Origin of the sequence: Acinetobacter sp. AR2-3 (assembly GCF_001878775.1) — a bacterium.
Taxonomy (GTDB): domain Bacteria; phylum Pseudomonadota; class Gammaproteobacteria; order Pseudomonadales; family Moraxellaceae; genus Acinetobacter; species Acinetobacter lwoffii_D.
Map to the genome: position 1 here is coordinate 1 of NZ_MJIQ01000047.1, position 41,686 is coordinate 41,686.

Sequence of the window (41,686 nt, forward strand, 5' to 3'; positions counted from 1 at the left end):
ATTAACTTTCGCAAGAGATCTATTGAATATTTTCATAAAATATAAATGTATTAAGTAAAGCGGAGATAAAACCGAAAGCAGTCGAGGTTTTATCTCCGCTTTGGGACAAAATTGAAATTCGCTTTACTCCTGCTTTGCTAGGCGGCAGGAATAAAACCATAATTTAAACGCGAGGCGCCTTGTAAAAAGGTGCAGATGAAGGCGCAAGAGCAGGTTTGCCACGAATATGGTCTGCCAGTTTTTCAGCGATCATAATCGTAGTTGCATTGAGGTTACCGGTAATGATCAAAGGCATAATCGAGGCGTCAATCACACGCAACCCCTGCATTTCATGTACGCGTCCATAACCATCGACAACCGCCATGTCATCCTCACCCATTTTACAGCTACATGATGGATGATACGCGGTTTCTGCATGATTACGAACAAATTCATCAATTTCAGCATCTGTTTGTAGATGTTTTCCCGGACTGATTTCTTCACCACGATAGGGATCTAATGCCGGCTGATGCATGATTTCCCGGGTAATGCGGATGGCATCGCGGAATTCACGCCAGTCCTGCTCGGTACTCATATAGTTGAACAGAATACTTGGATGCTCAAACGGGTCTTTGGATTTCAGACGAACACGGCCACGTGACGGCGAACGCATAGAGCCCACATGAGCCTGAAAACCATGTTCATGAATGGCATTGGTGCCATTATAATTAATCGCCACAGGCAGGAAATGATACTGGATATTGGGCCATTCAAATTCGTCGGAAGAGCGGATAAAACCACCGGCTTCAAACTGGTTGCTGGCTCCAATACCTTTACCTAAAAATAACCATTCAGCGCCAATCATCGGCTGGTTATACCACTTGAGTGCCGGATATAAGCTAACCGGTTTTTTGCATTTATATTGCAGGTACATTTCCAGATGGTCTTGCAGGTTTTCACCCACGCCTGGCAAATCCTGAACCACAGGAATATCCAAACTTTTTAACAGTTCAGCCGGACCCACACCGGAGCGTTGCAGGATTTGCGGCGAGGCAATTGCACCTGCACATAGCAATACTTCACGATCTGCAAAGACCTGAATCGGCTGTAAAGTATTTTGTCCTTCAAAATATTCCACACCAATTGCCTGATTACGATTAAACAGAATCCGGTTGGTCATGGCGTGGGTAATAATCGTAAGATTATCCCGGCCTTTGGCCATATCCAGATAACCACGTGCTGTACTGGAACGACGGCCTTGCGGCGTTACGGTACGGTCCATCGGCCCAAAGCCTTCCTGCTGATAGCCATTCAGGTCATCAGTACGTGGATAACCGGCCTGTACACCTGCCTCGACCATGGCATGGAACAGTTCATTATTGCCATTTTTAGGTGTTGCGACCGAAACCGGTCCAGAATCACCATGATAATCATTGCCGCCAATATCGCGGGTTTCAGCTTTTTTATAATACGGTAGACATTCGGCATAGCTCCAGTGTTCTAGCCCCTTCAGGCTGGCCCACTGTTCCAGATCCATGGCATTACCGCGAATGTAACACATGCCATTAATCAGTGAAGATCCGCCCAGACCTTTACCACGGCCGCATTCCATACGGCGATTGTTCATGTGGGGTTCGGGGTCGGTCAGATAGGCCCAGTTATAGCGTCGTCCCTGTAATGGATAAGCCAATGCAGCCGGCATTTGTGTTCTGAAATCTAGACGATAATCTGGTCCACCCGCTTCCAGCAACAGGACCTTTACATCCGGATCTTCAGTTAAACGCGCTGCTAGCACATTTCCTGCCGAACCTGCGCCGATAATAATATAATCGTAATTCATCCAATCCTCCCTTATGCGCTAAATACAGACTGGAAAGGACTAAGTTCAACTTGCACTGACTTGGTCTGGGTATATTGCTGTAGCGTGACAATACCATTCTCGCGACCGACACCCGAATGTTTATAACCACCCACTGGCATTTCTGCCGGTGATTCGCCCCAGGTATTAATCCAGCAAATGCCGGCTTCGATTTGATGAATAATACGGTGCGCACGTGCCAGATTTGGTGTCACGACACCAGCTGCCAAACCATACTCGGTGTCATTGGCACGACGAATCGCCTCTTCTTCTGAGTCATAACTCAGAATACTCATGACTGGACCAAAGATTTCGTCACGGACAATGGTCATGTCGTCACGGCAATCAGTAAATACCGTTGGTAGCACATAAGCGCCTTGAGCAAACTGCTCATCTTCAGCACGGCCGCCACCACACAATAAGCGTGCACCTTCGATCTTGCCCTTTTCAATATAGCCCAACACTTTTTCCATATGAGAGAAGCTGGACACTGGACCAAAATTGGTTTCAGGATCAAGTGGATCCCCCATCCGGATATAAGGAATACGCTGCAGAATCTTTTCTTCAAATTCGGCTTTCAAGGCTAAAGGTACAAATACGCGGGTACCATTGGTACAGACCTGACCGGAACTGTAGAAGTTGGCCATCATGGCTATATCTGCTGCCAGATCCAGATCGGCATCTTCACAGATAATTAGCGGGGATTTTCCACCCAGCTCCATAGTCACTTCTTTCAGGCTGGAATTCGCAGCTTGGGCCATGACTTTTTTGCCGGTCGCGACACCACCGGTAAATGAAACTTTGGCTATGTCCGGATGTGAAGTCAGATAGCCACCAATTTCACCACTACCGGTTACCACATTAAATACACCATGCGGCACACCGGCTTCAGTATAAATTTCTGCCAGTTTTAGCGCAGTTAAAGGCGTTATTTCACTGGCTTTAAAGATCATGGCATTGCCCGCTGCCAGTGCAGGTGCAGATTTCCATAAGGCAATTTGAATCGGATAATTCCACGCACCAATCCCAGCAACCACACCCAAAGGTTCACGGCGGGTATAGACAAACGAACTGCTTCTGAGCGGGATTTGCTGGCCTTCTAATGCTGGCAAAATACCTGCATAGTATTCGAGTACATCTGCGCCTGTCGCAATATCGACGGTGGATGTTTCACTGAAAGCTTTACCACTGTCGAGACTTTCTAAACGTGCCAGCTCGTCATTACGTTCACGAAGAATAGCGACAGCCTTGTTCAAAATACGGGAACGTTGAATCGCCGTCATTTCTGCCCAGACTTTTTGTCCTTGCTGTGCCGATTCAACAGCGCGATCGATATCATCTCGCGTACATACCTGCACGTCTGCCAGAATTTCTCCAGTTGCAGGATTAATCGTTTGAAACGTGCTATTGGATGTTGCATCGACATATTGTCCATGAATATAAGGACGTTGCAGTTTGAATGTTGTCAATGGAATTTCCTCGCAGGTGGGTTATTTGAGTTGTTGCCGGATATATTCACTACACAGTTCAATCGGCAGTTCTGGGTCAATTTCGCCATTTACCAAAGCACCTCTTAACCAGAATCCGTCAATCAATGCTGCCAAACCTTGAGCAGCTTTCTCTGCCTGGTCTTTACTCAACTTTTTCATGAATTCATATTTAAGGTTGGAATGTAAACGGTAATGATTAATCTGCTGTAAACGATGTAATTCAGGTTGGTGCAAACTGCTAGCCCAGAACGCCAGCCATACTTTCATCGCAGCTTTATCTGTTTGTGGTGCAGCAAAGTTGCCACGCACAATTGCCAGTAAACGTTGTTCAGGTTCGCCATCGACTTTGGACTGCATTTCTGCAACAGATTTACCCAACTGCTGCAATAAGTAACGCATTGTGGCTTCAATCAAGCCATTTTTACCTCGAAAATAATGACTTATGATGCCGGTTGAGACACCTGCCCTCTGAGCAATCTGACTAATTGAAGCTTCTGCAAAACCTAGCTCATTCACTGCAGCTAAGGTGGCATCGATCAGTTGCTGACGACGGATCGGTTGCATACCAACTTTGGGCATAGGACTAACCTGAATAACGGATGTAGCAATAAAAAATCACTCTGCTAGAGCAAATAGCTGAATGATGTAACAATTCATAAACGCTTTTTTAATTGAACGTTCAATTAATAAAAATTATAGTGCCAGCTCACCCTTGATGTACAGCGCAGTTTGTTTTGGATTTGCAAAAGTTTGTAATTAACGAAAACAAGGAAGCTTTACCGCAGGCTTTTGCTTTTAAATCACACTGCACTGTAGATCATCCGGCAACAAAACGATGGTCATGAATTTATGCAAAAGAAAAAAGAAGATATGCAAGATGGTCTGAATAAAGTAGTTTTTTATTTTTCGGCGACACTTATTCTGCTGTTTTCTATCATCACCATTTTATTTAATGAACAAGCTAATCAAGTCATTATTAATATTTTAAACTGGGTCAGTCGTACCTTTAGCTGGTATTACCTGCTGGCGGCAACGCTGTATCTGGTTTTTATCATTTTTATCGCCTGTTCCCGTTATGGCGAGATTAAATTAGGCCCCAAACATTCCAAGCCAGAATTTAGCCTGCTGAGTTGGTCGGCGATGCTATTTTCTGCCGGAATCGGGATTGACCTGATGTTTTTCTCGGTGGCGGAACCACTTTCCCATTATATGAATCCGCCTGTAGGCGAAGGCGAAACCTTTGAAGCTGCGCGCCAGTCCATGGTGTGGACCCTATTTCACTACGGTTTAACCGGCTGGAGTATGTACGCGCTGATTGGGGTCGCCCTGGGTTATTTCAGTTATCGCTACAATTTACCGCTCACCATCCGATCGGCACTTTATCCGATCTTTGGAAAAAGAATTAATGGTCCGATCGGCCATACTGTGGATACGGCTGCAGTACTCGGCACGATTTTTGGTATTGCCACCACCTGCGGGATTGGCGTTGTGCAATTAAATTATGGCCTGCATGTGCTGTTTGATTTACCGGAAAATATCTGGATTCAAGCTGCACTCATCGCTGTTGCTGTGATTATTACTATTATTTCAGTCACTGCCGGTGTCAATAAAGGCATCCGGATCCTGTCTGAAATTAATATCTATGTATCAATTGGGCTGCTGCTATTCATTCTGTTTGTAGGCAATACCGAGTTTTTATTAGCTGCCTTGATTCAGAATTTTGGTGACTATATCAGCCAGTTCCCGAAACTTTCTTTAACCAGTTTCCCTTTTGAACAACCGAAAGAATGGATGAATAGCTGGACCCTGTTCTTCTGGGCATGGTGGATCGCCTGGTCACCTTTTGTCGGTCTGTTTCTGGCCCGTATTTCCCGTGGTCGTACCATTCGTGAATTTGTCACCGGGACTTTGGTTATTCCTCTGTTATTTACCCTGACCTGGTTGTCTATTTTCGGTAACAGTGCTTTATATAGCGTGATTTTTGATGGTAATACTCAACTTGCTACGACAGTTTTAGAAAATCCGGCACATGGTTTTTATGATCTGCTGGCGCAGTATCCAGGCTTTATGTTTACTGCAGGTGTCGCCACCATTACCGGCTTGCTGTTCTATGTGACCTCAGCGGATTCAGGGGCATTGGTATTGGGAAATTTCACCACCAAATTCACTAATATTGAGCATGATTCACCGCGCTGGCTGAGTGTGTTCTGGGCCATTGCCATCGGTTTGCTAACTTTGGCAATGCTCATGGCCAATGGCGTAACAGCATTACAGAACACCACGATTATTATGGGCCTGCCTTTTAGTTTCGTCATTTTCTTTGTGATGGCGGGACTATATAAGTCCTTACGTCTGGAGGATTTTCGACAGGCCAGTACCAGTCTGAATGCGGCACCTGTGGTCGGCAATGTGGATATATTGAACTGGAAGAAGCGTCTAAGCCGGGTCATGCTGCATCCAAGCCTGTCCCAGACCCGGACCATGCTGGACAATGTCTGCAAGCCGGCCATCGAGGCGGTTGCAACCGAGTTAATTGATAAAGGCATTCAAGTCAATATTCAGGAAAAATCACTTGAGGAAGAACCTGAACTGTATCACCTAGATCTGACCATTCAGCTCGATGAAGAAGAAAACTTTGTCTATGAAATATGGCCGGTACGCTATGACACGCCAAATTTCAGTTCACGTGGTAAACGAACCAAACGTTATTACTATCGTCTGGAAAGTTATCTGTTTGAAGGCTCTCAGGGCAACGATCTGGTCGGTTATAGTAAGGAACAGGTGATCAATGACATCCTGGATAAATATGAACGCCATATGATGTATCTGCATATTAACCGGATCAGCCCAGGTAAACGTCCGCTGTTCCCGGATCGTGAAATCTAGGATCTCTCAACTACGGAAGGAATCAATAATGTCAGAAAGTTTGAATGCATTTGCCCTGTTTTTCTCCCTGCTCAATCCTTTTCTGATGAGTATTTATATGCTCGGAATTATCCGTAATTCCGACGCAAGAATATTCAACATGGCATTGATTCAGGGCAGTCTGATCAGCTTTATTGTGTTCATCATTTTTGCAAAAACCGGTGAAGCCTTCTTTAATGAATTCTTGCATGTACGGTTTGAGTCCTTCCAGATTTTTGGCGGTATTATCTTTTTGGTGATTGGCTATCGTTATGTCTTTGAAGGTGCTGATACGATTGGCGTGATGCGTGGAGCGCCCAGTCATCTGGCGGGCACGATTGCCATGCCGTTTATGATCGGTCCGGGTACCATTTCGGCATCTGTGATCACCGGCATACAGCTCAGTTTAATGCAAACCATTCTGGTGATTTTTTCTACGCTGTTTCTGACTTGTAGCCTGCTGATCCTGATGAAATATCTGCATGATCATTTACAACATAAATATTCCAACTACATTGACCTGTATGTCGATATTGTCGGTCGTGTTGCTGCGCTTCTGATTGGTACGATTGCCATCGATATGATTGTGACAGGCGTTACCGGAATTTTAGAAACCTGATAAACCTTTTCTATCAATAAATAAAAAGAGCGGTTTTCACCGCTCTTTTTTTGATTTTAAAAATTAAAATTTAAATGACACACCGGCATAAGTAGAAAAACCTTCACCTGGTGAAGATCGCGCTACATCAGCACCTTTATCATTCAGACCAGGAATCACGACCGCAGCATATTTCTCATCCGTGATATTTTTAAAGTTGATCCAGGTTTTCCACGATTGATGTTCTGGTGCATAACCCACGTCAATGCCCCAGATCTGATAGTCATCACTGAATCGGCTATTGGCATAATCATGTGCCATCTTCGATGCATATTCGGTATTCAAACCAATATAGAGGCCATTATTCAAGGCATAACTTAGTTGAGCCTGATACAGATGTTTAGGGATTCCTGGCAACTGGTTCTTGCCAAACAATGGATCATTTTTGTACTGGAAATCGCTAAGGGTATAAGCCTGTTGCAGACGCAGTTCGCCATATTGGGATTCATGCAATGGCGTATCTAGACTTAGCTCCACCCCTTGATGAATCGTTGGCGTGGCATTCGATTCAACAGCAATTGGCTCTGAAGGTCGATTCGATCCATCTTCATAGGTTTTAATCATTTCAGAGGTTAACAGTTCATTTTTCACTTTGGAATAATAATAACTCAGTGCCCAATCTCCAAAGCCTGATTGTCCACGTCCACCCAGTTCAAAGCTATTGGCGGTTTGCGTGTCCAAATAGATTGGCGCGCGCACCCGGCCAGAAGCGACACCACTGTCAAAATAATACGGTGAAGACCAAGCCATCGCCCAAGGATGTGCTGGCTCAATGCTGCGGCTTAAATTGGCAAACCATTGCACAGACTCATTCGGCTGATAGGTCAAACCAAGTCGTGGTGCAAAATTCCATTCATAACGGCTGACTTCAGGACTCGCCACAGGATAAGTTACTTCACTTTCCCGATGGTTATACACCGCTGCCAGTCCCAAATCTAATTTGAACTGATCATTTAATGTGGTTTCCTGATCAAATTGCAGGACGTTGTCTGAACCGCGATAGGTATAACGGCGGGTAACGGTATCTGCCGGATACAAAGTTCCATCAATAGTCGTATCACGTCGGATGGTTTCCGTTACACCACTGTCCGGACGATGAGTCGTGCTGCGCAAGGCAATACGCCCCTGATGCTCCAGACCTAGAAACTGGTAAGGTTTTTCATACTGGAAGCGCGCTGTAATATCTTCATAATCGACATTGGTACGATAACTGCTTTCACGTAAATCCAGCGGATAATGATGATAAGCCAGACTGCCAGTCAGTTTTGCATCATCCTGTAAATTCCAGGTCGTGGTATTGGCCAGCCAAGTACTGCCCGGCTGAATCCGTTTGGCATCTACCGCTAAATTAAAGCTATTCGCTGCTTCAGGATCATTTTTGAGCTGTTCTTGTGTAATCCGTCCTGGAGTTAAATGCTTGCTCTCACGGTAACGAGCATAAAAACGGGTTTCGATATCCGGACTGATCTGATAGCCCAAATTAAAAGCCAGACCCTTACCATCGCCTTCAGCATGATCCTGAATTCCATCAAACTGGGTACTCGTCAGCGCCAGATAATAATCCATCTGATCCAGCTTTCGGCCGGTACTAAACTGATATTTTTGATAACCATGGCTGCCCATTTCATATTTGAGTTCAGAGCCATCCTGATCTGCGCCGGTCTTGGTTCTATAGTTGATTGTTCCACCTAAGGCCAGTCCGCCTTGCTTAAAGCCATTGGCTCCGCGATAAACCCCGACATGATCAATCCACCAGGGTTCTAGCAGTTCATACGCTGTACCGCCCGGCCCGGTAAATGGAATATCGTCAATCAGGACGTGCGTACCGGATGCGTGTGCACCTGAAGTCCGGTTGATTCCTGAGCCACGGATCGATATTTTTGCACCTTCATTCCCTGCAGACTGGGCATAAATTCCTGGCTGTAAACGGAACACATCGGCTGTGGTTGCAAGTCGCTGCTGTTCTAATTGCTGCTCACCAATGAAATTCGTTCCTCCTGAAACCTGAGCCAGCTCTTTCTGATATTGCTGCTGCGGATTGGCATTTTGCTCAGCGCTGATCACAATAGTATTCAGCTGTTGAACATTGTCCGGTTCTACGGCAGTTTCAGCATAAAGATGACCTGAGACAATCGACAGAATCATGAGGCTCAGCGGGCTTTTCTTGAGAGGAATTTTTGTCATGTGCATGGCGAGTTTATACAGTCCTGTATAAGTGATTCCGTTTTATGAGAGGAAATCAGTTTAAAAATTATGCTGTAGCATAGATCAACATTGTTATTTTCAGGAGTTATTTTCTGCCAAAAAATTGAGTGATCAGCGTATGTTTTTTCATTTTATTTAATCTTTTTATTAAAAATCAACTTGCAAGATCAAAACCACATCCTCACAAGTTCCAAGAAATTAATTTTTAAATAACTGATATTTAATAATATGTAATTTAATTCTGCACAGATGTATTTCCACTTGGCAAAATGTGATAAGTAGAAAAATTTATAATCGACCAAACCAGTTCTTTAATTTCGAAAGTTGGCCGAAGTTGTATATTTTCTGATTTAAAGTAGACAAGATTAACCTCATCACCTTATAGAAAAATTGAAATCCTTGAGAGAAAAATAACGGACTAAATATATTTAACTATTCGCAAATTAGCTGTAATAGACCTGTCTTTTCTTGGAAAACCGATCCAGCTGTTTCAAGAAGCCTTCAAAATAATCTTTCTGTTTTTCTTCTGTGCGATAGCCGGCGTATAAAGTTCGACGTAAGCCTTCAGGCGCCACACAGTCGAGGCGGCGTGAAGTGACCCAGCCTTTCTGCTCATATTCATTTACCACCCAATCAGGTAATGCACTAATCCCGCGACCACTTGCCACCAGCTGAATCAGCATTTGGGTCAAGTCGGTGGTACGAATGGCTTTTGGTAGAATATTAGCGGGAATAAACAAACGCGACATGATGTCCAAACGGTGTTTATCCACCGGATAAGTCACCAGCGTTTCTTCAGCAAGTTCCTGAACAGTAATCTCTTTCGCACGTACTAATGGATGGGTATTGGATAAAACCAAGCGTGATTCGTATTCAAATATTGGAAAATATTCAATGCCTTTAAGCGCAATCGGATCAGCCGTAATCAGCAGATCAAACTCTCCAGTTTGCAATAATTCATGCGGATTCGACTCAAAACCTGAGGCAAAGTCCAGGTCTACATCCGGATATTGCATCCGGTATTGATTGAGTAGCGGCATCAACCAGTCAAAACAGCTATGACATTCAGAGGAAAAAACAATTCGTCCGGTCTGACCATGCACAATTCGGCTGATATCACTCTGTGCAATTTGAACTTGCGGTAATATTTCATCTGCCAGTTTTAGCAACCGCTCCCCAACATTTGAAAAGCTCACAGGGCGACTACGCCGATTGACCACTTCGACGCCAAACCATTGGTCGAGTTCACGTAGCTGATGTGACAAGGCTGATGGGGTTAAACATAAATCACTTGCTGCTGCAACCAGAGAACCATGCTCCCGCAGAGCAGTTAAAGTTCTTAAATGGCGAAGTTCTATCATGAAAAATACCGGAAATTTAAAAGACGGATGACACTTAATCTGTCTTAAGCATAACCCATTTTTCTTATTTTATTTAGTTTTTCTCATTTCAAAACCAGAATAATGAGATATATTCAACTATTAGGTTTATAGGTTTAAATTACTATTCCCTTAATTTCATTAATTTAATTTTCTTGGTTAACTTAACCATCATTAAAATAACCCATAAAATATTGATTAAACTTACAGCAGCAACAAGATAGAAAACTAACTCAGGCATAAAAGTCACAGAATAATTTTGCTGCACTCATACAATAAAAATTAGAAAGTATTTTAGAGGATGAAAGACTATGTCGAATCCAATCGATCGAAATGATGAAGAACTCACTGAAGAACAACTTGATCCTCAAGAAAAACAGGATCGTGAGATCCAGCGAGGTCAATTAGGCCTTCATGATCCACAGAGACAACGTGATCAGCTGCGTCAGGAAAGACAGGATGAGGAACAAATTCAGTAATTTTCCCTGAGATGCAAAATAAAAAACTCCCCATTCTTAAAATAGATGGGGAGTTTTTTTTCAGTATTAAAAAGTTAGGGACTAGTTTTTCGCATCACCACATCTTATACATCTGATCTAATCTGAACAGCTCACCTTCTTGGATGAGTGCTATTTTACTATTTCGTTTCTGTAGAGGCTTTTGCTTGTAGGGACTGCGCTTGTATTTCTGCCGTTTTTTTCTTGGCCTGAATTTGTGCCGCTATTTCCTGATTTTTCTCAGCAAAACGCAAGCCACCATCTCCGGCGAGACTGGTTTGGCTCATCACCATGCTGCTGCTCAAGATTAAAATCAGCTTAAAAAATTGAATTTTCATGTCTCATCTGCCTTTTTATTCTAATGGTATTAAAAATAAGCAATTATTATTCCAATGTTTTTATGCTTACTTAGATATTAACTGCACTTTCTATTTTATAGGGATAATCTTCGAAAACACAGAGTCAATCATCGTAAAAATAGAAAAATCTGCAATAAGAATAAATAGATATTTTGACTACATCTCAGCTCAAATCACATCTGATTTTTTACTTCAGTCAAAAAAAAATCGTTCAACAGCTTATTTGGATTATTTTCATTGGCTAAAATATAGTGCAAACACCCAGAGCAATAACAAAAAAAGAATCGCTGTGCAGGATTTCCAGAAAGTGACTGGATGCTTTTCAAGCATAGGGCGTGAAACTGATTTTTTAAATTTGATATCTGGGTGTTTCAGATCATATATAAAGGCTGAAAGTGCTTCATAGCGCTGCTCCGGGCGAATGGAAAGCGCTTTTTTAAAGATTGCGTCCAAGCCATGTGGCAGATCCGGTCGATACTCATAGAGAGGATGATATCGAACCTGCTTTAAGGCCTTTTCGGTCTTGCAGCGCGCGAGGTCCGTCCCATAAGGCAACTGTCGGGTTAATAAATAATAACTCATCACCGCCAGCGAGAACTGATCTGATTTTACTGAGGGTGAGCGTCCAATAAAATACTCAGGTGCCATAAAGGCCAAGGTTCCCAAAGGAACATCTGCGTGTTTGGGATTCAGTTCAACCAGACCTCTGACCGCAGTCGATCCATAATCAATCAGTTTCACTTTCAAGGTATCGGCTGGTTCGAGCAGCATGACATTTTCTGGTCGTACATCCTGGTGCAGCATTTCAAGACGGTGCATGGCATTCAATGCTTTGGCCACCTGCTCAATGATCGGAAGCAACTGCTGTAAAGTTAAAGCAGTTTTATGACGGTGCAGCCATCGGTTTAGGCTTTCCCCTTGTAAATATTCATAACTTTGAAATAAAAACTTCTTGCTGCCCTTATGTGGATAGCATTGCAGCAGATTTTCATGTTTTAAGCGTTTCGATACCCAGTCTTCCAGCTGAAATTGTTCTACGGCTTTGAGATCATCCTGCACATCGACAGACAAGGTTTTAATGACCAACTGATTTTGTGTCGCTTCATCATGCGCCAAATAGAGGCTGCTGCGATGATTTTGGTGCAGGATTTTATCAATCCGATAACCTTCAAACAGATCACCATGACTTAGCTGTTGTGGAAATAAAACATGACTTTTAATCTGGAAGTATTTTTCCTCTGGTAGTTGATCCACTTTAATGATTTGAATGGTGAGATTGTCATCACTGCCCCGTTTAAAGGCTAGCTCGACTATAGACTTGGCAATGATATCCAGATGTTGTTGCTGTTGCAGCATCTCCGATATGAGCTGCATATCAATAAACTCATAGACTCCATCCGTCATCAAGATAAAGAAATCATCTTCACATAATTCAAGCTGCTGATAATCGACATCGATACGATGGTCGGCACCCAGTGCACGACTTAAATAATGTTCTGTTGATGACAGGCAAACGCGGTGATCAGCCGTCAACTGTTCAATGGCTTGTGCCTGAATTCGATAAATCCGACTGTCGCCAGCATGAAAGATATGTGCCCTATTTTGTTTTAAAATCAGTGCACTAAAGGTGCAGACATAACCTTGGTCTTTATCAAAACGCCCGCGGCTTTGCTGGGTTTGTGCATAGAGCCAGGAATTGGTCGCACGAATGACCCGTGCCGCTGAAGTTTGGGTGCTCCATGCATCTGAAGTCGAATAATAATCCGATAGAAAACTGCTGACTGCAGTTTCTGCTGCAATATGACTGACATTGCTGCTACTGATCCCGTCTGCAATTGCACAGGCAATGCCCTTACTGCTAAGCGCGTGGCCTTCAGGAATATAGATCCCATGGAAATCCTGATTCTGTGCTTTGATTCCAGTGGAAGAATATTGCCCGATACTGATCTTTAATTTTTTATTCATTTTAAATACTCAAAAAGGGATCGAATCGATCCCTTTACTCTCAAGACATAAATCATCATGCTCAGATTAGAATTCTTTTTTATCGCCAGTACGTACATGTGTGGTATAGAGCGCCAGACCTGTCAGAGCCAGACCACCCACCAGATTCCCCAGTGCCACCGGTAATTCATTCCACAAGAAGTAGTCTGTAATCGAGAAATCACCGCCCATCATCATGGCAAATGGGAACAGGAACATATTCACCACTGAATGTTCAAAGCCCATGGCGAAAAACAGCATGATTGGCATCCACATCGCGATGAATTTGCCGCTGACTGTGGTTGACATCATGGCGCCAATTACACCAAGTGATACCATCCAGTTACATAGCATGCCGCGGATAAAAATTGTCATCCAGCCAGCAAAACCATATTCGGCATAGCCCAAAGTCCGGTCTTCCCCAATATGGGCAATTTTCACCCCAACCGCATTCGGTTCAGCGGCGAAACCCATGGTATAGACCGCGGCCATCAACACGGCCACGGTTAAACATCCGGCAAAGTTACCTAAAAAAACCAGTCCCCAGTTTTTTAAAATACGGGCCCACGTTACCCCAGGACGTTTGTCTAACCAGGCTAATGGAGTCAATACAAATACCCCGGTCAGCAGGTCATAGCCCAATAGATACAACATGCAGAAACCGACTGGAAATAGCAGCGCACCGATCAGCGGCACCCCTGTTTGTACCGCAATCGTCACGGCAAATACTGCTGCCAGCGCCAGAATTGCGCCTGCCATAAACGCACGGATTAAAACATCGCGCGTTGCCATATGAAGTTTTGCCTCACCGGCATCGACCACTTTTTTTGCAAACTCTGCAGGAGCAAGATAAGCCATATTTTTATCCCCTTTATATAAATTACTTACCTGTTTGCAAATAAAAAACGCCTAAGGTCTATTTCAACCTTAGGCGTCTTTGCCTTGTATTATTCAAACAGATCAATCGTGTCATGGCGCCGTTGCCATATTTAATATAGATAAAAGCAAATAGCATGCCAATTATTTTAAATGGCTAATAAAAATCCTATAAATTATTTTAAAATTTCATCCTTATAATTATATTGGCACAATCTCTGCATTATCTATAGCGGTCATTTTTTAAATATAGCTATTGGAGAAGATTATGATTAGCCATCGTCAACAAGTGACAGACATGATTATTTCAGCGAAAGTTTTAAAGTCTATTACATGGGCAGATGTCGCTGAAACAATAGGCCTTTCTAAAGAATGGGTGACAGCCGCATGTTTGGGTCAGATGGCTTTTAATAAAGAACAGGCAGAAAAAATTGGTGAAATATTTGGATTGACTGATGAAGCCATCGCCTGGCTGCAAATCGTACCCTATAAAGGTTCTCTGCCAACTAGCGTGCCGACAGATCCGCTGATTTATCGCTGGTATGAGGTTGTCAGCGTCTATGGTATGACTATTAAAGAACTGATCCATGAAGAATTTGGTGATGGAATTATGAGTGCAATTGATTTCAATATGGATATTCAACGTGAGAATAATCCAAACGGAGATCGGGTGAACGTCGTATTATCCGGAAAGTTTTTACCTTACAAAACCTATTAATTTATCATTCTAAAAATAAAAGCCATTTTGAAAATGGCTTTTATTTTATCTGCACTCATTAAATTCATTTATTTTTTAAAATCGTTATTAAAATATATATAATTTTTTCATCTCAAATTAAACTTACAACCTATAAATAATTTTATTTTTATTCGATGAATTCAATCCTCCTGTCCTGTTTAAATAATACTTTCCCATCCTGAATATTGGGTTCATCATTTTATTAGTGAGTTAGCAAAAACAACAAAAAGGATATTGCTATCCTTTTTGTTCATTCATTTTAAATCAGGAATGTAGTGTTATTGCTGTGCTTCCGCCAGATGACGTTCATTTACTGCCTGTTCATATAACAGCTGTTCTTTTTCTTTATGTTCGACAGAGAAGCGGATCATCAACACACAACTTGCAGCAATCACCACCAAGCTACCCAGTACCATCAAAGTGGTTTGAATATCCAGCATGCCTTTTAACAGGAAACCTGCAGCTACCGCGCCGACATTGCCACCTGCTCCAATAATACCGGCCACACCACCCAAGGCATCACGGTCGATAAAGGGTACCAGTGCATAGGTTGCACCACATGCCATATGAGTAAACAAGGCAAATATAGTCATCGCCATGATCGCCAAGGTCGCGCTGTTCATTTGCGAAAATAGAATAAGAAACAGACCTTCCAGCATGATCAAGGCAAACAGGACTTTGGTTCGACCATCCAGACCTTTTTGAATCGCAACTTTGTCTGAAACAATGCCACCCAAGGCACGGGCAAACAATGCCAGTAAACCAAAAATCCCGGCAGCCATGCCTGCTTCTTTTAGGCCAAACTGGAAGTTGTCGACAAAGTACAAGGCAATAATGTTATGGATGAAAATTTCAATACCAAAACAGGCTGCATAAGCTCCAAACAAAATCCACACACGGTAGTTACGTGCGGCATGCATCAAGATTGCAAGGCCGCCTTTTTTATCGCTACCAACAGAAATACCTTCAGCACGAAGTTCTTTAAAATTGCCTTGTGGACAGTCTTGGGTGAATTTCCAGTACAGTACACCGACAATTATCATCAGAATGCCCGGCACCAGAAGCGCAATTCTCCATCCCATCGCCTGTTCTACACCGAACATGACCAAAGCAGCCAGCATTAAAGGCATCAGGGCTTGGGTCGCACCGCCACCGGCATTACCCCAGCCTGCTGTAGTCGCATTTGCCGTTCCCACCACATTCGGCGCAAACATGATGCTGGTATGATATTGGGTAATGACAAAACTAGCACCGATGGCACCAATCAATAAACGGAAAAACAAGAAAGATTCATAACTGTTGGCCGACGCCACACCAAACACCGGAATACTGCCAATAATCAGTAAGGCGGTATAGGTTTTACGCGGACCGTATTTATCACACAACGGCCCCACGATCAGACGCACCAGAATTGTAATAGCGACTGCGGCAATATTGATATTGGCGATCTGCTCTTTGGTCAGGCTGAATTCACCGGCAATGACAGGCATTAAGGGTGCACAGGCAAACCACGCAAAGAAACAGACAAAAAAAGCGAGCCAACTCATATGGAAGGCCCGCATCGCTGAACTACTGAAGTTAAATAGACTTATTTTTGTTGCTTTATTGAGACTTGTATTTGAAGACATAGCCATTTCCTTACCAGAACTGAACGTATTTAAGTCACTGTGATGCACAAGGCATATCAGTAACGATCAGAACGGACGTCATTGGCCGTCATACAAATGTAGAGTCTTCTTTGACTTTAATCAGGTATATGCACAGGTCATGCCAGATTATTTTTAAAATAGAATAAGATATTGTTTTATATCAACTAATTTATATTCAGGATTTTAACTTAGATGTTTCTTTTTTAAAAATAGAGAGAAAGATAGATATCTTCTGAGGCATTGTTAGAAAAACAGCGAGAGGATGACCTGCTCGGAGTCATTGCTGGTTTAAATCGGTGCAGGGCTGGATCAAATAATTTTTCCCTTTTCAAAATGCAGCACCTGCGCCTGTAAATACGCTACTTCATCTACATGATGGGTTACATAAATCATGGGTAAGTTTGTTTGATGAATCACAATTTTAAGAAAAGGTAAAATCTGGTTTTTCAGCTTTTGATCCAGTCCATTTAAAGGCTCATCCAAAAGTAATAGGTCGGGAGAAGATAAAAGTGCACGACCGATAGAAACGCGCTGTGCCTGTCCACCAGAAAGCTGATGCGCCCGATGCCGAAGCAGAGCCTTTAATTCGAGTAGCTCCACAATGTCTTCAAACATAAATTTCTGCTGACCTTTATTTTTTATATTTAGCTGTTCTGCATATTTTAAATTCTGCATGACATTCAGATGCGGAAACAGCAAGGCTTGCTGAAAAATCAGGGCAATTTTTCTTTGATGAACAGGAATATTCAGTTTCTGCTGATGATCAAATAATATTTTTTGCTGAAAATGAATAAAGCCTTGTGATGGTTTTAATAGCCCTGCAATATTTTTTAAAAAGGTGCTTTTCCCACTTCCTGATGCTCCGACGATACCAATCAATTGTGTCTGCATATCCAGACTGGCCTGTAACTGGAAATTTGCGTAATTAAACTGAAAATCACACTTCAGCATCTTAGGCCTCCAATTTACGTTGATATTTCTGCATGATCCAGTAATTTGCAATCAAGGCAGAAAAAGCCAGAATCAGAGATAAAATGACTAGACGCATGGCCATGCTTTCTCCATCAGGCTGTTGTAGCAGGCTATAAATGGCGATAGGAATCGTGCGGGTTTCCTCGGGAATATTACCGACAAAGGTAATGGTGGCGCCAAATTCTCCCAGACTGCGGCTGAAACATAAAATGCTACCGATTAAAATTCCAGGCAAAGCCAAAGGCAGGCTAATGCTACAGAATACCCACCATGGTGCTGCGCCTAGAGATCCTGCCACCTGTTCTAATTGCCGGTTGATCATTTGAAAGGACAAGCGAATGGGTTGAACCATTAAAGGAAATGCCACAATCATTGCTGCCAGTACCGCACCTTTCCAGTTAAATATCAGCTGTATTCCCCATTTATGTAGATATTGCCCCAGCATACCCTGATGACCAAATAGCAGGAGCAGAAGATAGCCCAGTACTACCGGCGGTAGCACCATAGGCATCTGCAATATTGCCTCTACGAGAAATTTGGCCCTGAATTCATAACGCGCCAGTAACCATGCTACGGCGATAGCAAATGGCAGACACACCGCTGTGGCAAAGCCCGCTACTTTGGCTGAAAGCGCTAAGGCACTCAGTTCTTCTGGTGTAAGCATGAGCAGTTAGCCTACCTTAAGCTTAAAACCATATTTCTGGAAAATCTGCCTGGCCCTTGGACTCGTCTGGATAAATTTAGAAAATTGGACTGCTGCCTGATTTTTCTGGCCCTGCCGGGTTAAAGCAATCGGATACACAATCGGACGATGTGTTCTGGCTGGAAACACCCCCGAAATTTTAACTTTTTTACTCATCAAGGCATCAGTTCTATACACAATACCGACCTGACATTCGCCACGTTCTACAAATGCGAGAGTTGAACGGACGCTATCCGTACCGACAATTCTGCCTCGAAGCGGTTTCAACCAGCCCAGCCCGGTTAAGCTTTGTTTGGCATATTTTCCAGCAGGCACCGATTCCATTTGTCCGGTACATAAATAACCCTGAAAGGCCTGAGCAAAATTAAAGTTGGCTGACATTTTAAAATGATTTTTTTGCTGAATAGAACTAATCAATACGAGTTCATTCAAAAGCATAGGTCGAATCTGACCGATCTGAATTTTTTGTTTCTTGATCAGATCATTCATCCAGTCTAGGTCTGCAGAGAAAAATAGATCACTGCTCGCTCCCGCCGCAATTTGTTTCGCCAATACCGAAGACGCAGCAAAAACCGGAACGATCTGGATGTCCCGATGCTGTTGCTCATATAGTCTGGAAATATCAGTAATCGCATTGGTCAGGCTGGCTGCGGCATATATTTTAACTGTTTCGGCATACAGCATGGGGCTAGTCAACAGCACGCCAGTGAGTAGAACTTTGAATAAATCCATCTTTCTCATTCTATGTGATTCGAATATTGAGAATTGCGACAGGCATTTCAAATCAGTAAACCTTGTACCACATGCCCGGCTTGGATTTCTGTTGCTGCCGGAATACGTACCAGACAATTGGCCTGCATCAGATTACTCAACATATGCGACTGCTGTTTCGCCAGGCTTTTGAGCTTTAAAGTACCCTGATCAAATTCTGCAGCCATTCTTAAAAAACGTTCACGTGCATCCGCTTTCAAATCATGTGTCATTACCGCACTAAGCCATGCAGGTGACTGCTTTTGCCCTTGTAAGGCATTCAGTAAAGTTGCCGTATAGATTTGCATCCCGACATACACAGCAGCCGGATTTCCCGGCAAACCCAAGAGATAACAGTAACCTTGATCATCTCGACGATACTTGGCAAATAACATCGGTTTTCCGGGCTTCTGCTTCACTTTCCAGAAAATCTGCTCAAAACCCTGCTCCAGGGCAACAGGACGAATGAAATCATAATCACCCACCGAAACCCCGCCTGTGGTCAATATGAAGTCGTATTGGTTTTTAAGACGATGTATTAACGTTTGCAGCTCATACTCATTATCTGAAACATGCAGAATATCTACGTTTTGACCCTGTGATTGAAACCAGGCCTGAATCAGTGGAGCATTGGCGTCAAAGATTTTTCCGGAATTCAGGTCTTCAATGCTGGAAGCGACTTCATCTCCAGTAATCACAACAGCAATTTTAGGATAACGATAGACTGAAACCTGCTTTACGCCTGCCATGCTCAAAGCTGCAATTGCACCTACATGCAGTTTTTGACCTGCATCTGCCAGACGCTGCCCTTGTGCGATTTCCTCGCCTGCATCACGTATATCCGTATGAGGCTTTAGGTCTGTTGTAATAATGATTTGATTGGCATGGCATTTGACAATTTCCTGACGGGCGACCGTTGTAGTTCCTGCTGGAATCCTGGCACCGGTAAAAATCCGGACCGCCTGACCTGGCCGCAGTTCAATTTCAGTACTTTGCCCTGCCCGAATCTCTCCAATGAGTTCAAAAGTGCTGTGAGCACTAACATTTTCTGGACTGCAAAGCGCATAGCCATCTACAGCACTTTGTGAAAACAGCGGCAATGGTATGGCCGAATCAATCGCCTCTGCCAGATAGCGATTCAGAGCCCGAGCAAGCGGCAGGCTTTCAGCTACCAAGATATGCGTCTGCTCAAGTAACATCTGCAGTGCCTGATCAACAGAAATCAGTCCCGGCTCAGCACCGCAGGCTGAATGCGATAGTGCCTGATTCATTGATAGCCTCCCGCATGTGGAATATTTTTTTGTACATCAAATAAGTGAACCAACGCAGGAAGTACCGCAATCAGGGATTCTTTCGCACCCTGCCGACTTCCCGGCAGGGTCATCACCAGACTGTTCTCAATATAGCCCGCCACGCCACGACTTAAAGCCGCATAAGGTGTACGTTTCTGCCCAAAACTACGTGAAGCTTCCATCAAGCCGGGAATTTCTCGTTGCAGCAAAGGTTGCAAGGTTTCGACCGTCAGGTCTTTAGGACCTAAACCAGTGCCCCCCACAGTTAGAATCAGCGGATACTGATTTTTCTGCTGTTCAATCAGGGTCAAGAGCTGTTCTGGGCTATCGGGAATGACCTGATAATTAATAGCGTCAAAATTGGCTTCTTTTAAAATTTCCAGTACGTTTTGTCCTGCAGTGTCCGGCTTTTTGCCTGCTGCAACCGTATCGGACAGCACAATAACTGAAGCGGACAGACTCTCTTTAAGTACGCGGGTAAAATGTGATTTTCCACCTTTTTTCTGCTGCAACCTGCATTGATCCAGCGACAAATCTTCCGGTTCACAATGCGGTTTCAGCATGTCATACAAGGTCAGACCCGCCACACTTACCGCTGTCAAAGCTTCCATTTCCACACCGGTTGGTCCAATGGTTTCAACGGTAGCAATAATTTCGACATGCGCATCAAACAGTTCATATTCCACATCGGCACGATAAATCGGCAATGGATGGCATAGTGGAATCAGCTCATCGGTACGTTTGGCACCGAGAATGCCGGCAATGCGTGCTGTTTTCAGGGCATCACCTTTTTCAGTATTGCCATTACGCAGCAACTCAATGCAATGTGGCGGTGCATGCAGGATTCCAGTGGCAATTGCTGTACGGTAACTTTCTGCTTTCATCCCTACATTTTTCATGATTCATCCCGAGCTAATTTTAAAATCTGTTTAAAGTGATTCACCTTATGCATCCTCATTAGACGCATTTAATTAGATGGTGATTGGCAAGTGTGTGGTGCTACATGGTGATGGTGACAATGCTGATCTTCTGCAGGATAAGAATGATCCGTTTCAGGTCCATGATCTTTTCGGATACAACAGCCTTCGACATATTGACTGCTACCATCCATATAAAATTCTTCTTTCCAGACCGGAACTTCATGCTTCACCCGTTCCACAGCTTCCTCACAAGCCGCAAAGGCCTCACGACGATGGGCCGCATAAGCCATAGCAATGATGGCTGTTTCTCCAATCCCCAACTCACCAATCCGATGCACCACCCGCACATAAGACACCTGGTATTTGGTCTGAATCTGCTGTTCAATTTCACGAATCATTTTTTCAGCCACAGGCGCATAGGCGGTATATTTCAGGGCACGCACAGCTTTCCCCTGATGATGGTTACGTACTGTTCCGACAAAGATGCCGATTCCACCACATTCCGGAAAATGCTGGATACCATCAAAATCCTCCAGACTAAAAGCAGTCTGCTGGATTCGGGCAAATTGTTTTAGTGACTTGAGTTGCATCTCAGCCTCCTGCTACCGGCGATAACAGCACCAGCGTACTGTCACGATTTAAAACATTCTGTCTGGAAATAATGTCTTCACCGATTGCACAGGCACAACGTTCCAGCATGGGCTGTATATCGGGATAGAGGGATAGCAACTGGTTCAGGACTTCAGAAACATGAATTTCAGACTCGCATTGCAAACTCAAATCTGCGGGAATTTGTCGTTCAATCGCACCGAAGGCTTCTATTTTGATATGAATTAATTTTTGCTGAGTGAGTGACATATTTACCCTCCAATGCTGTGCATGCTGATTTTTCGGATCGGCTTTTGTATTGGTGATTGCTGGATCGCATGGAAGCCGGCCTCTTTATGCCAGATATAAGCGTGGAGCTTGTGCTGAAATGTCTGTGTGGCGAAATGATCCAGCGCCAGTTGTTCGATATCTGCCTTAAGGTTCAGGCCTTGTCTGGCAAATAAACAGTTATAAAATTCACCTTGGGCATTGAGGCGCAGACGGTCACAATCACTGCAAAATGAATGGGTAATGGTGGAAATAATCCCCAAAGGCTGCCCATTGACCAGATAACAGCGTGCCGGATTAGCACCTTGACCTTGAGATACCCGGACATCAAATTCGGTTTTCAGTTGATCCAAGATATCTTGCTCACTGATGACATCAGACGGATTCCATTTCTGATCGCCATCGAGGGGCATAAACTCAATAAAACGCAGTTCTACAGCCTGATGCTGTGCCCATTTCACCAAAGGAATAATCTGATTGTCATTGATGCCTTTGATGAGCACACTATTGATCTTGACGGTCAAACCTGCCTGCTGTGCGGCAGAAATACCTTGAAGTACAGGCTGTAACTGTTTTTGGGTCAGTTGCTGAAACTGCTTTGGATCAAGACTGTCTAGACTGATATTCAGATCGTCCAGTCCTGCCTGTTTAAGCGCTTGAGCATAATCTTTTAAATAATGGCCATTACTGGTCATGGAAATACGTTTCAGGCCAATTGCTTTCAATGTCTGTAAGCAGGCAATAAAATGAACAATACCCTGACGCATCAACGGTTCGCCCCCCGTCACGCGGATCTGCTCAATCCCGTGTCGCACCATAAACTCGCAAAAAGCATACAGGGCTTCAAAACTGAGCAAATCTTTTTTATTTATCCATTGCGGATGTTCAGGCATGCAATAGCTGCATTTAAAATTACAGCGGTCAGTCACCGAGATCCGCAACTTACGTTTCTGGCGTCCAAACTGATCCTGAAAGATACTGCGAGGTGCTAAAGCTGTCATGCTGTTCATTGCTGCGGTCCATGATGAGATCTGCACGGTTATTTAACAGTCTTGAGTTACTGCCCTATTTCTTCACAATGAATGAGCAAAAAGTGTTCCAACTTTGCACAAATTTATGTTTAATGAATATTAATGGGTAATATTTGTTCTTTTTTAATCCAAAAGTTCGCTCGAAAAATAAAAAAAGCAATATTTTGGTGAACCAGGATATGATAATTCGACTTTTAGCATTTTAAACGCTAGAGAAAGTTAAGCTGTTGATGCTGCTGTAGCTCGTCAAATGAATTAATACTGTGAAAAAACAGGGCACGATTTTTAAAGCTTGCCCGCTGCATGTGCATGTCAACAAAACAGAGTTTTAAACTGTGCTGATCATTTTCAAGATGTTGTATAAGAGTGGGTAAGCTGCTGTGTTTCATCAGACAGAATGGAAACAATGCCTTTTCATTGATTTCAACTACCGCCACTTCACATAAGGGATGTCGTTGCAAGGCCTGATGTAAACGTGAAATGACCTTTTTGGGGATATAGGTCACATCACAAGGCACGAACAGCACATAATCAGATTCCACATGTGACCAGGCACTCTTCATGCCCATCAATGGTCCCTGAAAGCCGGGTTCATCGTCCTGATAAAAATCAATCGAAGGAATCATCCGTTTATAAATAGAGTGATCCCGATGGCTATTGACCCAGACTTTGCTTGCCCGGGACTTCAGTTGCTGATGGATTTTAATCAGCTGGATTTCATCATCAAATTTGTGCAGCAATTTATTGATGCCATTCATGCGCCGCGCTAAACCTCCGGCCAGAATCACCACGTCGGTTTCCGGATAAGACACCGTCTTCATCACTCTTCTTTTCATTCTATGCACTCCGTCTGGCAGGCCTTAATCAGGCCTCTAATTTCTGGCAAACACGAACCGCAATTTCCTCCGGCTTTTAGACATGCAGTCACCTGTTTTTCATGCGTGATATTTTTATCTTTAATGGTTTGAATAATTCGGTTCTTACCGACCTTAAAACAGCTACAGACCAATGCCCCTTCACTATTTCCCATCGACATGGCCTGACCTGCCAGCAATGCTTTACGATGCAATGCACTCAGACGTTCACGTCTAAACAGGCCTGCCACCCAGTCACGATCTGGCAATAGTGCCGCCGGTGCGATATAAAAACTGGCAATTAACTGGCCATCCTGAAGCACTACACTATGACTGATATGCGCCGTTTGATCTTCGAGACTCAGCCATTCAAAGCTTTCATCATCAAAGGCTAACAAGCTCTTGATCTGCCCGGTGATCTCAGAAAAACGGCGCCGGTCTGCCAGTTCATAACGGATGGCCTGAGTGGTTTGAATTTTGTTCCACCACACCATATTTTCAATCATGGTCTGGATCTGTTGTTCAAAGCCTTCCCGTACATACAGCACGCCCTGCCACTGAGTATAAAATGGCTGGATCATCACCGGAGTATGCTTAAACTCTGGCTCGCCGGAAATCGGGTCAACCACCGGATTCACCACTTTGCCAATCCGCGCATCGGACGCAAACTGGTCGTTCCAGTGAATCGGTGCAAAAATCTGGCCACGTCGCATATTTTGTGAAAATTGCACACGGAGTACACAACTTCCCCAAGCCGATTTCACCTCGACCAGCTCGGCATCTTTCAGGCCATATTTTAGCGCATCGTGCGGATGCAGCTCACAATAAGGCTCGGCACGATGCTGGGATAAACTGGCAGATAATCCGGTACGGCTCATGGTGTGCCATTGATCACGAATGCGTCCGGTATTTAGAATCAGAGGATATTCAGCAGAAATAGCATGTACCGGATCGGCTGCAATCGTCGGCACCAATCTGGCTTTGCCATCTACATGACTAAACTGGCCTTGACTAAATAGTTGACCAATCTGATGAACTTCTTGCTTATCCCAGACCGGCCACTGAATCGGTGTCAGATGCTGATATTCCACAAAACCGAGTTGAGTTAAACCTTGCAGGTTGAAATAGCGGAAATTTGGCGTATCTGCGCGTTGCGAAAGTGAACCATTCTGATAGGCAGATAAACGGGCATGTTCCAGAAAAATGTCATGGCTATTTTTAAAGTCAAAACCGCGAAAACCTAAAGCTTTAGCCACCCGGGAAATAGTCCACCAGTCTGCTTTGGCTTCACCCGGAGCCGGCAAAAAAGCCTTTTGCCGGGAAATACGTCGCTCCGAATTGGTGACTGTGCCATCTTTTTCGCCCCAACCCAGTGCCGGTAACAGTACATCGGCATATTGCGTGGTATCGGTGTCGAGACAAATATCGGAAACCACCACAAATTCACACTTTTCCAGAGCGCGTTTAACCTGATCTGCATCAGGCAAACTCACGATCGGATTGGTGGCCATAATCCAGATCGCCTTGATTTTCCCGCTTTCCACCGCTTGAAATAAATCTACTGCTTTTAATCCGGGCTGACGCGCGATGACCGGGCTTTGCCAGAAATCCTGCACCAGTTGCTGATGCTGTGGGTTATCCAAATCCAGATGACTGGCCAGCATATTGGCCAGCCCACTGACCTCCCGTCCGCCCATCGCATTCGGCTGTCCGGTCATGGAAAAAGGTGCCGAACCGGGTTTGCCTATTTTTCCTGTCAATAAATGACAGTTGATAATGCTATTGGCCTTGTCTACCCCTTGAGAAGATTGGTTTACGCCCATGGAAAACAGGCTCATGATTTTTTCGGTCTGGGCAAATTTCTGAAAAAATAAGGTTAATTTTTCAATAGCAATACCGGTACATTTTGCCACGCTTTCAAGTGATGACTCTGTCGAGCTGCTGGCAAGCGCCTGCTCCAGACCTTGAGTATGTTGGGTAACAAAATCCAGATCGGCATGACCATTTTGCTGAAGATACTGCAACAAGCCATTAAACAGCGCGACATCCTGACCTGGTAAAATCGGCAAGTGTAAATCTGCCGCTTCACAGGTTGCAGTAAAGCGCGGATCAATCACCACCACGAATAAATCCCGCTCTTCCTTGGCTTTCATGATGCGCTGATAAAGCACCGGATGGCACCAGGCAGTATTGGAACCTACCAGAACCACCATTTCTGTCTGCTCAAAATCTGTATAGCTGGCTGGTACCAGGTCTTCGCCAAAAGCCCGTTTATGTGCCGCCACAGCAGATGACATGCACAGTCTTGAATTGGTATCAATATTGGCAGTACCCAGATAGCCTTTTACAAACTTGTTCACCACATAATAGTCTTCAGTCAAAAGCTGGCCGGAGACATAAAAGGCGATGCTGTCGCGTCCATATTGATCAATACATTGCTGAAATTTATTGGCAATACTAGAAATGGCATGATCCCAAGTGCTTATTTGCCGCTGCTCTTTTCGACCTGTCATCGGATGCAGAAGCCGGGTTTTTAAGCCAAGTGTATCGGCGAGATGACTGCCTTTAATACACAACTTGCCCAAGTTCGCAGGATGCTGAACATCGCCTTCAACCTGAACCTTTTCACCCATAGGAGTTTGGCTTATGTGCGCGATGACGCCACAGCCTACTCCACAATAAGGACAGGTCGTCTGAGTGGTTTTTATTTGGGATTCAGTAGAGCTATGTAGTTCCATAATCGGAATACTATTCATTGCTGCTGTGCTCCTTAATCATCCAAATTAACGTGTTTCACCAAAACGCTGATATCTAGCTTTTACAGGTTTGATTTAAATATTTTCTATATCTCAAAAGCTTTAATCCTCACCAACCCTCCTTTAATAAAGGAGAGAGGTTCCCCTCTTGTTTAAAGAGGGGTTGGGAGATTGATCCGATTACCCTGCCTTTTTTAATGCAAAATCCCGACCAAAAAGCAGTTTGCTGCGGATATTACTAATCGGTGTCTGATCTGCAATCAGTTCTGCATACCAAGCTCCATCTTCGGTATCGCCAAATAGCACCGCACCAATGACCTTGTCCTGCTGGATAATGATCCGTTTATAGATTTGACGTTTTTCATCATTCAGCACGATATCTTCAAAATCATCCTGAGGTTCAAAATTTCCGGCTGAGAAGACATCACATCCGCTAACCTTGAGTTGGGTCGGAACAGTCGGTGCCTTAAAGGTCAGTCGGCCATGTTCAGCCAGATGCGTCGCGCAGATAAAGGCCTGTCCCCATAATGGCTCAACCAGTCCAAAGGTCTGGCCACGATGCTCAATGCATTCACCCACTGCATAAATACTCGGGTCATAGGTTTGCATGGTGTCATTCACCAGCACCCCACGATTGCAGCGCAGACCAGCCTGTTCAGCCAGGGTTTTATTTGGTCGAATCCCGACGGCGAAGACCACCAAATCGGCATCCAGCACTGTCCCGTCTTTTAGTCGCAGTTGAGTCACGTGACCATCAATACCGAGCAGCTCTTCGGTGTTGGCTTCAGTGATGATTCGGATGCCTTTATCTTCAATTGATTTTTTCAGCATTTGACTGGCTTTCATATCCAGTTGACGATCCATAATACGGTCCATCAGATGCAGCACAGTTACATTCATCCCCTGCTGCTTCAGTCCATAAGCTGCTTCTAGACCCAGCAACCCACCTCCAATCACGACGGCATTTTGCTTGGTTTTGCAGTAATCCAGCATGCGGTTAACATCCTGAATATCCCGGAAGCTAATCACGCCTTCAAGTTCAGCACCCGGAATAGGTGGCATGAAGGGTTTGGAACCAGTGGCGAGAATCAGACGATCATAAGCAACGACTTCGCCTTTTTGGGTGTGGACCTGTTTACGCGAACGGTCGATAGCGATGGCTGCATCCCCAGCAATGAATCGAATGCCTTTTTCAGCATACCAGTCGGCTGAATGCAGCATAATTTCGGCAAAGCTTTTCTCACCAGACAATACCGGTGACAACATGATCCGGTTGTAATTGCCCCATGGCTCTTCCCCAATCACGGTAATGTCATAACGATCTGGCGCCATATCCAGCAAGTCTTCCAGACAACGCATACCCGCCAGTCCATTCCCGATCAGTACCAGTTTTAAGCGCTCTGTGTTTTGACCATTACTGGAAATATAAGTTTTTTGTGGAGTCGGACTCACCAGAACTTTGCCATTTTCAATTCGGGTTGGAAATACCAGTAATTTCTGCTCTTGTTCTTCCAGACAACGACCGGTCACCAGACTGAAATGCTGCTTGTAAATTGGGGATGCGACTACACGCTCACCTTGCAGATCACCCAGAATGCCACGTGCCATGACATTGGCCAGACTAAACGGATCCTGATTGCTGAGTGCATAAACCCGCTGTTCCTGACCCACGCGAAAAATTGCAATCTGCTGATCTTCAATCAGGGCTGCCACACCGGTATTCGGAGTGATCTCATCCAGATTGCAGACTTCGTACCAGTTCAGTTCGTTCATGTCTTTTAAAATTGTCATTTTCATTCTCCCTGACTGTGGTATTTAGGCTTCAACCACTGGAATACGGTTTAAATCACGTTCAGCTTCTGTCTTTGGACGAATCTGGCCACGTACAGGCGCAAACTGAATATGCGGGTCATTCTGCTCGGCTACTTTGGCATTAATAAAAGTCTTAAAGCGTTTGCGCACTTCAGGATCTTCAATCGCAGTGCGCCATTCATCCTGATAAGTGCCAATCACATGCTGCATACGGCTTTCCAGTTCAGCGGCAATGCCGAGCGAATCATGCACAATGACATCTTTCAGATAGTCCAGCCCACCTTCCATATTGTCACGCCACACACTGGTGCGCTGCAGACGGTCTGCTGTCTGGATATAGAACATAAAGAAGCGGTCGATATATTTGATGAGTGTGGGAGTATCCAGATCCGAGGCGAGCAGTTCAGCATGGCGCGGTTTCATGCCGCCATTTCCGCATACATATAGATTCCAGCCTTTTTCCGTGGCAATGACACCGACATCCTTGCTCTGTGCTTCTGCACATTCACGGGTACAGCCGGATACTGCCATTTTGGTTTTATGGGGTGAACGCAGGCCTTTATAACGATTTTCCAGGAAAATCGCCAAGCCGACAGAATCATCGACTCCAAAACGGCACCAGGTACTACCCACACAAGATTTCACCGTACGTAAGGATTTGCCGTAAGCATGTCCGGACTCGAAACCGGCATTGATCAGTTTTTCCCAGATTTCAGGCAGTTGATGTACCTGCGCACCAAACATGTCAATTCGTTGTCCGCCCGTGATTTTGGTATATAGACCATAATCTTTGGCGATCTGACCGATGGTAATCAGACCATCCGGGGTAATCTCGCCGCCTGCCACACGTGGCACAATCGAATAGGAACCATCTTTCTGGATATTGCCGAGGTAGTAGTCGTTGCTATCCTGCAAACCGGCATGACTTGGTTTCAGAACAAAATCATTCCAGCAGGATGCCAGAATATTGGCTACAGTCGGTTTACAGATATCACAGCCCATGCCGTGCCCATGTTGCTGAATCAGGTCAGAGAATGTCTTGATCTCATGCACACGAACCAGGTGATACAGTTCCTGACGTGAATAGGCAAAGTGTTCACACAGGTGATTGTTCACCGTGACACCCTGACGCTGTAATTCAGATTTGAGAACCTGCGTTACCAGTGGCGCACAGCCACCGCACGCTGTTGCAGCCTGCGTGCATTTTTTCAATGCACCCAATGAAGTCGCACCGCCATCAATGGCTGAACAGATATCAGCTTTGGAAACGTTATTACAGGAACAGATGGTCGCACTGTCAGGCAATAAATCGATGCCACTGCCACCTGATTTGGAGGTTGACTGATCAAAGCCCGGCATGATCAGGCTTTCCGGTTGCTCCGGTACAGCCAGACCATTTAGCATCATTTGCAGGAGATCACTATATTCTTTGGCACAGCCCACCAGCACCGCGCCCAGCAGCTTGGTCTTGTCTGCTGACACCACGATTTTTTTATAAACCTGCGCCGCTTCATCAGCATAGAAATAGCTCAAGGCCCCTGGGGACATAGCATGTGCATCACCAATAGAGGCAACATCCACCCCCATCAGTTTGAGTTTGGTGCTCATGTCTGCACCAGCGAATGCATGACTTTCTTGGCCTAGGACATGTTTTGCCGCGATCCGCGCCATGTCATAGCCTGGTGCAACCAGACCATAAATTTTATTGTCCCAAAGTGCACATTCACCAATGGCATAAATGTCCGGATGTGAGGTCTGGCAATAATCATTAATGATGATGCCGCCACGCTCACCAATCAGTAAACCACTTTGGCGCGCCAGTTCATCACGCGGACGAATGCCGGCCGAGAACAGGATGATATCGGTTTCAAGCACCGAACCATCTCCGAACTTCATTACATGCTGAGTGCTGTCACCATCTTCAATACTTGACGTGGCCTTTTGAGTATGTACCTTGACACCAAGGTCTTCAATTTTAGAGCGCAGTACCCGGCCGCCCAGATCATCAATCTGCACCGCCATCAGACGCGGAGCAAATTCTACGACATGAGTTTCCAGATTCAGATCTCGCAGGGCTTTCGCTGCTTCCAGCCCTAGCAAGCCGCCGCCAATCACTACGCCAGTTTTGGCATTCAGACTGGCTGCACGAATGGCATCCAGATCTTCAATGGTACGATAAACAAAGCAATTCTGACGGTCATTGCCCGGGATTGGTGGCACAAAGGCATAAGAACCGGTAGCGAGAATCAACTTGTCAAAACTCAGCACATCACCCTGGCTGGTGGTGACGGTTTTATGGAGCTGATCAATTTCAACCGCTTTAGTATTAAGTCGCAAATCAATGCCATAAGCATCGGCAAAATCACTACGACACAGACTCAGATCCTTGACCGACTTGCCGCTGAAATATTCGGTCAAATGTACCCGGTCATAAGCTAAATGTGGCTCTTCTGCCAAAATGGTCAGCTCAATGTCATCACCGGCCTGTTCCAGTACAGATTCGATGAATTTATGCCCCACCATGCCATGCCCAATCATGAGAATTTTCATATCTGCACTCCAACTATTGTTTTTTTAAAGATGATAAAAAGCCGCATATCACGTCTAGGCATTGATATGTCTGCTGATTGAATATGTTGTAAATACCGCAACCCAGCGCTTTGTAATGCTGGAGGAAGGGTTGAAACGCTTGTGCGTTTTGTATTGCTGAACAACTGACCATGTCATTTATCCTGTGCTGAACGAAATACCAATCACACTCCTTGAAAGTGCAATTACGATCAGAACGGACATCGTTGGCCGTTGTTAGTATTGAAAGTCATCTTTGACGATTTAATAAATGCAGAAATCGTGCCAACTTTTCCAATAAGAAAACGCCTTATTTCAGGCAGATGATCTACCTAAACGCTTCATTTTGATCAGCCATCAGCTGAAATCCCTAAAGCTATGCACTAAATTGAACAGAAAAATAGAATTTTATGCACCAATTTAATGGCATGTTTTTTGCTTTACTCCTGCTTGAATATTCCTTAGGCCTTACTTGAAAATATTCCATGTCCAAATTACGAATTGCTCTTATTGATGATGATCTGGAGCGCGCCCAATTCATCCAGGAATCCTTACTTTCACATGATTTTCAGGTGGTGGCCTGTTTAATCCTGAATGACCTGAATATGGTACATGTTAAGGGTATTCATGCAGATGTGATCTTGCTGAATATGGATCATCCGCATCGGGATATTATTGAAAGCTGTGTCAGCCAATATGAACTTCCGACCGTGCTGTTTACCCAGAACTCCAATAAAGACACCATCAAAAGTGCGATTGATGCCGGAATCACGGCTTATATTGTCGATGGTATTGATCCCACCAAACTAGAAAGCATTCTGGAAATTTCAATTGAACAGTTTCGCAAGCATAAAAAGCTGCTGAATGATTTAAAAGAAACCCAGGACAAACTGATTGACCGTAAAGATATCGATAAAGCCAAAGCGTTGCTCATCCAGCTGCATGCATTAACGGAAGAGCAAGCTTTTGCTTTATTGCGTAAAAATGCCATGAGTCACCGGATTACCATTGGTGAAATGGCCAGACGCTTACTGGATGCACAAAAGCTGTTACTGGGCCAATAAGGAAAAGCATATGTCCACATTAGAAAAAACTGAACTCAATATTGGCTATATTCCTTTACTTGATTGTGTTGCCATTCTCTGGGCCGAAAAACAGGGGTATTTTGCTGAGCAAGGATTAACCATCAATTTAATCCGCGAAGCCTCCTGGTCAAGTTTGCGTGACCGTCTGGCCTATGGCTTTCTGGATGCTGCACATTCCCTGTCTGCCATGTTGCCCGCTGCTGCCCTGGGCACAGACCAGTTACAGGTGGCTTTACAAACCCCTCTAGTACTGAGTGTGAATCAGGCTTTTATTAGTCTGCGCCAAGATCTGTGCTATGAACTCGGTATCCAGCCTGAGGATGATGAACAAAGCACCTCAAAGAAACTGGTACAGGCTTTACAACAGAATCATCCCATCAATCTGGCCTATGTGTATAAATATTCGATTCACCATTACTGCTTAAAAGAATGGCTGGCACTGACTGATCCACAACTGGCCAAGAATATCCAGCTGATGACGTCTCCACCGCCTTCCATGGTAAAAGGAATTTCAAAACAGGTATTCGATGGCTTTTGTGTGGGAGAACCCTGGAATATCCAGGCCAAACTTGAAGGCTATAGCTTTATCGTCGCCGCCAGCCAGAATGTGATTCCCAAAGTTGCAGATAAAGTTCTGGCCATGACCCAGGAATGGGCAGAACAGCATCCATTTACTGTAGAGGCAGTGGTCAAGGCAGTACAAAAAGCGCAGGATGATTTAAAGCAGCGCCCTGATCTTTCCGAAGTCTGGGATATGTTAGTCGATTATCAGATTATTCAGTTTGAATGTTCCGCGCAGCGGCATGTCTATGACTTTTACAAGATCAAGAATATTATCCGGAATTTTGTTGGGGAAAGTGCCCAACCGAAAGTTGATGATTTTATCTGGCTCTTGCAGCAGATGCAGAAATGGGAAAATATTGAAATGACCGCAGCCGAGAAAAAACAGATTGCGCAGCAGTGCATCTATAGCTTGCAAAACCAGCATGCAGATATTATTGGCTAAATGATGTTACTGAAAAAAGAGGCCTGATTTTTCAGGTCTTTTTTATTGAGTCTATTTTCCAGAAAATGATTAAAAATCTCTGCATTCTGATCTAACTTCTTAAATATGATTAAGAGTTGTCTGCTAATTTTTTCTAAAAAATAAATCCTTTTAAGAGTCATTTCATGATTTGGTATGAAATGGCATCCATTTTGCTTATTCAGTATTACGTTTTATAAAATTTGTAATATTGAGGGGCAACACTATGAGTTACGTTGCACGTGAACTCAGTCAAAGAAATAAATTACTGTTTGGCTTGGGGTCTTTTTTAATACCAATTTTAATTTGGTGTGCAGTCAGCTACTTGCCATTTATTTGGCATCCACAAGTCCAGATTACTGATTCCGGTAGTGTTGCCTATTTACAGGTCGAGAGTCGTATTGATAAAGACCAGTTTTTTTCTGCTGCGCAATCTGCAGTAGATCAAGGTCTGGCTCCGCCGCAGGGTATTCTGGTCAACCCGATTTATCTGCCTGCACCACATCAAGTGGCAATTGCACTGATCACAGCTTTTACCACGGAGCCGGCTCAGGCCAATGCGCCCTGGTTTCATGAAAGCCTGTGGCACAGTATCAAACTGGTATTTACTGCGTTCTTTATTTCTTCCTTGGTGGGTATTCCACTCGGTATTTTATGCGGGTTTTCCAATAAAATTTCCCAGCTGACCGAGCCCTTTGTCGAATTTTTTCGTTATTTGCCTGCTCCGGCCTTTGGTGCACTGGCAGTGGCAATTCTCGGAATTAATGATGCACCAAAAATTGCCATTATTGTGATTGGAACCTTGTTCCAGCAAATCCTGATTATTGCCAATACCACACGTCTGGTCGATCGCAGCCTGATTGAAGCCGGTTTTACCTTGGGCACCAATAAATTCAAAAGCCTGCTACATGTGGTGATTCCTGCCGCCCTGCCTGAAATTTACCGCAATCTGCGTGTGCTGCTCGGCTGGGCATGGACTTACCTGATCGTAGCAGAACTAATCGGCAGTACCTCCGGGATTACCTGGTTCATTACCCAGCAAGCCCGTTATCAGAACTTTGATAATGTCTTTGCCGCGATCCTGATCATTGGGGTGATTGGTCTGCTCTGTGATGTGATTTTAATGAAACTGGGACAACGCTTATTTAAATGGAAACCGGGAGCTAACTGATGCAAAACACTGAATTTAATACCCGCGAATACTTTGACAAGATTTATAGTCGTCCGGTGATTCTGGAAGCGAAGCAACTGACACAAAAATTCAGTCATGGCAAAACTGAACGTACGGTTTTAAATGCTCTAGATTTGAAAATTCATAAGCGTGAGTTCATCTGTGTGATTGGGCCTTCCGGTTGCGGCAAGTCAACCTTTAGCCGTGTAGTGGCCGGTCTGGATCCTTATAGCAGTGGTGAGATTCTGGTGGATGGCCAGCCAATTACCGGCCCAAGTCCGGAGCGTGGCATGGTGTTTCAGGGCTATACCCTGTTTCCATGGAAAACCGTCAAGGAAAATGTCATGTTTGGTCCGCGCATGAAAGGCCAAAGTAGTGCAGCGGCAGAAGCACAGGCACGTGAATGGATCAATATCATTGGTCTGGAAAAGTATGAAAACCAGTATCCGCATGAGTTGTCTGGCGGGATGAAACAGCGTGTCGCGATTGCCCGAGCTTTGGTCAATGAACCGAAGATCCTGTTGATGGATGAACCCTTTGGAGCACTCGATCCGCATACCCGGCAAAAAATGCAGCGTCATCTGATGGATCTTTGGCAAAATATCGACATCACCATCATTTTTGTGACTCACGATATGGATGAAGCCATTTTACTGGCCGACCGTATTGTGGCGCTGAAAGCCAATCCGGGTGAAATCAAGGAAATTATCGAAGTTGATCTACCTCGTCCACGCCATCCAGACGTCATGCTTAGTCCTGAATTTAAACAGTTAAGACAACGTGTCGATTATCTGGTGCATGCTGAGGAAGATGAACTGGATCCGGCACTGGCAGAACTGCCAGTCATTCCGCGTATGACCAAGGTCAGCAGCAATAAATAATCTTATTCAAAATGCCTTTGGGACGACCCGAAGGTTTTAATCGCTGTGTTGGACGACCAACATTAGAGGTGATTATCATGCAAGCGCAATATGTACTCCCACTGGTTGATATTTCAAAATTACAAAGTCCGGATTTAGCCGATCGTATTGAAGTTGCTCATGCTCTGGATCATGCCTGTAAAGAAGTCGGATTTCTTTATCTGCAAGGTAGCCAGTTTAATTCTGATTACGCCAAAGCCCTGATTGAAATGGCCCAGTCCTATTTTTCTCAGGATCTGGACACCAAAATGCAGCACTATATTGGCAAATCAAAAAACCATAGTGGCTATGTGCCGATTGGCGAAGAACAGTTTGCCGGCAACAGTTATGATTTAAAAGAAGCCTATGATGTCAATTATGATTATCAGGGGGTAAGAAAAGACTGTCCTTTACTTGGGCCCACCTTATGGCCAGACCATCCGGATTTCAAGTCTATTGTCAGCCAATACTATAGTCATCTGCGTGAGATCAGCCGGCAGATTTTTTCTGCCTTTGCACTGGCGTTGGGCGTTCGTGAGGACTTTTTTGAAAGCAAAATTACTGATGCACCAAGTCAGCTACGCTTGATTCATTATCCCTATAATCCGGAAGTGCAAGATGCCGAAGGCATTGGCGCACATACCGATTACGAATGCTTTACCTTGCTGTTACCAACCGCGCCCGGCTTACAGGTTTTAAATAAAACCGGCGAATGGATCGACATTCCTCTGATTGAAAATACCCTGGTGATGAATATCGGTGACATGATGGAAATTCTGTCGAATGGTAAATATCTCGCCACCAAGCACCGCGTGAAAAAGGTCTCGGAAGAACGTTATTCATTCCCGCTGTTTTGCGCCTGCAATTATGACACCGTTATTGAACCGGTTATTCACACTGAAAATTCCAAATATTCTGCCTTGATCGGGGGTGAGCATCTGTTTAATCAGACCGCCCAGACCTTTCAATATTTAAAACAGCGCATTGCTAGCGGTGAACTGATCTTAAAAAATGCTGTACCACTTTCCTCTTTTGGACTTGAAGAACAGGCGGAGACAGCATCATGAATCTGTTTGAAGTGATTAAGACTTTAAAGCCCACCACCCCTCAGCCAGAGATTATTCCGGACTTTTTATACGGTGCTTTCCGGCGTAAAAGTATCAGTTTTTATAATGGCCTGACTGATGAAAATACCATTGTGTACTGGTTTCAGTCGCGCAGTTTTACTATTGATCTTCGTCTAAAAAGCCAGACGGGAACTGCTGTTCAGGAACGCCAAGGCTGGATTGGCAATACACTTTGGGATAGTGCCAGCCAACTCTTGTCCTGGGAAGTGAAAGACTACGCCAATTACCAGAATCATGTGCAATGGCCGGAACCAGCCAGGTTACATGCGATTGGCAACTGCATTCTGGAATTTTCTCCAAGTAATGTTTATGTCGAAGACTGGCGCCAGCAGGTACAGCACGGTTTATTTTTAGGCCTGCGTCTTCAGTCTGCACTTGATGTTCAATCTGGTCAGACACTGGAAATGGATGGTGGCCTGATTATTTGCGCTGATCATATTGCCTATGCCCTGACGCGTTTGCCTGAAGTGCAAAGTGTAGTAGCTCAAATGGATTTGAAAGCTGTCGATCCGACCGTGTTTGCCTTGTTGGAAAGTTTTGAGGTTTCTATTGGGACTGAGGGTCAAGCTAAAACTTACAGCACCCGCACAAGCGAAACAGGCAAAGCCTTTAACCTGGAAAATTTTGAAGTTCTCAATGAAACCCGTCTGGTTCAGCATATAAGTTTAGATGGTCGTCAAATTGACCTGATTTTTGAGCTGGATATATACCAGCCGGATTACCAATTTCAATATGCTACCCCCACGACTACACAAGCTGAAAGCTGGCTGAAGTCAGAACAGGATCACCTGATGCAGCATGCAGAACGGGTGTTATAGGGAGAAATATGTCTTTTTTATATCTTTCGATTGCCATTCTTGCAGAAGTCATTGCAACTTCTGCATTGAAAGCTTCCAATGGTTTTAGCGTACTCTGGCCTTCACTTGCCACCATTGCCGGTTATGCCGTTGCCCTGTTTTTCCTGTCACTGACCATGAAAACCATTCCGATGGGCATTGCCTATGCCATCTGGTCTGGTACCGGCATAATCCTGATTTCAACGGTTGGCCTCTTGGTGTTTAAACAGCAACTGGATCTTCCCGCGCTGATCGGGCTGGCATTTATGATCATTGGTATTATTTTTATCAATGTCTTTTCCAAAAGTACGCAGCTTTAATTTTTTGATATTTATCTGATAATAAAAAATCCCCAACTGGGGATTTTTTATTGGTTTAAATTACATTTTAAAATTCTGAGGAACACACTATTTGAGTTCTTGCACCAGAGTTGGAACAATCACGCCATCCACGTTCATTTCAGTCGTATAAATGCCGTTGGCCACATTGAACTTGTTCACATGATAGCTGGAACCATAGATCGAGTCGAAACCATCACCTTTGGTAAAGACTTTCTTGTTGGCGGCCAAATCCAGTAAATGTGTGCCATCAATGAACTGCATATAGGTCTTCGCATCGACACCAACACGTTTGGACATGATCTGTGCAGCGTCTTCTCGAGTCGCCGGGTCATTGATATATTTGACAGTTTTATCCCAAACCTGAATCACCTTTTTCCATTGCTCTTTATTGGCTTCCAGATGGGCAGGATTCACGGTCAAGGTATCGTAGATTAACCCCGGCTTGTCTTTAGAGGTAAAAATAATCTTGGAACCGGCCACCGCAGATAAAGCCTGATTTGCTACTGGCTGCCATACCGCAATTGCATCAATATCGGGAGTAGCAAAAACCTGTGGCAATTCATTGGTCATGGTATTGACCAGTTTGACCTCATTCAGGCCAACTTTGGCATCATCCAGTGCAGTGGACAGTAACAAGTGATCGACCAGACCTTTTTCAGTGGCTACGGTTTTACCGCGCAGATCCTGAATCGAATTAATGCCATTCTTGGCAATAATCACGTCATTTCCAGCTGAATAATCGGTCGCCATGATCATCACGCCCTTGGTCCCGCCAGAGCCAGTGACCAGATTATCACCATTAGTGACCATGACCGCATCCAGCTGGTTGGCAGCAAAAGCTGAAAGTGAGGCTGAATAGTCAAACCATTTAAAATCAGCATTGACTCCAGCTTCCTCTAACCAGCCTTTTTCAATCGCAACTTGCCACGCAACCCAACCCGGCCAGTCGCTATAACCAATCCGGATGGGTTGAGTATTTACAGTACCTTCAGCCTTGGCATTTGGTTCAGGTACTTTAGCGGTATTGTCACAACCGCTTAAAAGGATTGCAGACAGTACGGAAACTGACATCAGTGCTTTTTTGATCATTTTGCGACTTCCCCTATGCATTCACATTTAAATTTGGTATTTGAAAGTTGTTTAGATTTCATAAATTCGCGCCAGCCACCGAAATGACTAATATCTGTTGCATCCTCAAGTGCATAGCCTTCACAGATAAAGCCTTTGACCCAAGTACCATCAATCAGCTGGACATTGCCGATCCCCAAAGGTGCCGGAACTTCTGCAACAATGTCTCCGAACAGTGCACGCGGAATGTCCCAGACTTCGACTTCAATTGAACAACCTTTCGCGTTGTATTGGAGGCCGGGTTTTGGTGGTGTGGTATTTTTTAAAGCATAGAGTTTGTAATGCGAAGCAGTCCGGGTCTGCTTGATCAGGGTGCCACTGCGTGTGGTCAGCTGAAAGTTCAGCGGCATTCTACTTAGATGCGCACCGACGACAGCCAGTTTGACGCTGTGATCCGATGAGATTTCAGTTGTTTTTTCATAGCTAAGTTCAGAGGTGCCTAGCTTTAACTGGCTCGATTGCTGCCATTTTTGCCCGAATTTGGCCAGTGCTTCATCCATCCAGGCTGGCGCAATAAAGGTCACACCCGTTGGAAGACCATCAGCACGAATGCTATTTGGTAGCGCCAAAGCCGAAAGATCGGCAAAATTGACAAAATTGGTATAAGCGCCCATGTGGCTGTTTTTTACCAGAGGATCGGCTTCTACTTCTGCAATGCGATAAATGGTGGGTGCAGTAGGCACCATCAAGGCATCATAATCTGCCAGTGTATTTTGAATAACACGGCTCAGGTGGGCACGTTCATATTCATCCTGCATGACATCGACCGCATTGAACCGGTCTGCCTGCACAATAATCTGGCCAATGACCGGATGGGTCTGCTCGCGTTGCACCATTTTTTCCACGGCACTAGTACGTTCAGCCACCCAAGAGCGGTTGTAAAGTGCAGTCGCCAGTTGCTGAAATGGAGCAAAATCAATCGGCTCAACCATATAACCCAAGCTTTGTACACGTGCGATCGCTAGATTAAACGCTTTTTCAGTTTCAGCATCGCCATAAAATTCCAGTGTATCTGGAATGGCAATTTTCCCTTTTGAAAATTGGCTCGGTACATTTTGAGGATGCGTTCTGGAATACTCATCGCTGGCATCATAGCCCTGCATGACTTGCGCCACCTGCCAGGCATCATCCACCGTTAAGGCAAAAATCGAAATTACATCGATGGTGCGACAAGCCGGAATCAGGCCTGTAGTCGAGAACCAGCCTTTGGTCGGTTTGAGTCCGACAATGTTATTGTGGCCTGCCGGTACACGTCCTGAACCTGCAGTATCTGTACCCAGTGAAAATGGCACTAATCCATTGGCTACCACCACGCTGGAACCCGAACTCGAACCGCCACTGATATATTCAGGATTAAAGCTGTTCTTCACGGCGCCGTATGGGGAGCGCACCCCAACCAGACCTGTCGCAAACTGATCCAGATTGGTTTTACCCACGACAATCGCGCCGGCAGCTTTTAATTTGGCTACTGCTGTTGCATCGGAAGTCGCCAGATAAGCTGCCTCTTTACATGCTGCTGTGGTATAGAACCCTGCAACATCAATATTGTCCTTGACTGCAAATGGCACCCCATAAAGTGGCAAGCTTTCAATATCTGCACCAGTCAATGCATCAATTTGTGCCTGTAATTGTGCTGCTGTCGCAATTGATATCCAGGCATGATCGTCATTATTCAACTCGGCTACATACTCAATCAGGTCACTAAGCTGGATATTGTTATTCTGGTAGGCGTGTTGCCAGTCCTGTACAGTCCATAAGTTGTGCACAGCTGTTCTCCTTAAGTGTGTTCGGTATTTTGTGGAATAGGTGGCATGACGGCATCCATCAGTTCGAGATGGCCTTTAATCACGCCTTTCAGTGCAATAAATTGTTCGCTTATTTCTTTCAGATCACTGCTCGCGCCCTGCATCAGCATGACTTGCAGGATTTTTTCATCATCCAGCTGGATATGAAGTGAGTTGATCACTTGCGCCAGATACTGCTGTTGCAGATCGACCAGCTGACTGCGTAGCGGTTTAAGGCTGACGTCATAGAGCAAAGTAAGTGTGCCAACCATGACTTCATCGCGAATCACCAGATCATCAATCAGGTGACGATTAATCATATCGACAATGGCCTGCGAGCGGCTTTCATAGTGCTGCTCGACAATTTTTTGATCCATCGCATGTAGCGTTGTTTCTGGCACGGTAATACTGATCCGTGCCAATTTTTGTTTAGGCACGATGTTGATCCTTGGGTTGATATTGGGAAGACTGTTTAATGTGAAAGCCTGCACGTACGCTGAGAAGCTCTACCAGAAAGTGAAGCCATGGATGCATTTTTTTATTTGATGTCGGATTGTTCATGTGCATCTCCTGTGGATATTACAAAACCAGAATTTCGTATTACTTAGGAAAATGCAGAAAGCGTGCCAATTTTTAGTTATTTGGATGAGGTAAATAAACTTGCTTAAAAGGGCGAAAAAAAGCCCCATAACATTGAAATGGGGCTTGTTCTAAAGCAAAAGTAAGTTTTGTATTTCACCGGTTTATTCCATTTTGATTGCTCATGTCCTTGCTATTCTTTTTATACATGAATGGTTAACCGATGTTTGTGATTATGAGTGATCAAGTGTATTGCTCTCCTCTATTTATATTGTATATAAATAAATGCATTAAGCGTGCCACAATATACAAATAGAATAAATTTAAGCAGAATGCGTGGGAAATTAGGGTGTGTTGACACTTTTAGCTTAAAAAAATAGCGAAGTAGTAAAATCAAATCGCCAAACCCAATTTTACTATTCGCTATGCCTCGTACCATGCTGACAGATCAACACTGGCAAAAGTTGAAAGTTATTCTGCGTAATTTATCCATTCACCACAACTCAAATTTACGCAATTTTATTGAAGCTATTCTCTATAGAATTAGAACAGGCTGTCCGTGGCGAGATATTCCTTCTTGTTTTGGTCATTCAAACTCTATT

Annotated in this window: 37 protein-coding genes; 12 read left to right on the forward strand and 25 right to left on the reverse strand. The window is 44.4% G+C overall.

Translation table 11 applies throughout. The features are described from left to right. Positions 1–163: 163 nt before the first annotated feature. The 3 genes from betA to betI are packed head-to-tail and all read right to left on the reverse strand — an operon-like array spanning position 164 to position 3,906. Entirely contained in the window at positions 164–1,819 is a 1,656-nt protein-coding gene (gene betA, locus BFN00_RS08890) for a choline dehydrogenase (protein WP_071851162.1), read from the reverse strand. A gap of 11 nt (positions 1,820–1,830) precedes the next feature. Then, a complete protein-coding gene (gene betB, locus BFN00_RS08895; protein ID WP_005096916.1) occupies positions 1,831–3,306 on the reverse strand; it encodes a betaine-aldehyde dehydrogenase in 1,476 nt (491 codons plus the stop codon). Positions 3,307–3,327: 21 nt separating this feature from the next. Beyond that, positions 3,328–3,906: a transcriptional regulator BetI gene (gene betI, locus BFN00_RS08900; RefSeq protein WP_005096918.1), complete on the reverse strand. Its 579-nt coding sequence runs from the start codon at positions 3,904–3,906 to the stop codon at positions 3,328–3,330. A 270-nt stretch (positions 3,907–4,176) separates the two neighbouring features. Here betI and BFN00_RS08905 point away from each other — a divergent pair, with 270 nt between their 5' ends. After that, entirely contained in the window at positions 4,177–6,213 is a 2,037-nt protein-coding gene (locus BFN00_RS08905) for a choline transporter (protein ID WP_005096920.1), read from the forward strand. 28 nt (positions 6,214–6,241) lie between these two features. Next, positions 6,242–6,850 carry a MarC family protein gene (locus BFN00_RS08910; RefSeq protein WP_071851164.1) on the forward strand — a complete coding sequence of 203 codons (609 nt, stop codon included), beginning with the start codon at positions 6,242–6,244 and terminating at the stop codon, positions 6,848–6,850. 63 nt (positions 6,851–6,913) lie between these two features. Here the strand turns inward: BFN00_RS08910 and BFN00_RS08915 are convergent, their stop codons facing one another. Both BFN00_RS08915 and BFN00_RS08920 read right to left on the reverse strand, forming a co-directional pair. Further along, entirely contained in the window at positions 6,914–9,079 is a 2,166-nt protein-coding gene (locus BFN00_RS08915; protein ID WP_071851166.1) for a TonB-dependent receptor family protein, read from the reverse strand. 458 nt (positions 9,080–9,537) lie between these two features. Further along, positions 9,538–10,455: a LysR family transcriptional regulator gene (locus tag BFN00_RS08920; RefSeq protein WP_071851168.1), complete on the reverse strand. Its 918-nt coding sequence runs from the start codon at positions 10,453–10,455 to the stop codon at positions 9,538–9,540. Positions 10,456–10,784: 329 nt separating this feature from the next. Between BFN00_RS08920 and BFN00_RS15965 the strand changes: the two genes are divergently transcribed. After that, on the forward strand, positions 10,785–10,952 hold the full coding sequence (locus BFN00_RS15965) for a hypothetical protein (protein ID WP_004280333.1): 168 nt from the start codon (positions 10,785–10,787) through the stop codon (positions 10,950–10,952). A 158-nt stretch (positions 10,953–11,110) separates the two neighbouring features. Here the strand turns inward: BFN00_RS15965 and BFN00_RS08925 are convergent, their stop codons facing one another. The 3 genes from BFN00_RS08925 to BFN00_RS08940 all read right to left on the reverse strand — a co-directional run bounded on the left by BFN00_RS08925 (position 11,111) and on the right by BFN00_RS08940 (position 14,170). Continuing rightward, positions 11,111–11,308, reverse strand: coding sequence for a hypothetical protein (locus BFN00_RS08925; RefSeq protein ID WP_004646985.1), 198 nt, complete (start codon positions 11,306–11,308; stop codon positions 11,111–11,113). Between the two features lie 255 nt (positions 11,309–11,563). Next, the gene (locus tag BFN00_RS08935) at positions 11,564–13,294 is read right to left on the reverse strand and encodes a bifunctional protein-serine/threonine kinase/phosphatase (RefSeq protein WP_071851170.1); all 1,731 of its coding nucleotides are present in this window, start codon (positions 13,292–13,294) and stop codon (positions 11,564–11,566) included. A 66-nt stretch (positions 13,295–13,360) separates the two neighbouring features. Beyond that, positions 13,361–14,170: a formate/nitrite transporter family protein gene (locus BFN00_RS08940; RefSeq protein WP_004280337.1), complete on the reverse strand. Its 810-nt coding sequence runs from the start codon at positions 14,168–14,170 to the stop codon at positions 13,361–13,363. Between the two features lie 286 nt (positions 14,171–14,456). On the opposite strand from BFN00_RS08940, the gene cynS reads away from it, so the two are divergent. Continuing rightward, a complete protein-coding gene (gene cynS, locus BFN00_RS08945; protein WP_004646988.1) occupies positions 14,457–14,906 on the forward strand; it encodes a cyanase in 450 nt (149 codons plus the stop codon). 299 nt (positions 14,907–15,205) lie between these two features. Here cynS and BFN00_RS08950 read toward each other — a convergent pair whose 3' ends face one another. The 13 genes from BFN00_RS08950 to nirB form a co-directional block, all read right to left on the reverse strand. Further along, positions 15,206–16,555 (reverse strand): MFS transporter, encoded by a 1,350-nt coding sequence (locus tag BFN00_RS08950; protein ID WP_071851172.1) that lies wholly within the window; start codon positions 16,553–16,555, stop codon positions 15,206–15,208. Between the two features lie 330 nt (positions 16,556–16,885). Then, positions 16,886–17,527 (reverse strand): ATP-binding cassette domain-containing protein, encoded by a 642-nt coding sequence (locus tag BFN00_RS08955; RefSeq protein ID WP_071851174.1) that lies wholly within the window; start codon positions 17,525–17,527, stop codon positions 16,886–16,888. Position 17,528: 1 nt separating this feature from the next. Next, positions 17,529–18,212, reverse strand: a complete 684-nt coding sequence (gene modB, locus BFN00_RS08960) for a molybdate ABC transporter permease subunit (protein ID WP_071851176.1) — start codon at positions 18,210–18,212, stop codon at positions 17,529–17,531. Between the two features lie 6 nt (positions 18,213–18,218). After that, on the reverse strand, positions 18,219–18,983 hold the full coding sequence (gene modA / locus BFN00_RS08965) for a molybdate ABC transporter substrate-binding protein (protein WP_071851178.1): 765 nt from the start codon (positions 18,981–18,983) through the stop codon (positions 18,219–18,221). A gap of 47 nt (positions 18,984–19,030) precedes the next feature. Continuing rightward, positions 19,031–20,272, reverse strand: a complete 1,242-nt coding sequence (locus tag BFN00_RS08970; RefSeq protein ID WP_005096931.1) for a molybdopterin molybdotransferase MoeA — start codon at positions 20,270–20,272, stop codon at positions 19,031–19,033. Then, on the reverse strand, positions 20,269–21,192 hold the full coding sequence (gene moaCB, locus BFN00_RS08975) for a bifunctional molybdenum cofactor biosynthesis protein MoaC/MoaB (RefSeq protein WP_071851180.1): 924 nt from the start codon (positions 21,190–21,192) through the stop codon (positions 20,269–20,271). Before moaCB ends, BFN00_RS08970 begins: the two co-directional genes overlap by 4 nt. A gap of 68 nt (positions 21,193–21,260) precedes the next feature. Next, positions 21,261–21,803 (reverse strand): molybdenum cofactor biosynthesis protein MoaE, encoded by a 543-nt coding sequence (locus BFN00_RS08980; RefSeq protein ID WP_071851182.1) that lies wholly within the window; start codon positions 21,801–21,803, stop codon positions 21,261–21,263. A 1-nt stretch (position 21,804) separates the two neighbouring features. Beyond that, positions 21,805–22,071, reverse strand: a complete 267-nt coding sequence (locus BFN00_RS08985) for a MoaD/ThiS family protein (RefSeq protein WP_005100268.1) — start codon at positions 22,069–22,071, stop codon at positions 21,805–21,807. 2 nt (positions 22,072–22,073) lie between these two features. Next, positions 22,074–23,099 carry a GTP 3',8-cyclase MoaA gene (gene moaA, locus BFN00_RS08990; RefSeq protein ID WP_071851184.1) on the reverse strand — a complete coding sequence of 342 codons (1,026 nt, stop codon included), beginning with the start codon at positions 23,097–23,099 and terminating at the stop codon, positions 22,074–22,076. A gap of 230 nt (positions 23,100–23,329) precedes the next feature. Beyond that, positions 23,330–23,956 carry an NTP transferase domain-containing protein gene (locus BFN00_RS08995; RefSeq protein ID WP_005096934.1) on the reverse strand — a complete coding sequence of 209 codons (627 nt, stop codon included), beginning with the start codon at positions 23,954–23,956 and terminating at the stop codon, positions 23,330–23,332. Then, complete coding sequence (locus BFN00_RS09000; protein ID WP_071851186.1) at positions 23,953–26,730, reverse strand: nitrate reductase; 2,778 nt, start codon at positions 26,728–26,730, stop codon at positions 23,953–23,955. Before BFN00_RS09000 ends, BFN00_RS08995 begins: the two co-directional genes overlap by 4 nt. 180 nt (positions 26,731–26,910) lie before the next feature. Next, a complete protein-coding gene (nirD, locus tag BFN00_RS09005) occupies positions 26,911–28,521 on the reverse strand; it encodes a nitrite reductase small subunit NirD (protein ID WP_004280358.1) in 1,611 nt (536 codons plus the stop codon). 24 nt (positions 28,522–28,545) lie between these two features. Beyond that, positions 28,546–31,092: a nitrite reductase large subunit NirB gene (nirB, locus tag BFN00_RS09010; RefSeq protein WP_016806747.1), complete on the reverse strand. Its 2,547-nt coding sequence runs from the start codon at positions 31,090–31,092 to the stop codon at positions 28,546–28,548. A gap of 503 nt (positions 31,093–31,595) precedes the next feature. On the opposite strand from nirB, the gene BFN00_RS09015 reads away from it, so the two are divergent. From BFN00_RS09015 to BFN00_RS09045, 7 genes are all read left to right on the forward strand, one after another. Beyond that, on the forward strand, positions 31,596–32,174 hold the full coding sequence (locus BFN00_RS09015) for an ANTAR domain-containing response regulator (RefSeq protein WP_004280362.1): 579 nt from the start codon (positions 31,596–31,598) through the stop codon (positions 32,172–32,174). Between the two features lie 10 nt (positions 32,175–32,184). Further along, positions 32,185–33,201, forward strand: coding sequence for a CmpA/NrtA family ABC transporter substrate-binding protein (locus tag BFN00_RS09020; protein ID WP_004731037.1), 1,017 nt, complete (start codon positions 32,185–32,187; stop codon positions 33,199–33,201). A gap of 244 nt (positions 33,202–33,445) precedes the next feature. Then, complete coding sequence (locus BFN00_RS09025; protein WP_071851188.1) at positions 33,446–34,390, forward strand: ABC transporter permease; 945 nt, start codon at positions 33,446–33,448, stop codon at positions 34,388–34,390. Then, entirely contained in the window at positions 34,390–35,271 is an 882-nt protein-coding gene (locus BFN00_RS09030) for an ABC transporter ATP-binding protein (RefSeq protein ID WP_004809406.1), read from the forward strand. The genes BFN00_RS09025 and BFN00_RS09030 overlap by 1 nt, the downstream gene beginning before the upstream one ends. A 77-nt stretch (positions 35,272–35,348) precedes the next feature. Beyond that, complete coding sequence (locus BFN00_RS09035) at positions 35,349–36,356, forward strand: isopenicillin N synthase family dioxygenase (RefSeq protein WP_071851190.1); 1,008 nt, start codon at positions 35,349–35,351, stop codon at positions 36,354–36,356. After that, on the forward strand, positions 36,353–37,234 hold the full coding sequence (locus BFN00_RS09040; RefSeq protein ID WP_071851192.1) for a hypothetical protein: 882 nt from the start codon (positions 36,353–36,355) through the stop codon (positions 37,232–37,234). Before BFN00_RS09035 ends, BFN00_RS09040 begins: the two co-directional genes overlap by 4 nt. A gap of 8 nt (positions 37,235–37,242) precedes the next feature. After that, complete coding sequence (locus tag BFN00_RS09045; protein ID WP_044110885.1) at positions 37,243–37,572, forward strand: DMT family transporter; 330 nt, start codon at positions 37,243–37,245, stop codon at positions 37,570–37,572. An 87-nt stretch (positions 37,573–37,659) separates the two neighbouring features. On the opposite strand, the gene BFN00_RS09050 is transcribed toward BFN00_RS09045, so the two are convergent. The 4 genes from BFN00_RS09050 to BFN00_RS16255 are packed head-to-tail and all read right to left on the reverse strand — an operon-like array spanning position 37,660 to position 41,066. Further along, positions 37,660–38,682 (reverse strand): ABC transporter substrate-binding protein, encoded by a 1,023-nt coding sequence (locus BFN00_RS09050; protein WP_044110883.1) that lies wholly within the window; start codon positions 38,680–38,682, stop codon positions 37,660–37,662. After that, entirely contained in the window at positions 38,679–40,487 is a 1,809-nt protein-coding gene (gene atzF, locus BFN00_RS09055; protein ID WP_071851194.1) for an allophanate hydrolase, read from the reverse strand. The genes BFN00_RS09050 and atzF overlap by 4 nt, the downstream gene beginning before the upstream one ends. Positions 40,488–40,498: 11 nt before the next feature. Continuing rightward, the gene (locus BFN00_RS09060; RefSeq protein ID WP_004280384.1) at positions 40,499–40,942 is read right to left on the reverse strand and encodes a CopG family ribbon-helix-helix protein; all 444 of its coding nucleotides are present in this window, start codon (positions 40,940–40,942) and stop codon (positions 40,499–40,501) included. Next, on the reverse strand, positions 40,935–41,066 hold the full coding sequence (locus tag BFN00_RS16255) for a hypothetical protein (protein ID WP_004647016.1): 132 nt from the start codon (positions 41,064–41,066) through the stop codon (positions 40,935–40,937). The genes BFN00_RS09060 and BFN00_RS16255 overlap by 8 nt, the downstream gene beginning before the upstream one ends. 443 nt (positions 41,067–41,509) lie before the next feature. Between BFN00_RS16255 and BFN00_RS09065 the strand changes: the two genes are divergently transcribed. Next, positions 41,510–41,686 (forward strand): IS5 family transposase (locus BFN00_RS09065; RefSeq protein ID WP_004731937.1); only part of this gene is annotated, 177 nt, incomplete at its 3' end.

Excerpts from the sequence above, each read along its gene's own strand:
- moaCB (WP_071851180.1), bottom strand. The coding sequence starts at position 21,192 with ATGAAAAATGTAGGGATGAAAGCAGAAAGTTACCGTACAGCAATTGCC.
- BFN00_RS09030 (WP_004809406.1), top strand. The coding sequence starts at position 34,390 with ATGCAAAACACTGAATTTAATACCCGCGAATACTTTGACAAGATTTAT.
- betI (WP_005096918.1), bottom strand. The coding sequence starts at position 3,906 with ATGCCCAAAGTTGGTATGCAACCGATCCGTCGTCAGCAACTGATCGAT.
- BFN00_RS09050 (WP_044110883.1), bottom strand. The coding sequence starts at position 38,682 with ATGATCAAAAAAGCACTGATGTCAGTTTCCGTACTGTCTGCAATCCTT.
- moaA (WP_071851184.1), bottom strand. The coding sequence starts at position 23,099 with ATGAACAGCATGACAGCTTTAGCACCTCGCAGTATCTTTCAGGATCAG.
- BFN00_RS09040 (WP_071851192.1), top strand. The coding sequence starts at position 36,353 with ATGAATCTGTTTGAAGTGATTAAGACTTTAAAGCCCACCACCCCTCAG.
- BFN00_RS08970 (WP_005096931.1), bottom strand. The coding sequence starts at position 20,272 with ATGAATCAGGCACTATCGCATTCAGCCTGCGGTGCTGAGCCGGGACTG.
- BFN00_RS08995 (WP_005096934.1), bottom strand. The coding sequence starts at position 23,956 with ATGAAAAGAAGAGTGATGAAGACGGTGTCTTATCCGGAAACCGACGTG.
- BFN00_RS08940 (WP_004280337.1), bottom strand. The coding sequence starts at position 14,170 with ATGGCTTATCTTGCTCCTGCAGAGTTTGCAAAAAAAGTGGTCGATGCC.
- BFN00_RS15965 (WP_004280333.1), top strand. The coding sequence starts at position 10,785 with ATGTCGAATCCAATCGATCGAAATGATGAAGAACTCACTGAAGAACAA.
- nirB (WP_016806747.1), bottom strand. The coding sequence starts at position 31,092 with ATGAAAATTCTCATGATTGGGCATGGCATGGTGGGGCATAAATTCATC.
- BFN00_RS08985 (WP_005100268.1), bottom strand. The coding sequence starts at position 22,071 with ATGTCACTCACTCAGCAAAAATTAATTCATATCAAAATAGAAGCCTTC.
- BFN00_RS08935 (WP_071851170.1), bottom strand. The coding sequence starts at position 13,294 with ATGAATAAAAAATTAAAGATCAGTATCGGGCAATATTCTTCCACTGGA.
- BFN00_RS08920 (WP_071851168.1), bottom strand. The coding sequence starts at position 10,455 with ATGATAGAACTTCGCCATTTAAGAACTTTAACTGCTCTGCGGGAGCAT.
- nirD (WP_004280358.1), bottom strand. The coding sequence starts at position 28,521 with ATGACAATTTTAAAAGACATGAACGAACTGAACTGGTACGAAGTCTGC.
- BFN00_RS09035 (WP_071851190.1), top strand. The coding sequence starts at position 35,349 with ATGCAAGCGCAATATGTACTCCCACTGGTTGATATTTCAAAATTACAA.
- BFN00_RS09000 (WP_071851186.1), bottom strand. The coding sequence starts at position 26,730 with ATGAATAGTATTCCGATTATGGAACTACATAGCTCTACTGAATCCCAA.
- modB (WP_071851176.1), bottom strand. The coding sequence starts at position 18,212 with ATGCTTACACCAGAAGAACTGAGTGCCTTAGCGCTTTCAGCCAAAGTA.
- modA (WP_071851178.1), bottom strand. The coding sequence starts at position 18,983 with ATGGATTTATTCAAAGTTCTACTCACTGGCGTGCTGTTGACTAGCCCC.
- BFN00_RS09015 (WP_004280362.1), top strand. The coding sequence starts at position 31,596 with ATGTCCAAATTACGAATTGCTCTTATTGATGATGATCTGGAGCGCGCC.
- BFN00_RS09025 (WP_071851188.1), top strand. The coding sequence starts at position 33,446 with ATGAGTTACGTTGCACGTGAACTCAGTCAAAGAAATAAATTACTGTTT.
- BFN00_RS08915 (WP_071851166.1), bottom strand. The coding sequence starts at position 9,079 with ATGCACATGACAAAAATTCCTCTCAAGAAAAGCCCGCTGAGCCTCATG.
- betA (WP_071851162.1), bottom strand. The coding sequence starts at position 1,819 with ATGAATTACGATTATATTATTATCGGCGCAGGTTCGGCAGGAAATGTG.
- BFN00_RS08955 (WP_071851174.1), bottom strand. The coding sequence starts at position 17,527 with ATGCTGAAGTGTGATTTTCAGTTTAATTACGCAAATTTCCAGTTACAG.
- BFN00_RS08910 (WP_071851164.1), top strand. The coding sequence starts at position 6,242 with ATGTCAGAAAGTTTGAATGCATTTGCCCTGTTTTTCTCCCTGCTCAAT.
- cynS (WP_004646988.1), top strand. The coding sequence starts at position 14,457 with ATGATTAGCCATCGTCAACAAGTGACAGACATGATTATTTCAGCGAAA.
- BFN00_RS09045 (WP_044110885.1), top strand. The coding sequence starts at position 37,243 with ATGTCTTTTTTATATCTTTCGATTGCCATTCTTGCAGAAGTCATTGCA.
- BFN00_RS08925 (WP_004646985.1), bottom strand. The coding sequence starts at position 11,308 with ATGAAAATTCAATTTTTTAAGCTGATTTTAATCTTGAGCAGCAGCATG.
- BFN00_RS08980 (WP_071851182.1), bottom strand. The coding sequence starts at position 21,803 with ATGCAACTCAAGTCACTAAAACAATTTGCCCGAATCCAGCAGACTGCT.
- BFN00_RS16255 (WP_004647016.1), bottom strand. The coding sequence starts at position 41,066 with ATGAACAATCCGACATCAAATAAAAAAATGCATCCATGGCTTCACTTT.
- BFN00_RS08950 (WP_071851172.1), bottom strand. The coding sequence starts at position 16,555 with ATGTCTTCAAATACAAGTCTCAATAAAGCAACAAAAATAAGTCTATTT.
- BFN00_RS09020 (WP_004731037.1), top strand. The coding sequence starts at position 32,185 with ATGTCCACATTAGAAAAAACTGAACTCAATATTGGCTATATTCCTTTA.
- BFN00_RS08905 (WP_005096920.1), top strand. The coding sequence starts at position 4,177 with ATGCAAAAGAAAAAAGAAGATATGCAAGATGGTCTGAATAAAGTAGTT.